At 71.9% G+C, this 56,726-nt stretch carries 51 protein-coding genes and 1 pseudogene (1 of these 52 running past the window's edge); 21 read left to right on the forward strand and 31 right to left on the reverse strand.

Going from position 1 to position 56,726, the window contains the following annotated elements:
* Positions 1–378: 378 nt before the first annotated feature.
* Positions 379–522 carry a hypothetical protein gene (locus AB0Q96_RS28175; protein WP_365330236.1) on the reverse strand — a complete coding sequence of 48 codons (144 nt, stop codon included), beginning with the start codon at positions 520–522 and terminating at the stop codon, positions 379–381.
* A 135-nt stretch (positions 523–657) separates the two neighbouring features.
* Positions 658–1,200, reverse strand: coding sequence for a diadenosine tetraphosphate hydrolase (locus tag AB0Q96_RS28180; protein WP_365330238.1), 543 nt, complete (start codon positions 1,198–1,200; stop codon positions 658–660).
* Positions 1,201–1,313: 113 nt separating this feature from the next.
* Between AB0Q96_RS28180 and AB0Q96_RS28185 the strand changes: the two are divergent.
* A pseudogene (locus AB0Q96_RS28185) lies at positions 1,314–2,454 on the forward strand (Tn3 family transposase); the annotation flags it as partial.
* 11 nt (positions 2,455–2,465) lie between these two features.
* Complete coding sequence (locus tag AB0Q96_RS28190; RefSeq protein WP_365330240.1) at positions 2,466–2,654, forward strand: hypothetical protein; 189 nt, start codon at positions 2,466–2,468, stop codon at positions 2,652–2,654.
* A gap of 219 nt (positions 2,655–2,873) precedes the next feature.
* On the opposite strand, the gene AB0Q96_RS28195 is transcribed toward AB0Q96_RS28190, so the two are convergent.
* On the reverse strand, positions 2,874–3,329 hold the full coding sequence (locus AB0Q96_RS28195) for a hypothetical protein (protein ID WP_365330242.1): 456 nt from the start codon (positions 3,327–3,329) through the stop codon (positions 2,874–2,876).
* 328 nt (positions 3,330–3,657) lie between these two features.
* Between AB0Q96_RS28195 and AB0Q96_RS28200 the strand changes: the two genes are divergently transcribed.
* The 4 genes from AB0Q96_RS28200 to AB0Q96_RS28215 all read left to right on the forward strand — a co-directional run bounded on the left by AB0Q96_RS28200 (position 3,658) and on the right by AB0Q96_RS28215 (position 7,476).
* A complete protein-coding gene (locus AB0Q96_RS28200; protein WP_365330244.1) occupies positions 3,658–5,157 on the forward strand; it encodes an MFS transporter in 1,500 nt (499 codons plus the stop codon).
* A 20-nt stretch (positions 5,158–5,177) separates the two neighbouring features.
* Entirely contained in the window at positions 5,178–5,723 is a 546-nt protein-coding gene (locus tag AB0Q96_RS28205) for a TetR/AcrR family transcriptional regulator (RefSeq protein ID WP_365330246.1), read from the forward strand.
* A 176-nt stretch (positions 5,724–5,899) separates the two neighbouring features.
* Positions 5,900–6,673: a hypothetical protein gene (locus AB0Q96_RS28210; protein WP_365330248.1), complete on the forward strand. Its 774-nt coding sequence runs from the start codon at positions 5,900–5,902 to the stop codon at positions 6,671–6,673.
* A 110-nt stretch (positions 6,674–6,783) separates the two neighbouring features.
* On the forward strand, positions 6,784–7,476 hold the full coding sequence (locus tag AB0Q96_RS28215) for a PP2C family protein-serine/threonine phosphatase (RefSeq protein ID WP_365330250.1): 693 nt from the start codon (positions 6,784–6,786) through the stop codon (positions 7,474–7,476).
* Between the two features lie 103 nt (positions 7,477–7,579).
* On the opposite strand, the gene AB0Q96_RS28220 is transcribed toward AB0Q96_RS28215, so the two are convergent.
* The gene (locus tag AB0Q96_RS28220; RefSeq protein WP_365330252.1) at positions 7,580–8,635 is read right to left on the reverse strand and encodes an ArsO family NAD(P)H-dependent flavin-containing monooxygenase; all 1,056 of its coding nucleotides are present in this window, start codon (positions 8,633–8,635) and stop codon (positions 7,580–7,582) included.
* A gap of 168 nt (positions 8,636–8,803) precedes the next feature.
* The gene (locus tag AB0Q96_RS28225) at positions 8,804–9,223 is read right to left on the reverse strand and encodes an arsenate reductase ArsC (RefSeq protein WP_365330254.1); all 420 of its coding nucleotides are present in this window, start codon (positions 9,221–9,223) and stop codon (positions 8,804–8,806) included.
* 332 nt (positions 9,224–9,555) lie between these two features.
* Here AB0Q96_RS28225 and AB0Q96_RS28230 point away from each other — a divergent pair, with 332 nt between their 5' ends.
* Both AB0Q96_RS28230 and arsB read left to right on the forward strand, forming a co-directional pair.
* Complete coding sequence (locus AB0Q96_RS28230; RefSeq protein WP_365330256.1) at positions 9,556–9,864, forward strand: metalloregulator ArsR/SmtB family transcription factor; 309 nt, start codon at positions 9,556–9,558, stop codon at positions 9,862–9,864.
* Positions 9,855–10,961: an ACR3 family arsenite efflux transporter gene (gene arsB, locus AB0Q96_RS28235; protein ID WP_365330457.1), complete on the forward strand. Its 1,107-nt coding sequence runs from the start codon at positions 9,855–9,857 to the stop codon at positions 10,959–10,961. Before AB0Q96_RS28230 ends, arsB begins: the two co-directional genes overlap by 10 nt.
* Positions 10,962–11,032: 71 nt before the next feature.
* On the opposite strand, the gene AB0Q96_RS28240 is transcribed toward arsB, so the two are convergent.
* Both AB0Q96_RS28240 and AB0Q96_RS28245 read right to left on the reverse strand, forming a co-directional pair.
* Entirely contained in the window at positions 11,033–11,389 is a 357-nt protein-coding gene (locus tag AB0Q96_RS28240) for a metalloregulator ArsR/SmtB family transcription factor (RefSeq protein ID WP_365330258.1), read from the reverse strand.
* A 162-nt stretch (positions 11,390–11,551) separates the two neighbouring features.
* Positions 11,552–11,914 carry a metalloregulator ArsR/SmtB family transcription factor gene (locus AB0Q96_RS28245; RefSeq protein ID WP_365330260.1) on the reverse strand — a complete coding sequence of 121 codons (363 nt, stop codon included), beginning with the start codon at positions 11,912–11,914 and terminating at the stop codon, positions 11,552–11,554.
* A 158-nt stretch (positions 11,915–12,072) separates the two neighbouring features.
* Here AB0Q96_RS28245 and AB0Q96_RS28250 point away from each other — a divergent pair, with 158 nt between their 5' ends.
* The 3 genes from AB0Q96_RS28250 to AB0Q96_RS28260 are packed head-to-tail and all read left to right on the forward strand — an operon-like array spanning position 12,073 to position 15,086.
* A complete protein-coding gene (locus AB0Q96_RS28250) occupies positions 12,073–13,461 on the forward strand; it encodes an NAD(P)-binding domain-containing protein (protein ID WP_365330262.1) in 1,389 nt (462 codons plus the stop codon).
* Positions 13,458–14,690, forward strand: a complete 1,233-nt coding sequence (locus AB0Q96_RS28255) for an MFS transporter (RefSeq protein WP_365330264.1) — start codon at positions 13,458–13,460, stop codon at positions 14,688–14,690. The genes AB0Q96_RS28250 and AB0Q96_RS28255 overlap by 4 nt, the downstream gene beginning before the upstream one ends.
* 24 nt (positions 14,691–14,714) lie before the next feature.
* The gene (locus AB0Q96_RS28260; RefSeq protein ID WP_365330266.1) at positions 14,715–15,086 is read left to right on the forward strand and encodes a metalloregulator ArsR/SmtB family transcription factor; all 372 of its coding nucleotides are present in this window, start codon (positions 14,715–14,717) and stop codon (positions 15,084–15,086) included.
* Between the two features lie 65 nt (positions 15,087–15,151).
* Here AB0Q96_RS28260 and AB0Q96_RS28265 read toward each other — a convergent pair whose 3' ends face one another.
* The 18 genes from AB0Q96_RS28265 to aroA form a co-directional block, all read right to left on the reverse strand.
* A complete protein-coding gene (locus tag AB0Q96_RS28265; protein WP_365330268.1) occupies positions 15,152–16,072 on the reverse strand; it encodes a GNAT family N-acetyltransferase in 921 nt (306 codons plus the stop codon).
* A gap of 11 nt (positions 16,073–16,083) precedes the next feature.
* A complete protein-coding gene (locus AB0Q96_RS28270; RefSeq protein WP_365330270.1) occupies positions 16,084–18,420 on the reverse strand; it encodes a heavy metal translocating P-type ATPase in 2,337 nt (778 codons plus the stop codon).
* 143 nt (positions 18,421–18,563) lie between these two features.
* Positions 18,564–18,791: a heavy metal-associated domain-containing protein gene (locus AB0Q96_RS28275; RefSeq protein WP_365330272.1), complete on the reverse strand. Its 228-nt coding sequence runs from the start codon at positions 18,789–18,791 to the stop codon at positions 18,564–18,566.
* 36 nt (positions 18,792–18,827) lie between these two features.
* Entirely contained in the window at positions 18,828–20,003 is a 1,176-nt protein-coding gene (locus AB0Q96_RS28280) for a pyridoxal phosphate-dependent aminotransferase (protein ID WP_365330274.1), read from the reverse strand.
* Between the two features lie 5 nt (positions 20,004–20,008).
* Entirely contained in the window at positions 20,009–20,545 is a 537-nt protein-coding gene (locus tag AB0Q96_RS28285) for a FixH family protein (protein WP_365330276.1), read from the reverse strand.
* A 34-nt stretch (positions 20,546–20,579) separates the two neighbouring features.
* Positions 20,580–20,954: a hypothetical protein gene (locus AB0Q96_RS28290; protein ID WP_365330278.1), complete on the reverse strand. Its 375-nt coding sequence runs from the start codon at positions 20,952–20,954 to the stop codon at positions 20,580–20,582.
* On the reverse strand, positions 20,947–22,872 hold the full coding sequence (locus AB0Q96_RS28295) for an ABC transporter ATP-binding protein (protein WP_365330280.1): 1,926 nt from the start codon (positions 22,870–22,872) through the stop codon (positions 20,947–20,949). The genes AB0Q96_RS28290 and AB0Q96_RS28295 overlap by 8 nt, the downstream gene beginning before the upstream one ends.
* The gene (locus AB0Q96_RS28300; protein ID WP_365330282.1) at positions 22,869–24,560 is read right to left on the reverse strand and encodes an ABC transporter ATP-binding protein; all 1,692 of its coding nucleotides are present in this window, start codon (positions 24,558–24,560) and stop codon (positions 22,869–22,871) included. Before AB0Q96_RS28300 ends, AB0Q96_RS28295 begins: the two co-directional genes overlap by 4 nt.
* Positions 24,561–24,856: 296 nt before the next feature.
* Positions 24,857–26,104: an ATP-grasp domain-containing protein gene (locus AB0Q96_RS28305; RefSeq protein ID WP_365330284.1), complete on the reverse strand. Its 1,248-nt coding sequence runs from the start codon at positions 26,102–26,104 to the stop codon at positions 24,857–24,859.
* 11 nt (positions 26,105–26,115) lie between these two features.
* On the reverse strand, positions 26,116–27,294 hold the full coding sequence (locus AB0Q96_RS28310; RefSeq protein ID WP_365330286.1) for an ATP-grasp domain-containing protein: 1,179 nt from the start codon (positions 27,292–27,294) through the stop codon (positions 26,116–26,118).
* Entirely contained in the window at positions 27,294–28,421 is a 1,128-nt protein-coding gene (locus tag AB0Q96_RS28315; RefSeq protein ID WP_365330288.1) for a GNAT family N-acetyltransferase, read from the reverse strand. The genes AB0Q96_RS28310 and AB0Q96_RS28315 overlap by 1 nt, the downstream gene beginning before the upstream one ends.
* Positions 28,422–28,431: 10 nt before the next feature.
* Positions 28,432–29,706, reverse strand: coding sequence for an ATP-grasp domain-containing protein (locus AB0Q96_RS28320; RefSeq protein WP_365330290.1), 1,275 nt, complete (start codon positions 29,704–29,706; stop codon positions 28,432–28,434).
* Positions 29,707–29,752: 46 nt separating this feature from the next.
* The gene (locus AB0Q96_RS28325) at positions 29,753–30,103 is read right to left on the reverse strand and encodes a carboxymuconolactone decarboxylase family protein (protein WP_365330292.1); all 351 of its coding nucleotides are present in this window, start codon (positions 30,101–30,103) and stop codon (positions 29,753–29,755) included.
* Between the two features lie 36 nt (positions 30,104–30,139).
* Positions 30,140–31,366 carry a M28 family metallopeptidase gene (locus AB0Q96_RS28330; RefSeq protein WP_365330294.1) on the reverse strand — a complete coding sequence of 409 codons (1,227 nt, stop codon included), beginning with the start codon at positions 31,364–31,366 and terminating at the stop codon, positions 30,140–30,142.
* 14 nt (positions 31,367–31,380) lie between these two features.
* Positions 31,381–31,560, reverse strand: a complete 180-nt coding sequence (locus AB0Q96_RS28335) for a hypothetical protein (protein ID WP_365330296.1) — start codon at positions 31,558–31,560, stop codon at positions 31,381–31,383.
* Positions 31,561–31,648: 88 nt separating this feature from the next.
* The gene (locus AB0Q96_RS28340) at positions 31,649–32,341 is read right to left on the reverse strand and encodes a hypothetical protein (protein WP_365330298.1); all 693 of its coding nucleotides are present in this window, start codon (positions 32,339–32,341) and stop codon (positions 31,649–31,651) included.
* A gap of 70 nt (positions 32,342–32,411) precedes the next feature.
* Complete coding sequence (gene gpmI, locus AB0Q96_RS28345; RefSeq protein WP_365330300.1) at positions 32,412–33,929, reverse strand: 2,3-bisphosphoglycerate-independent phosphoglycerate mutase; 1,518 nt, start codon at positions 33,927–33,929, stop codon at positions 32,412–32,414.
* Positions 33,926–35,227, reverse strand: coding sequence for a 3-phosphoshikimate 1-carboxyvinyltransferase (aroA, locus tag AB0Q96_RS28350; protein WP_365330459.1), 1,302 nt, complete (start codon positions 35,225–35,227; stop codon positions 33,926–33,928). Before aroA ends, gpmI begins: the two co-directional genes overlap by 4 nt.
* 257 nt (positions 35,228–35,484) lie before the next feature.
* Between aroA and AB0Q96_RS28355 the strand changes: the two genes are divergently transcribed.
* Positions 35,485–36,552 carry a helix-turn-helix transcriptional regulator gene (locus AB0Q96_RS28355; RefSeq protein WP_365330301.1) on the forward strand — a complete coding sequence of 356 codons (1,068 nt, stop codon included), beginning with the start codon at positions 35,485–35,487 and terminating at the stop codon, positions 36,550–36,552.
* An 83-nt stretch (positions 36,553–36,635) separates the two neighbouring features.
* Here AB0Q96_RS28355 and AB0Q96_RS28360 read toward each other — a convergent pair whose 3' ends face one another.
* Positions 36,636–37,010, reverse strand: a complete 375-nt coding sequence (locus AB0Q96_RS28360) for a metalloregulator ArsR/SmtB family transcription factor (RefSeq protein ID WP_365330303.1) — start codon at positions 37,008–37,010, stop codon at positions 36,636–36,638.
* Positions 37,011–37,202: 192 nt separating this feature from the next.
* On the reverse strand, positions 37,203–39,716 hold the full coding sequence (locus AB0Q96_RS28365) for a molybdopterin-dependent oxidoreductase (protein WP_365330305.1): 2,514 nt from the start codon (positions 39,714–39,716) through the stop codon (positions 37,203–37,205).
* Positions 39,717–39,911: 195 nt separating this feature from the next.
* On the opposite strand from AB0Q96_RS28365, the gene AB0Q96_RS28370 reads away from it, so the two are divergent.
* The 4 genes from AB0Q96_RS28370 (at position 39,912) to AB0Q96_RS28385 (ending at position 43,533) form a co-directional block, all read left to right on the forward strand.
* Entirely contained in the window at positions 39,912–40,556 is a 645-nt protein-coding gene (locus AB0Q96_RS28370) for a hypothetical protein (RefSeq protein ID WP_365330307.1), read from the forward strand.
* A gap of 120 nt (positions 40,557–40,676) precedes the next feature.
* Positions 40,677–41,417 (forward strand): YcnI family protein, encoded by a 741-nt coding sequence (locus AB0Q96_RS28375; RefSeq protein WP_365330308.1) that lies wholly within the window; start codon positions 40,677–40,679, stop codon positions 41,415–41,417.
* A gap of 18 nt (positions 41,418–41,435) precedes the next feature.
* Positions 41,436–43,166 carry a copper resistance protein CopC gene (locus AB0Q96_RS28380; RefSeq protein ID WP_365330310.1) on the forward strand — a complete coding sequence of 577 codons (1,731 nt, stop codon included), beginning with the start codon at positions 41,436–41,438 and terminating at the stop codon, positions 43,164–43,166.
* 55 nt (positions 43,167–43,221) lie between these two features.
* The gene (locus AB0Q96_RS28385) at positions 43,222–43,533 is read left to right on the forward strand and encodes a metalloregulator ArsR/SmtB family transcription factor (RefSeq protein ID WP_365330312.1); all 312 of its coding nucleotides are present in this window, start codon (positions 43,222–43,224) and stop codon (positions 43,531–43,533) included.
* Between the two features lie 105 nt (positions 43,534–43,638).
* Here AB0Q96_RS28385 and AB0Q96_RS28390 read toward each other — a convergent pair whose 3' ends face one another.
* Genes AB0Q96_RS28390 through AB0Q96_RS28400 form a run of 3 tightly spaced genes read right to left on the reverse strand, consistent with a single transcriptional unit; the run spans position 43,639 to position 47,003 of the window.
* On the reverse strand, positions 43,639–44,328 hold the full coding sequence (locus AB0Q96_RS28390) for an ATP-binding cassette domain-containing protein (RefSeq protein WP_365330314.1): 690 nt from the start codon (positions 44,326–44,328) through the stop codon (positions 43,639–43,641).
* Complete coding sequence (gene pstC, locus AB0Q96_RS28395) at positions 44,316–46,127, reverse strand: phosphate ABC transporter permease subunit PstC (protein ID WP_365330316.1); 1,812 nt, start codon at positions 46,125–46,127, stop codon at positions 44,316–44,318. The genes AB0Q96_RS28390 and pstC overlap by 13 nt, the downstream gene beginning before the upstream one ends.
* A 3-nt stretch (positions 46,128–46,130) precedes the next feature.
* Positions 46,131–47,003 carry a phosphate ABC transporter substrate-binding protein gene (locus AB0Q96_RS28400; protein WP_365330318.1) on the reverse strand — a complete coding sequence of 291 codons (873 nt, stop codon included), beginning with the start codon at positions 47,001–47,003 and terminating at the stop codon, positions 46,131–46,133.
* Between the two features lie 464 nt (positions 47,004–47,467).
* Here AB0Q96_RS28400 and AB0Q96_RS28405 point away from each other — a divergent pair, with 464 nt between their 5' ends.
* Positions 47,468–48,022, forward strand: coding sequence for a hypothetical protein (locus tag AB0Q96_RS28405; RefSeq protein ID WP_365330319.1), 555 nt, complete (start codon positions 47,468–47,470; stop codon positions 48,020–48,022).
* Positions 48,023–48,140: 118 nt separating this feature from the next.
* Positions 48,141–48,902 carry a sigma-70 family RNA polymerase sigma factor gene (locus AB0Q96_RS28410; protein ID WP_365330321.1) on the forward strand — a complete coding sequence of 254 codons (762 nt, stop codon included), beginning with the start codon at positions 48,141–48,143 and terminating at the stop codon, positions 48,900–48,902.
* A gap of 186 nt (positions 48,903–49,088) precedes the next feature.
* On the opposite strand, the gene AB0Q96_RS28415 is transcribed toward AB0Q96_RS28410, so the two are convergent.
* Positions 49,089–50,804, reverse strand: a complete 1,716-nt coding sequence (locus tag AB0Q96_RS28415) for a ricin-type beta-trefoil lectin domain protein (RefSeq protein ID WP_365330323.1) — start codon at positions 50,802–50,804, stop codon at positions 49,089–49,091.
* Between the two features lie 542 nt (positions 50,805–51,346).
* Between AB0Q96_RS28415 and AB0Q96_RS28420 the strand changes: the two genes are divergently transcribed.
* The 3 genes in view from AB0Q96_RS28420 to AB0Q96_RS28430 are tightly spaced (at most 8 nt apart) and all read left to right on the forward strand, a layout consistent with a single transcriptional unit that may run on beyond the window.
* A complete protein-coding gene (locus AB0Q96_RS28420; RefSeq protein ID WP_365330325.1) occupies positions 51,347–54,670 on the forward strand; it encodes a WD40 repeat domain-containing protein in 3,324 nt (1,107 codons plus the stop codon).
* A gap of 8 nt (positions 54,671–54,678) precedes the next feature.
* On the forward strand, positions 54,679–56,352 hold the full coding sequence (locus AB0Q96_RS28425; protein ID WP_365330327.1) for a hypothetical protein: 1,674 nt from the start codon (positions 54,679–54,681) through the stop codon (positions 56,350–56,352).
* On the forward strand, positions 56,328–56,726 hold the start of the coding sequence (locus AB0Q96_RS28430; protein ID WP_365330328.1) for a hypothetical protein. Its footprint extends 723 nt past the window's final position; 399 of the gene's 1,122 nt are visible here — the first part of the coding sequence; it begins with the start codon at positions 56,328–56,330; the stop codon falls past the right edge of the window. The genes AB0Q96_RS28425 and AB0Q96_RS28430 overlap by 25 nt, the downstream gene beginning before the upstream one ends.

The following is a 56,726-nucleotide window of genomic DNA, read 5'->3' on the forward strand; positions in this document are numbered from 1 at the left end:
CCGCTCGCGAACTTGCGCCCGTCGTCGTACTTCGTGGCCTCGGTCCACCGAATCTCGCCCTCGTCGACGGACGAGTCCGCCCGGGTCTCAGACTCACCACTGACACACGGCACGGCCGCCGCCGCAGCGGCGTACGGGGCGTTCACCGTCGCCAGCGCAAGGACCATGGCAGCGACGACAGGCGTCATTGCCTGCGACAACACAGCGATGGCCGACACTCCTCACAACGCGGGTGGATGACGACCGTAGCGGCCAGCTCCCGCGATGCGCTTGGGAGCGACGCGCAGATCACCCGAACGAGCAGCAACAGCAAGAACCGTGCTGGCTCTAACCTGCCCCGGCGACCACGCCCAACGTGCGGATCCGCTCGTGCACCGGTTACTCGGCCGGCGCGGAGGTCGGCTCGTCGCAGATCAGGACGGGCACGTAGTGGCGGAAGAAGGTGTGCGCCAGGACCAGCTCTTCCGCACACCCCGAGAACAGATCGCCGAGGACGGATCCCCGACCACTGCCCAGAGCCATCGCCCACCGACAGTTCGGTACTCACCCGACGGGAGATCCTGGCCTCTGAATGACTCGGCCTCGCATACCCCCGCAATCATGAATTCCCCCTGCCGGGCGATCTCAAGATCTAGGGAAGGAGGTACTCCGCCACGTTCACGCCTGCCTCCTCGGCGAGTTCACGCTAGGCGGCGTGACGCCCTCAGGCCCGGAGTCGTCGAGTGCGTCGCCGATCGCAGAGCGGAGAGCGTCGTGCCCCGGGCCGAGGGCGTACCGCTCGTCGCTCCAGCGCTCTCTCGGGTAGAGCCACACCGGCACGCCCACAAGAGCGGCGGGCTCCCACTCGTACCGGGGCCAGATGTGGGCGTGCAGGAAACCGTCGGTGTTGCCGAGGATCTCCAGGTTCACTCGCCGGAACGCGGGGTCGAGCCGCCGGCAGGCCCGCTCCACGGCTTCCCCGAGGCGGTCCATGTCGGAGAGAAAGCGCAAGCGGCGTACCTTCGTCAGCTCGGACAGACGCTGTACCGCAGGGTCGTCCACCAGAAGTACGGAATATCCGGGCAGAAACTGAACGTCCCCGATGACCGCGAACCCCGCGTCGAGCCGCCGGAGAACCGACGGATTCTCACCTCGAAGCGCGCTCCCGATCCGGTCCGCCCGCCAGGCGATCCCCGCACTGTCCGCCGTCCCGTCCGTCATGGCAACCGACCCTACCGGCCGGCGTCGCCTCAGCCCCCTGCAGAAGCGATGCGACGGAGGTGCCCCTCTCATCCAAGCCGGTAGCTCACCCCGGGCTGCGGCTTCGGGGCGCTTCGTGGAAGCACTGAGTGCTGTCGGCGGCACACCTGGAGCCGGGCGAGGCGCGGGAGCAGGTGAAGCCCACAGCGCTGGCCTCGCTCGGCCTGTCGGCGGTTGCCGCCGAGCGCCTGGCCGCGCGGGCCGCGCTGCGGGACGGCGCCTACCGCGAGGTCGCCGCCCGCCTTCCGGCGAACGCGCGGATCAGGCGCCGACGGCGAGGGCGGCTGCACTTCGCGGCGCTGCTGGTCGCTCACAGCTGGAACATCGGCTTCACTCCGGTGGTGGGCGGCGCGGACGCGCTCAAGTACGGGCGGCTTTCCCGCGTCGACCAGACGCTCCTGCGGATGGAGACCTACCGGCAGGCCAACTCGGCACTGATCGACGCCCAGGCGTCGATCCCGCTCGCCCGGGTACGGGCGGCGGCCTGGTCGCCTCCGTCGACGGCATGCGCTTTGTCGTGCCGGTGCCATCGGTGTACGCCAGGCCGAACCCGAAGTACTTCGGCGCCTCCACCGGCGGTGGCGGGCGCCGGTCCGGGGCGACGTGGCTGAACCTGATCAACGACCGGGCCGCGGGTCTCGGGGGGGACATCATGGCCAGGACCCCGCGCGACTCCTGTACGTGCCGTGCTGGACGTCCTCCACGACCGCGACGGCGGGCGGCGCCCGGAGATGGTCGTCACCGACACCGCCTCGTACTCCGACAGCGCCTTCGGCCTGCTCAACCTGGCCGGGTTCGCCTACGCGCCGCAGCTGGCCGACCTGCCCGGCCAGAAGCTGTGGCGCATCGAGCCGAACTGGAAGGACGTGCTGCGGATCATCCGCTCGATCCATACCGGCGCGGTGCGGGCCTACGACGTGATCCGCATGCTCTCCCGGGACGGCCGCCCGCCCGCACTCGGCGACGCCATCGCGGACTCCGGGCGGATCGTTAGGACCCTGCACATCCTGTGCCTGGCCGACCAGCCGTCCTACCGGCGCCAGATCAAGGCGCAGGCCAATCTCCAGGAGGGCCGCCACTCGCTCGCCCGGAAGATCTTCCACGGCCCGTGCCGGGCAACTCCCCCAGCACTACCAGGAGGGCATGGAGCACCAGTTCGGCGCGCTGGGCCCGGTCCTCAGCGTCCTGGTGCTGTTCAACACCCGCTACATGGACCGGCGGACCTAGTGAACGTGGCGCTGGAGCAGTTGGCGCGGGCCGGGCTGGAGGAGCCGGCGTTCTCCACCCTGGACCGGATGGCGATGAGCATCCGCACGGACGCCTACGACGACATCTTCTTCTGGGGCGCCGGGCGGCGCGGCGAGGAGGAGCGCGCCGGACGGCTGCGGCTGCTGACTGTACTGGGGGGACCGTAGGACGCGCGCGCGGGACGGCCCGATGAGCTGGTGGCGCCCGCGATGGCCTCCGTCGAGGGCTCGAAGGACCGGCGGACGTTCTCGACCTTCTTGTGCCGGGACTTGGCCGCCCGAACCGGATGCCACGGATCAGGAGTGAGACGGCCGCCCGGCCGCCCTCACGTCCCCGGTGGCGTTCGCGCCGGTCGCCGACTCGTTGAGGGGTCCGGCCACGTCCCCTCAGGAACGCGGTTCGATCCCGAAGGAGAGCCCCTCCGGGGGCTCAGCGAGTTCGACCTGGTCGGGAACGTCGGCGAACAGGACAAGCAGCACGTCAGGGTCAAGAAGGTCCCGCCGCTGGGATGACCCGGCCGGTGCGGACACCGGGTCGGGCGCATGGAGGTGGGCCACGCCGTCCGTCCAGGCGAAGCGGGCTGCGGCTGCCGCGCCGGAACTGTTCACCACGGGGAGCTCGGCCGGGACGTACTTCCCGCCGCTCACGACAACCACGGGGCGACCGTCCCGGTACTCGATCGACAGGGTCGCGATGTCCTCGGGCTTGACCTGGTCCGCCGGGATCAACGTCGGCCCTGCGGGCACCGCCCCGGAGGACGGGGACAATCCGAGGTTTGCCATCTGCTCGGGCGACATCTGCACCGTGGCGGGGCCCTTGGCGTTGGGCGTGGTCTCGGACATGGCGTCTCCTCACTCGACGGCTCGCTGCCGACGCGCCTGGATCGTGCCCGCCGAACCCACACGGTAACCAGCTCTCAGCGCCCGCTGCCGCCGGGCGCGAGCCAGGCTGGTGACCTCGCCGATCGCCTCGGGGGACGGCTTGAAGTAGCGCCGGGCGTTCACCGGCTTCTTCCGCCGTACACATCGGCGACGGCGACAGTCCGGCCGCCGCGGGCCCCGCTTGTCAGGCGGGACTGAGGGGATGCCCCGGGGAACGGGCCCTCCCATAACTGTACTTTTCGTAAGGTACGGTTATGGGGGATTTCGACTGCTTTAGAGGTATGCGGACATGAGCTTGAGTACGAAGCGGCGCTGGCTGCTGCTCGCGGTGGTGAGTGCGGGACTGCTGCTGATCACCCTGGACAACTCCATCCTGTACGCGGCGTTGCCGACGCTGGTGGAGGACCTGGGCGCGAGCAGTTCGGAGAGCTTGTGGATCATCAACGCCTACCCGGTGGTCATGGCCGGGCTGCTGCTGGGCAGCGGGACGCTGGGAGACCGGGTGGGGCACCGGCGGATGTTCCTGATCGGGCTGGTGGTCTTCGGGCTCGCCTCGCTGGCGGCCTCGTTCTCGTCGAGCCCGGAGGCGCTGATCGCGGCTCGGGCGTTCCTGGCCGTGGGCGCGGCCGCGATGATGCCCGCGACCCTGGCCCTGATCCGCGTCACGTTCGAGAACGAACGCGAGCGCAACCTCGCCATCGCCATCTGGGGAAGCCTGGCGGTCGTGGGCAGCGGACTCGGGCCCATCGTCGGCGGCGTCCTGCTCAACAGCTTCTGGTGGGGGTCGGTGTTCCTCATCAACGTTCCCGTCGTCATCGCGGCGCTCATCGGCACGCTGCTCCTCGCGCCGCCCAATGACGCGGACCCGTCCAAGCGCTGGGACCTGCCCTCCTCGCTGCTTTCGCTCGTCACCCTCGTCGGTCTCGTGATCGCGATCAAGGAGACGGCGAAGGTCGACCACGCTCCCCTCGTCATCGCCACCGCCGTCCTCGCGGCCGTTGTGGGCGGCTGGGCGTTCGCGCGTCGGCAGCGCCGTCTGCCCTACCCGCTGCTGGACTTCGCGATCTTCCGCAACCCGGCGTTCCTCGCCGGTGTGCTGGCCGCCGGGCTGGCCCTGTTCGCCATCGCGGGCATTCAGCTGATCACCACCCAGCGCTTCCAGCTCGTGGAAGGCTTCACCCCCCTGCGCGCGGGGCTCCTCGTCGCCTCCGTCGCGCTGGGAGCGCTGCCGACGGCCCTCATCGGCGGCGCCATCCTGCACAAGGTCGGCCTCCTGCCCATCATCGCGGGCGGTCTCACCCTCGGCACGGCCGGCACCGCCGTGGTCCTGGTCAACTTCGACACCAGCATGGGACTGCTCGTCACCGGTCTGGTGATGACCGGCGCGGGACTCGGAGCGGCGATGTCGGTGGCCTCCAGCGCCATCATGGGCAACGTTCCCGCCCGCCGGGCCGGCATGGCCTCCTCCGTCGAAGAGGTCTCCTACGAATTCGGCAGCCTCATCGCGGTCGCCCTCCTCGGCAGTCTCCTGACCGCCGTCTACAGCGCGACCATCGACCTGCCCGCGGGAGTGCCCGACCGGGCACGCGACAGTATCGACGCCGCGCTCGCCCTCGCCGGCGAGAGCAACCCCGCCCTGGTCACCGCGGCCTCGAACGCCTTCGACAACGCCTACTCCGCCGTGGTGACGGTGGTCGTCGGCGTCCTCGCCGTCGGCACGGTCGCCACGGGCCTGCTCCTGCGCCGTTACGGCCCCGGATCCGCGCTGACCGCCTCCGCGCACCACTGAAAACCGTACCGGGAGCACGCATGCGGACCAGCAAACGTACCCAGATCCTCGAAGCGGCCGCCCGCGTCGTGGAGCGTGAAGGCGTCAAAAGTGTCACCTTCGACTCCGTCGCCGCCGAGGCCGGCCTGACCAAGGGCGGCCTCCTCTACCACTTCGCCTCCCGCGACGATCTCGTCCGGGCCATCCATCAGCACCTCGCCGACCAGTGGGAGGCGCAGATGGCGGCAGTTGCAGGGAAGCCGGCCGCCGAAGCCGACGCGGCCGAACGACTCGCCGCCTACACCCGCGTCGCCACCCAGACCGCCACCCGGGCCGAACTGCTGCTCATGCTCGAAGGCGCGACGACCGCCGAGCACCTGGCCCCCTGGAACGCCGTGATCGGACGGTGGGCACCACCCCCGCCCACCTCCACCGACGACCCCGCCGTGCTCGACCGCTTCATCGCCCGCCTGGCCGCCGACGGGCTGTGGCTGTACGAATCCCTGACGGCCGAACGCCTCGACCCCGCCCTACGACAAGCCATCGCCGAACGCATCGCCGGCACCCTCGACCACGATGTCCGCTGACCGACGTACGCTGACCGCTCCGCTTCCGCGTCGTGCCGCACGCCTGGACCCGCCCAACGGGTTCGGGCTCGACCGGGGCCAGCATGTCGGCGACCTCGCCACAGTCAGCGCGATGGTGCGGAACATGCCGCTTTCGGATTAATCACGGCCTTTGGCCTGTTCGGCGGTCACGCTTTGTGATCCAGACCAGCACCGAGTCCTACCGCCACCAGACCACCCAGGAAGCCCTCTTCCCTCGCCAGGACTGGGGATCGGAGAGCAGCGTGGCAAGAAGGCGTTCCGTCTTCCGGTCGGCCGGAGTGGCACTGGTGGCGGCCGTGATCGTGGCCATCGCGCTGACCGTGGTGGATGTCGTGATCGCGTTCCGGGTCTACACCGGCACCGGGATGACCGGCGGTCACGCCGACAACGCCAGCCGCAGCGTGGACGCGCTGTTCTCCGCCATCCACGCCGCGGACGAGGACATGGCCAGAACCGCCGCCGACAGGAGGAAGCCGGTGCCTGCCCCGTACGCGATCCGCATCGAGGCGCTGGCCCAGGACATCGACGCCGACGCCCACTCGCTCGGCCTGGACCCGGAGAGCGCCGCACTCGCCGCCGCGCTCACCGACTGGCTCGCCCGGCCCGAGACCGGCCTTCACTCCCTCCTGACCTCCGCCGACGCCCTGGCTGCCGCTCTCGACGAGCACAAGGCGCAGGACCGTGCGGACGCTGTCGCCGCCCAGAAGGCCCTGCTCACCCTCCATCTGGGCTGCGTCACCGCTCTCCTGCTCATCCTGGGCGGCCTGGCTCTCGCCGTGTGGCGCAGGATCGTTCTGCCGCTCGCCGACCTCGAATCGCACCTCGGACGCACCGCCGCCGACACCGCCCCCGCCACCCGCATCCCCACCGCCCCACCCCGTGGCTCGGCGGCATCCTCGGCCAGGCCGAGCACACCCTGTGGGTCCTGAAACAGTCCCAGTACCAGGCCGGCAGGGACCGCGAGGCCCTACGCACCGACGCCGCGGCCTCCGAAGGAGTGCGCGGCATCCTGAACGCCCGTCACTCCCCAGGGCCCGGTGTGATCACGGGCGGGCGTATCCACACGGCCGAGGGCGTCATCGCGGGCGACTTCCTGGACGTCCTGCCCCTGCCGGACGGCACCACGGTCCTCCTCCAGGGCGACGTCGCGGGCCACGGCACCGACGCCGGCCTGCTCGCCGTCCAGATCAAGAGCGCCGTCGTCGCGGTCCTTCGTCTCGACCCCGATCCCCGCGCCGCGGCAGCCGCCGCCTGGGCCGTCGTCGCTCCCGAGGACGAGCGCTTCACCACCCTCGTCATCGCCGTCCTGGACCCCCGAGGACGGCGCCTCGCCTGGCTGAACGCCGGCCACGAGATCGTCCTGCTCCGCCGCGCCGACGGCACCGTCGACGAACTCGGAACCACGGGCCCGGTCGTCGGCCCGTTCATCACCGACCCCGACGGCATGTGGGACGTCCATGACTGCTCGCTCGCCCCCGGCGACCTGGTCGTACTGGCCACCGACGGCCTCACCGACGCCCGTGACCGCACCGGCGTCATGCTCGGCCGGGACGCGGTCATCACCACCGTGGCGGGCGCCGGGGCCGACCCGCGAGCGGTGGTCGGCGCTCTGTACCGGGCGATCGAGGACCATGGCGCCGACTGGGACCGCGACGACGTCAGCATCCTCGCCGCCACCGTCAAACAAGACGACAGCCGGGCCACCGCCCCACGGAGCAGGCCGGCTTCCTGAGCAGGGGCCGAAGTCTCCAGGAAGGTCGGCCCAGGTGTCGACGAAGGTGTCGAAAGCAAGGAGGCCGCCTTGCGGTGCCGCCTTCTGAACGTCTGAGCCGTGGTTACCGCAGCATCTCGGAGAGCTCTCGGACCGCTTCCCTCGCCGTGCGTCCCACTCCCACCAAGGTGGCAGAAGCCGGGCCGGTCCAGTCGCCGTAGCCGAGGAGGTGGACGCGGGGGTCGGTGAGGGACCGGGTGCCTTCGGTGGGGACCAGGCCCTCGGGGGTGCGGAGAGCGAGCGGAGTGAGGTGGGTGAGGGCGGGGCGGAAGCCCGTGCACCAGATGATGGCGTCGGCGTCCGCGGTCATGCCGTCCGGCCACGCCACGCCGGTCGGGGTGAGCCGCTCGAACATCGGGGTGGCCTTGAGGAGGCCGGCGTCGCGGGCTTCCCGTACGGGCGGGACGGCCACGATGTCGCCGAGGGACGCGATGCCGCCGGTGTCGGGGCGGCCCTCGTCGAGGGCGCGGCGGCGGGCGGTGGCGGCGTCGAAGAGGGCGCGGCCGTCGATGTCGTCGGGGAGGTAGCGGGGGTCGCGGAGGGTGGCCCAGGTCAGGTCGGTGTCGTACGCGAGGTCGGCGGCGATCTGGGCTCCGGAGTTGCCGCCGCCGACGACGATGACCCGTTGGCCCGCGAAGTCGTGGGGGCCTCGGTACTCGACGGTGTGGAGCTGGCGCCCCTGGAAGGTGTCGCGGCCCGGGACGGCGGGCATGAAGGGGCGCGACCAGGTGCCGGTCGCGCTGATGACCGCGCGGGCGTGCCAGGTGCCGGAGTCGGTTTCCACGCGCAGGAGTTCGCCTTCGTCGTGCACGCCGCGGACCCGGACCGGGCGGACGACCGGGAGTTCGTAGCGCTGCTCGTAGTCGGTGAGGTACTCGACGACGTGCCGCGCTTCCGGGAACGGCTCCCCCGGCTGGGGGGGCATGATCCGGCCGGGGAGGGAGGAGTAGGTCGCCGGCGAGAACAGGTGGAGGGAGTCCCAGGCGTGCCGCCAGGCGCCGCCCGGTACCGTCCCCGCGTCGAGGACGACGAAGTCCAGCTTGGCCCGGCGCAGGTGGTATCCCGCGGCCAGTCCGGCCTGGCCCCCGCCGATCACCACAACGTCGAACGTCCTGCTCATGTCGGGGACTTCCCTCTCTCGTGGCCGGCGATCGGGTGACGCCTCGGCAGCTTACTTCCGGTGGCCGTGCGCACGTACGGGAAGCGGCCGGGGCAGTCGTCGCCGGTCGCCGGTCGCCGAACCGGGGAGGTTGTCGAGCTCGGTGGGGGTGGCCAGGGGGGCAGGGGGTCATGCCTCCTGGCGTGCGTCGATGTCGGCGATGAGCGCTTCGATCCGGGACCGGATCCGGTCGCGGATCGGGCGGACGGCCTCCACGCCCTTTCCGGCCGGGTCCTCCAGTTCCCAGTTCAGGTACTTCTTGCCCGGGAAGATCGGGCAGGCGTCCCCGCAGCCCATGGTGATGACGTAGTCGGACGCCTGGACGGCCTCGGTGGTCAGGACCTTGGGCTCCTGGCCCGTGATGTCGATGCCGAGCTCTGCCATGGCCTCGATTGCCGACGGGTTGATCCGGTCTGCGGGCAGCGAACCGGCGGAGCGGACCTCGACGCGGTCACCGGCGAGGTGGCCGAGGAAGCCGGCGGCCATCTGGGAGCGGCCCGCGTTGTGGACGCAGACGAAGAGGACGGAGGCGAGCGGGGAGGCAGGCATGGGGGTGTTCCTTTGGTGCGGTGGCGCGGTGGCTCAGTGGCGCGGTGGCTCGGTGGTGCGGTGGTGCGGAGATCACGTGCCGGGCCGTGGGCAGGCCGTGAGGGGACGCCGGGCGTCGAGGGCGTACGGGGCGCGCCGGGGACGACGGCTACGACGGCTACGACGGCTACGACGGCTACGACGGCTACGACGGCTACGACGGCATCGTCAGGGCCGGGGTAACGGCCCGTGGCCGCGCGGCGTGCCGGTGGACACGGGCAGCGCCTCCTTCACGGGAACCATGATTCAGTTCAGGCTGGTGTCAGTCAGGAATGATGTGAGAGTATCAGCACATGATGATGTCAGTCGACACTGAACTGATGCGGGTGCTGGGTGATCCCCTGCGGCTTCAGATCGTGACCCTGCTCGCCCGCGAGACGCTGTGCACCACCCACCTCGTGGAGGAGACCGGCGCCCGGCAGACCAATCTCTCCAACCACCTGAGAGTGCTGCGCGACGCCGGGGTCGTGGAGACCGAGCCGTGCGGGCGCTTCACGTACTACCGGCTCCGTCCTGACGTCATCGCCCGGCTCGCCGCCCAGTTCGCCGAGCTCGCCGAGTCCGCCCGTACCGCTGCCGAGAACAAGAGGGCCTGTCCGTGACCCCCAACGCTCCCGCGACCACCGCCGACGAACAGTCGGTGGTCGCGAAGCTGTCGACGCTCGACCGATTCCTCGCCGTATGGATCCTGCTCGCCATGGCCCTCGGCCTCGGCCTCGGCCGCCTGATCCCCGGCCTCGACGACGCCCTGGCCAAGGTCGAGATCGGCGGGATCTCGCTGCCGATCGCCGTCGGGCTGCTGATCATGATGTACCCGGTCCTGGCGAAGGTCCGCTACGACCGCCTCGACGCCGTGACGGGCGACCGGAAGCTCATGGTGTCGTCCCTCGTCATCAACTGGGTGCTCGGCCCGGCGGTGATGTTCGCCCTGGCGTGGATCTTCCTGCCGGACCTCCCCGAGTACCGCACCGGCCTCATCATCGTGGGCCTCGCCCGCTGCATCGCCATGGTCATCATCTGGAACGACCTCGCCTGCGGGGACCGCGAGGCCGCCGCCGTCCTGGTAGCCCTCAACAGCGTCTTCCAGGTCCTGGCCTTCGGCCTGCTCGGCTGGTTCTACCTCGACCTCCTCCCCGGGTGGCTGGGCCTCGGCCAGGGTGAGGCGCTCGACATCTCCATGTGGAAGATCGCGCTCAACGTCGTCATCTTCCTCGGCGTCCCTCTCGCCGCCGGCTTCCTCACCCGCCGCATCGGCGAGAAGAAGCTGGGCCGCGAGACGTACGAGCAGAGGTTCCTGCCGAAGATCGGCCCCTGGGCCCTGTACGGCCTGCTGTTCACGATCGTCATCCTCTTCGCCCTCCAGGGGAGGACCATCACCTCGCAGCCGCTCGACGCCGTGCGGATCGCACTGCCGCTCCTGGTGTACTTCGCCGTGATGTGGTTCGGCACCTTCGCGCTCGGCAAGGCCATCGGCCTGCACTACGACCGCACCGCCACCCTCGCGTTCACCGCCGCCGGCAACAACTTCGAGCTCGCCATCGCCGTCGCCATCGCCACCTTCGGCGTCACCTCCGGCCAGGCCCTCTCCGGCGTCGTCGGCCCTCTCATCGAGGTCCCGGTGCTGGTCGCGCTGGTGTACGTGTCCCTGGCCTGGCGCAAGAGGTTCACCGCGCCGAAGCTCGCCGCCGCGCAGCGGTAGTCCACCGCGCCCCCTCCGCAGCCGCGCCCTGTCGGCTGCCGGCCCCCTCGGGTACGGCAGCCGACAGGGCGTCACGTGGACGCGGCCCGCACCAGCAGCCAGCCCATCGCGGCCAGCACCGCGGGTTCGAGGCGGTAGTAGACCCAGGTGCCGCGCCGCTCGGACGACAGCAGGCCCACTTCCTTGAGCTTCTTCAGGTGATGCGACACGGTCGGCAGGGACACCCCCACATCCGAGACCGCGCACACGCACGACTCCCCGCTCTCGTCCGACGCGATCGCCGACAGGAGCCGCAGGCGGATCGGGTTGCCGAGGGCGTGGAACATCCTCGCCGTCCGCTCGGCCTCCGTCGCCGACAAGGGACGCTCGGCCAACGGCGTACGCAGGGCCTCGATCTCGATGGGCGGCAGCCAAGGAGTGTGTGACATGCCGTCATGTTGACATACATCGAAGCAGGCACGTCAGGGGGCGTGGAGGCTCGAAGCTCAGGCGTCACACCCGTCACGGGACGACCGGTGGAAGCGGTCAGAGCGGGCGGCGGGCGGCCCACGCAAGGGCGGCCGTCAGCGCCGTCACCCGTACAGCCCGGCTCACACCGCCGCGGCCTGGGTCAGCAGCGCACCCATCGCGGCCAGGACGGCGGGCTCGACGCGGTAGTAGACCCAGGTGCCGCGCCGCTCCGAGGACAGCAGTCCCGCCTCCTTCAGCTTCTTCAGGTGGTGGGAGACCGTGGGCTGGGAGACGCCGACGTCGGAGATGTCGCAGACGCACGCCTCACCGCCCTCGTGCGAGGCGACGGCCGAGAACAGCCGCAACCGGACCGGATCGCCGAGCGCCTTGAACATGACCGCGGTCCGCTCGGCCTCCTCGGCCGTCAGGGGACGCTCGGCCAGCGGCGGGCAGCACGGCTCGACCTCGGGGTCCAGGACGGGAAGCGCCTTCACATTCGACATACATCTATGTTGACACACGTCAAACCAGTAGGGAGAGGCCGTCGAGGCCATCCAGGCCCCTCCTGGAATCGATATTCATCTATGTTGACGACCATCGATTCAGGTGCCATTCTGAGAGCAAGAGATCGACGGTTGTCGAAGTAACAAAGGGGACCCCCGTGAACGCCAACGCCACTGAGCAGCCGCCCGTCATCGTGATCGGTGCCGGGCCCGCCGGCCTGGCCGCCGCCGCCCACCTCGTCGATCGCGGTATCGAACCGCTCGTCCTCGAAGCCGGAGCGACCGCCGGCGCCGCTGTTCGGGAGTGGGCCCACGTGCGGCTCTTCTCCACCTGGAGCGAGGTCACCGACCCGGCGGCCGAGAAGCTCCTGGCCCCGACCGGCTGGGTCAAGCCCGACGCGAAGACGTATCCGACGGGCGGCGACTGGGCCGGGCAGTACCTTCAGCCGCTCGCGGACGCCCTCGGCGAGCGCGTCCGCACCGGGGCCCGGGTCACCGGCGTCTCCCGCGCCGGACGCGACCGGGTCGTCGACGCCGAGCGTGAGACCCAGCCGTTCACCGTCCACGTCCAGCACGCCGACGGGCGCGAGGAGCGGCTCCTCGCCCGCGCCGTCATCGACGCCTCCGGCACCTGGGCCGCCCCCGGCCCGGCCGGCGGCGACGGCCTTCCCGCGCTCGGCGAGAAGGCGGCGGCCGACCGCGTCTCCTACCGCGTTCCGGACCTGAACGACGCCTCCACCCGGGCCCGTTACGCCGGGAAGCGCACCGCCGTCGTCGGTTCCGGCGCCTCCGCCTTCACGGCCCTGGCCCTCCTCGCCGACCTCGCGAAGTCGAAGGACGGCGCCGGGACGCACGCCACCTGGATCCTGCGCCGGGGCATCTCCGGCTCCACCTTCGGCGGCGGCACCGCCGATCAGCTGCCCGCCCGCGGGGCCCTCGGACTCGCCGCCAAGGCCGCCGTCGACGAAGGGCACGCCGACGCCGTCACCGGCTTCCGCACCGACGCGATCGAGCGCGACGGAGAGCGGCTCGTCCTGGTCTCCGAGGACGGGCGCCGTCTCGACCCGGTCGACGAGGTCATCGTCCTGACCGGCTTCCGCCCCGACCTGTCGTTCCTCGACGAGCTCCGACTCGCCCTGGACGAGCGCCTCCAGGCGCCCGTCGAGCTGGCCCCGCTGATCGACCCCAACCAGCACTCCTGCGGCAGCGTCTACCCGCACGGCGTCAAGGAGCTCTCGCACCCCGAGGAGGGCGTCTACCTGGTCGGCATGAAGTCCTACGGGCGGGCACCCACGTTCCTCGCCCTGACCGGCTACGAGCAGGTCCGCTCCGTCGCCGCCGCCCTCGCGGGCGACCACGAGGCGGCCGCGCGCGTCGAGCTCGTCCTCCCGGAGACCGGCGTCTGCGGCGGCGCGGGCCTCTTCGACCAGCCGGTCACCCCGGAAGCCAAGGACGGCGAGGCCGCCGACGGCGGCGGCTGCTGCGGCCCCGCCCCCGAGCTGATCCAGCTCGGCACCACCTCGCCGGCGCCGTCCTGCGGCTCGTGACCGACCTGGGCACCCGTACGAGCGGGGCCGCGACCGAATCCGAGGACCGGTCGCGGCCCCACGCCGTGCTGCCCGCACTGTGCGCCACCCAGATCACCAGCTGGGGCATCGTCTACTACGCCTTCCCCGTCCTCAACCCGCGGATCACCGCCTCCACCGGCTGGTCCGCCACCGTCACCACGGCGGCCTTCTCCCTCGCGCTCATCGTCTCCGGCATCGCCGGGATCCGCGTCGGCCGCGTCATCGACCGCCATGGCCCCCGCACGGTCATGACCGCGGGCTCCGCCGCCGGCGCCGTCAGCCTGGTCGTCGTGGCCCTGGCCCCCGGCCTGCCCGTGTTCTTCGCCGGTTGGGCCCTGGCCGGATTCGCGATGGCCGCGACCTTCTACCCGCCCGCGTTCGCCGCCCTCACCCGCTGGTGGGCCCCCGACCACGTCCGCGCCCTCACGATCGTCACCCTCGCCGGCGGCCTCGCCTCCACCGTCTTCGCACCCCTCACCGCCGCCCTCGCCGAGCATCTGACCTGGCGGACGACCTATCTCGTACTCGCCGCGATCCTCGCCGCCGTGACGATCCCCGCCCACGCTCTCGCCCTGAAAGCACCCTGGCCACCGGCACCGGCCACACCCGCCCACAGCGACGGGACGCCGAGGACGGTGACCCGCAGCCGGCCCTTCCTGCTGCTCGCCCTCGCGTTCACGCTCTCGGCGTTCGCGATGTACGCGGTCGTCTTCAGCCTCGTCCCGCTCCTGCTCGAACGCGGATACACCACGAGCCAGGCCGCCTGGGCCCTCGGCCTCGGCGGCGCCGGCCAGACCCTCGGCCGCACCCTCTACGCCACCCTCGCCCGCCACACCTCCACCACCACCCGTACCGCCGTCCTCGTCGCCTTCGGCGCCCTGACCACCGCCACCCTGGCCCTCACCCCGGGGCCCTACGGGCTGCTGATCACGATGTCGGTCGCGGCCGGCGTGGTCCGCGGCAACCTCACCCTCCTCCAGGCCACCGCCATCACCGACCGCTGGGGAACCACCCACTACGGCAGGCTCTCCGGCATCCTCGGCGCACCCGCCATGACGGCCTCGGCCCTCGCGCCGTTCGCCGCCGCCGTCCTCGCGCCACCCCTCGGCGGCACGCCCCCGCTCTTCGGCGCGCTCGCCGCACTCGGGGCCGCCGCGGCGCTGATCGCCCTCGGCACCTCGGTGCGGTCGAACCCATTGCGGCCGTGATTCGATACATGCAAAAATAGAAGAATGTCGAACCTGAGTACGGTTCCCGAGGTCGCCCTTCCCTCCCAAGGGGTGGTGCCCTGTTGCTCTCCGCTCACCTCGGCGGAGCTCTCGACGCTGGACGCCGAGCGACTGGCCAACCTCTTCAAGGCGCTGTCCGACCCCGTTCGGCTGCGGTTGCTGTCCCGTGTGGCGTCCCACCCCGCGGGCGAGGCATGCGTCTGCGACATCGCGGACGTGGGCGTCTCCCAGCCGACGGTCTCCCACCACCTCAAGAAGCTGCGCGAGGCGGGCCTGCTGACCTCCCAGCGCCGACGCACCTGGGTGTACTACCGGATCGACCCGAGCGTCCTGGCCGCCCTGGCCTCGCTCCTGAACTCGTCCGCCCGCGCCTGACGGTACGCGGACGCGGAGCGGGCAGGCACCGTGTACGGGGATGGCCACGACGCCCGCCCGCGGTCTCAGGCGGGGTGGACGGTGTGCACGGTCGTGCCGGCGAGACCGACTCCGCGGAAGGGCCGGACGTCCATGTCCTCGGACGAGGTGAAGAGGTTCAGCCACAGCGGGGCGGCCACGGCCGCCGCCTCTCCGGCCACCGGCCCGTAGGACAACAGGAGTGTCGGGTCGGAGAGTTCGGCGAAGCGGACCACTCGGTCGGCCTGGTGCGAACCGCTCCCGGGCTCGACGAGCTGCCCGGGCACCGCGCGGAAGCCGAGCCGCGACTTGAACCCGAAGAGTCCGGCGTTGCCCACGTGACCGTAGAGGTTGATGTCGCGCCCGAGGGTCACCCAGCGGCGCCCCCGGAGCCGGGCCTCGCGCAGCGTCTCGGCGTACAGGACGCGGGAGAGGCTGTCGCCGCGCTGCCCGGCGGTCACGGCGGAGAACCGGGCCCGCATCTCGTCGTTGGCCGGCAGGTCCTGGTTCAGGCACGCGCCCACCAGATCGCCTCCCGAGCGGACCGCGACGACCCGGTACGTCTCGGCCTCCGCCAGGATGTTCCCGCGCTGCTGGACCGCGACCGCCCAGCCGTGGCGCATGTGGGAGACCTGGCGTTCGTACAGCTCCAGGAACTCGGTGAGCAGGGGGACGGTCAGGGGTTCCGTGGTCACCTGGAGGCCGGCCGCGGCCGCCTTGCGGAAGGCGGACCGGATGTCGTAGCGGTCCTTCCCCGACAGGGCGGCGAGGTACTCCTCCTCCGACTCCCGCGCCTCCGCACGCCACATGACGACCTGGGGCTTCGGCAGGAAGCCGGCCTCCCTCAGCCGGGGCCAGGACTCCACGGGCGGGTCCTGGACCCTGACGAGGTCCACCTCGTGCTCGTACGCCCGCCATCGCCCGTTCAGCGCCTGGTCGACGTCGACGAGCGCCATCGGCAGACCCATGGAGTCGACGATCACGAGGCCGGCGCCGGGGTGGGCCGCGCGGAGGCGGCGAACTCGGTCCCGGCCTTCTCGTCCTGCTTCCGCGAGGCCGACTTGAACCCGCGCAGTCTCAGGCTGTTGGTGACCACGAAGATGCTGGACAGCGCCATGGCGGCACCCGCGATCATCGGGTTCAGCACGCCCGAGGCCGCGAGCGGGATGCCCGCGAGGTTGTAGACGAACGCCCAGAACAGATTGCCCTTGATCGTCCCGAGGGTCCGCCGCGAGAGCCGGACCGCGTCGGCCGCGTCGCGCAGGTCGCCCCGTACGAGGGTGATGTCGCTGGCCTCGATGGCGGCATCGGTTCCGCCGCCGATGGCGATGCCGAGGTCGGCCTGGGCGAGTGCGGCCGCGTCGTTGATGCCGTCGCCGACCATGGCCACGTTGCGGCCCTCGTCCTGGAGGCGGCGTACGACGGCGGCCTTGTCCTGCGGCAGGACCTCCGCCTCGACCTCGGTGATGCCCATCTCGTCGGCGATACGGCGAGCCGCGCCCTTGCTGTCGCCCGTCAGGAGGATGGGGCGAAGTCCCAGGCTCCGCATCTCGTCGATGGCGGCGCGGCTGGTGGGCTTGGCCTCGTCGGCGACCAGCAGCAGGCCGCGCAGGCGTCCGTCCCAGCCGACGGCGACCGGCGTGTGCCCGCTGCCCTCGATCTCGGCGAGGCGGCTCCGGAGCGAGTCCGGAGTGGTCATCCGCTCACCGACCCAGCCCGGCCGCCCGACGACGACCTCGCGTGCGGCGACCGTGCCCACGACGCCGAACCCGGCATGGGCCTGGAAGTCCGCGACCGCGGGGAGGTCGGCGGTGACCCCGGCGGCGGCCGTGGTGACGGCGGCGGCGATGGGGTGTTCGGAGGAGTGCTCGAGGGCGCCGGCGAGGGTCAGCAACTCGTCGCGGTCGGTGCCCTCGGCGCAGACCGTCTCCACGAGCCGCATCGTGCCCGTGGTGACCGTGCCGGTCTTGTCGAGGAGGACCGTGTCGATCCGGCGGGTGGATTCGAGCACGTGCGGGCCTCTGATCACGATGCCGAGCTGGGCGCCGCGTCCGGTGCCGACCAGGAGGGCGGTGGGCGTGGCGAGTCCCAGGGAGCACGGGCAGGCCACGACGAGGACGGCCACGGCCGCGGTGAGCGCGACCGCCGTGTCTCCCCCGTTGCCGATCCAGAATCCGCCGACGCAGAACGCGAGGGCGACGACCACGGGCACGAAGACGGCGGCGATGCTGTCGGCGAGCCGCTGGACCGGCGCCTTGCCCGCCTGGGCTTCGGAGACGAGCCGGCTGATGTGGGCGAGTTGTGTGTCGGCGCCGACCCGCTCGGCGCGGACCGTGAGGCGCCCGTTGATGTTGACGGTGGCTCCGACGACGCCGTCGCCGACGGACACCTCCACGGGGACGCTCTCCCCGGTCAGCATCGACGCGTCGACCGCGGACGTGCCCTCGACGACGACGCCGTCGGTGGCGATCTTCTCTCCCGGCCGGACCACGAACTGGTCCCCGACACCGAGTTCACCGATGGGGATGGTGACCTCCCGCCCGGCGCGCAGCGCGGTGACGTCCTTGGCCCCGAGTTCGAGCAGGGCGCGTACGGCGCCTCGGGCGCGATGCTTGGAGCGGTGCTCCGCGTAGCGGCCGACGAGGACGAAGAGGGTGAGGGAGGTGGCCACTTCGAGGTAGATGTGGTGCAGGCCCTGGCCCGGGGTGGGGGTCATCAGGAAGGGCATCCGCATGCCGGTGATGCCCGCGTAGCCGAAGAACAGGGCGTACAGCGACCAGCCGAAGGAGGCGAGGACTCCGAGGGAGACCAGCGTGTCCATGGTGCCGCCGGCCTGCTTGAGGTTCTTCCAGGCGGCCGTGTGGAACGGCGAGGCTCCCCAGATCGCGACCGGGGCGGCGAGGGTGAGCGAGAGCCACTGCCAGTTGTCGAACTGGAGCGGGGGGATCATGGCCATGGCGATGACCGGGACCGTGAGGGCGAGGCAGACGAGGATGCGCCGGCGCATGACGCCCAGTTCGCGTTCGGCCGCCTCCTCCGCGGTCTCGCGGGTCTCGGACTCGGCCGGGGCCGGGGCGTGGACCGGCGGCGGGAGGACGGCGGTGTAGCCCATCTTCTCGACGGTGCCGATCAGCTCGTCCACCGTGTGCCGGTCGTCGAAGCTGACATGGGCGCGTTCGAGGGCGAAGTTGACCTCGGCGGTCACGCCTTCGAGCCGGTTGAGCTTCTTCTCGATCCGGGCTGAGCAGGCACCGCAGGTCATGCCGCCGATGTCGAGCGTGACCACGGCCGGTGCCGTCGTGGCAGTGCCTGCCATGACTGCGTACTCCTTTGCGGAAAGCGGATGGGGGGGGCGAAGCGGGAGGGCCTAGAGGGGCGGCAGGGCGCTGCCCAGCAGGTACGAGACGCCGAAGCAGGCGACGAGGCCGACGGCGAAGAGGGCCAGCTTGGCGGGCGGGTTCACGCGGCCGTTCCGGCGAACTCGTACCCGGTGCGCTCGACGGCCGTCCGGACCGTGCCGTGGTCGAGGTCGCCGGGGGTGGTGACGGTGACGTGGCCGCTCTTGTGGTCGACGACGACCTCGGCGCCCTCGCCGAGATCCGTCTCGATCGCGGTGCGGACGCGCTTGGCGCAGCCGCCGCAGGTCATGCCGCGGACCTCGAAGACGGTGGCGGTGCCGCTGCTCATGGGGGTACTCCGTTCGTCGGGGGACTTCGGTTGAGTTCAGAGGGACTTGAGGTACGCGCCGATGCGCTGCAGCGCCTGGGAGATGTCCTCCGTGCCGACCGCGTACGACAGGCGCACGTGGTCCGGCGCGGCGAAGTCGCGCCCCGGCATGACGGCGACGCCGGTGTGCTCCAGCAGGTCGCGGGCGACGGTGCCGGCGTCGTCGTCGGGCCGGGTGTAGAGGCCGCGTACGTCGACGAAGGCGAAGAAGCCGCCCTGAGGCGGTGCGGCCAGGCGCAGGGGCGGCAGGCCGGCGAGGCCGTCCCGCATCAGCGCGCGGCGCACGGTGAGCTCCTCGGCCCTGCGGGCGAGCTCCGTGTCCGTGTCGCCGGTCAGGGCGGCGAGCGCGGCGTACTGGGAGATCGAGGACGGTGCCGAGCTGGTGTGGCCCTGGACCGCGGCGAGGGCGGCGGCCACCGGCGCGGGGGCGGCGGCGAAGCCGATCCGCCACCCGGTCATCGCGTACGTCTTGGAGAAGCCGCCGATGGTGACCGTGCGCTCGGCGACCTCGGGTCCGAGGGAGGCGACGCTCGTGAAGGCGGCGCCCTCGTGGACGAGGTCCCCGTAGATCTCGTCGCTGACGACGACGAGGTCGTGCTCGACGGCGATCCGCGCCAGGTCTTCGAGCTCCGTGCGCTCGTAGACCACTCCCGTGGGGTTCGAGGGGCTGTTGAGCAGGAGGACCCGCGTCCTGGGTGTGAGGTGCGCCCTCAGGGCCTCGGGGGTGAGCTTGAAGCCGGTGCCGGTGGTGTCCACGACGACGGGGACGGCCCCCGCCAGCGCGATCATGTGCGGGAAGCTCACCCAGTACGGGGCCGGGAGCAGCACCTCGTCGCCGGGCTCGCACAGCACGGTGAAGATCTGGGCCAGCGCCTGCTTGGCGCCGTTCGTGGTGACGATCTGGGCCGGCTCGTAGGCGCAGCCCCATCGGGAGGAGAGGCGCTGGGCGATCGCCTCGCGCAGGGGGCCGATGCCGGCGACGGGGGTGTACCGGGTGCGTCCTTCGGCGATCGCCCGTCGGGCGCCCTCGGCCGCCTGTTCGGGGGTCGGGAAGTCCAGTTCGCCGCCCGTGAGGTTGACGATGTCGGCGCCGTCCGCCTGCAGGGCCTTGATGTGGGCGTCCAGGGCGGCGGTGCTGGAGGCGGGCAGGGTCCGCGCGCGGTTGCTCAGCACGGGCCCTACTCCGCCTTCACGTCGAACGCCGTGGAGGTCTCCTTGCCGGAGGCCGGTGTGACGACGACCGTGACCAGCCAGTCTCCGGGCATGCCCAGCACCAGCTTGGCCTCGTAGGCGTCGCCGTCGGCGGTCGCCGCCTGGTTGCCGCCCTTCATCTTCATGTTGGGCATCTCGGGGTTGATCTCGACCTTGGCGCCCTGGACGGCCTTGCCCGCCGCGTCCTTGACGGTGATCGTGGCGGTGCCCGCCGCTCCTCCGCCCTTGGCCGGACAGGGGCTGACCTTGAGGGTGACCTCAAGGCCGGCCTCGGTCGTGGTGCCGCTACAGCTCGCGTCGAGCTTGGTTCCGCCACTGCTGCCGGCGGCGGCGGACGACGCCGGGCCACAGCCGGTGATGCCGCTCATGAGGACGACGCCGGCCAGGGCGACGCCCACCACGGATGCCGGGCGCGCCGCTCCCCTGCGGGTGCGGGGCCGGGCCTGCCGCGGCGCTTCCGTGTCCTGCGCCGCAGGCTGGGTGGTGGTCGTGCGCCAGGTCATCTGTCCTCCTTCGGACGGGGCGAGTGGGGGTGGTTCAGCCGCAGCAGGACGACTTCTTCGCCGTCGCGGCGGCCGCCGCGACGGGGGTGGCCTCTGCCGTGGCCGCGGGCTTGGGGCCGCAGCAGGACGACGCCTTGGGCGCCGCGGCCTTCTCGGCCGTGTCGGCGGCGGGCTTGGGGCCGCAGCACGAGGACTTCTTCGGCGCCTCGGCCCGCGCGGCCTCGGGCGTCGCGTCGGTCACGACGGGCGCCCCCTTCGTCTCGGTCGCCTCGGTCGTCCCGGTCTTCTCCGGCGTCGCGGCGGCCGGCTTCGGGCCGCAGCAGGACGACGTCTTCGGCGCCTCGACGGTCGCCGCCGGGGTCCCCTGGGCGGCGGTCCAGAACATGCTTCCGAGGTTGGTGTCAGACATGAGCGTTGTCCTTTCCGGTGGTGTTCTTGCGGGCACGGCCCTCCTGGGCCTGGCACAGTTCGGTGAGGCGTCCGCCCGCGGTGAGCAGTTCGACGGGGCGGCCCGACTCGACGATGCGCCCCTGCTCCAGGACGAAGACCTGGTCCAGGTCCTCGACGAGGGTCAGCCAGTGGGCGACGACGATCGCGGTACGGCCTTCGAGGAGGCGGCGGATCGCCGCGAAGACCACGCGCTGACGGTCCGGGTCGACGCTGGAGATGGCCTCGTCGAGGACGATGACGCGCGGGTCGGCGAGCATGGCGCGGGCCAGGGCGATGATCTGGCGCTCGCCCACGGACAGGCGCGAGCCCCGTTCGCCGACGCGGGTCCGGTAGCCGTCCTTGAGCTCGGAGATGACCTCGTGGGCGCCGACCTGCCTGGCGGCCTCGACCACCTGCTCCTCGGTGGCCTCGGGCCGGCCGAAGAGGATGTTCTCGGTGACGGAGCCGTCGAAGAGCTGGGCCTCCTGGGTCACCAGGAGCACCTGCGACCGCACGGAGGCGCTGCTGATCTCGGCCAGGTCGTGCCCGTCGATGCGGACGGTGCCGGTCGTCGGCGTGTAGAGCCGGACGAGGAGCTGCATGAGCGTGCTCTTGCCGGCGCCGCTCGTGCCGACGATGCCGATGTGCTGGCCGGGCTCGGCGTGCAGCGTGATGCCGTGGAGGACGTCGGGGCCTTCCCCGTACGCGAAGGTGACGTCGTCGACGGCGACGGCGCCCTCGACGGGCGGCAGGGTGCCGGAGCCGCTCTGCTCCTCTTCCAGGTCGAGCACGTCGAGCATGCGGCGCGCGGAGGCGGCGATGTCGGACGCCTGGCCCATCTGGTTGGCGAGGTCGCGGACGGGGTTCAGCATGCGCTTGACGAACAGCGCGAACGCGGCGAGGGTGCCGGCCGCCAGGGCGGTGCCGGACGCCATGCCCATCGACGCCATCATGGTGTCGGTGCCCATGAGCATCCAGGTCATCGGCATCATGCCGGAGGCCATGTCGAAGAAGAACCCGGATCCCAGCTGGTGCCCGTTCACGATCTGCAGTCCGCCGAAGAAGATCAGCAGGGACAGGGCGAGGAAGACGCTGAAGCCGAGGTGCGAGGTGAGCCAGAGGCGCTTGCGCGACAGCCGGTTGTGGACCGTGCTGTACTCCTCCGAGCGGTCCCGGAGGTCGGCGAGGACGGCCTCCTCCTGGCCGAAGGCGCGGATGTCGGCGAGGCCGTCGATCCGCTGGTTGAGGTAGCCCACCACACGGTCCCAGCCCTCGCGCTGCGCCCGGGTGTCGGGCTTCAGGCGTGCGGTCCACTTCACCGCGATCCACACCATCAGCGGGATGGTGACGAGGGTGGGCAGGGCCACCATGGGACTGAGCGCGAGCAGGAAGACGGCGAAGGCGATGAACCAGATGACGCTGTTGGTGATCTCCATCAGCGTCTTGGTCAGGAAGCCCCGGAAGCGGTTGGCCTCGAACAGCACGCGGGTGACCCACTCGCCGCTCGCCTGGGAGACGTGCCGGGAGAGCTGGACGTTGTGCAGGCGCGCCACGAGGTCGTTGCGGATGGTGATCGTCAGGCGCTCGTTGACCCGGATCATCGCCGAGTTGTAGGTGATGCGGATGACGTTGTCGAGGACGGTCAGCAGGACGAGGTTGAGCGCCGTCGAGCGGACGGCCTCCATGTCGCCGATGACGATGTGCCCGATGCCGGCCATCACCGTGTACATCACGGCGATCGTGACGACGGTGTTCACGACGGCCATGGCGGTGGCGATCGTGAGCCAGCCCCAGTTGGGGCGGAGGTAGGGAAGGAAGCGGCGGACGGCCTTGAGGAGCGTCCGCCGTGCCTCGCGGTCGTCCTCGACGTCGGGCACCTGAGGGGACGTGGTGGTCATGAGTCCTTTCCTCCGTCCAGGCTTGCCGCTCCGGCGAGGGTGGCCGTGGCGCCCGCGGAGGGCTCCCGGGGGGCGAGGCCGATGGTGCGGTCGACGTAGTCGGAGACCGCCGGCTGCTGGGAGGCGATGACCAGGGTGCGGCCCTGGCGGACCCGGAGGACGGTCTCCAGGAGCGCGGCCTCGGTCTCGGCGTCCAGGTTGGCCGTGGGGTTGTCGAGCAGCAGGATGTCCGGGTCCACGAGCAGGACGCGGGCCAGACCGATGCGCTGGCGCTCGCCCGCGGAGAGGTCCAGGGTGCTGGCTCCGAAGCGGCGGTCGAGCGGGATGTGCGCGAGTCCGGCGGCCTCGACGGCGTCCGCCGTCTCCTCGCGGGTGGCCTCGGGCCGGGCGAAGCGGACGTTGTCCTCAAGGGTTCCCTCGAAGATCCACTGGCGCTGGGGCAGGCAGACGATGCGTCGGCGCAGTGCGGCGGGTTCGTACGACCGCGCTTCGACGCCGTCGTACGTGACGCTGCCGGCCTCCGGGTCGCGCAGCCGGGCGAGGACGTGGAGGAGGGTGGACTTGCCGCTGCCGGTGGGGCCGGTCAGGGCGACCGCCTCGCCGGGCTCCACGTGGAACTCGGCCTTGTCCAGGATGCGGCGGCCGGCGATGTCGACGTCGATGCCGGTCGCGCGTATGCCGCCCAGTGCGGGGATGTCGGTGGTGCCGGCACGGTCGGCGAGCACGGAGGGGGCGTCCATGACGCGCAGCAGGCGCTGTGCGGTGACGACGCTGCGGAAGGCTCCGTTCACGTGCATGGCGAGCATGTGGATGCTCATCTGGAACATCATGACCAGGGCGACCACGGCGACGAGGTCGCCGACGGTGCTGGTGCCGTCCAGGACCGCGTTGCCTCCGGCCCACAGGGCGATCGGGGTGGGCAGGCCGCCGACGACGTTGAGGATCGCTTCCCAGCGGCTGTACGTGCGCTTCATCTGGCCGTCGCGGACCGTGTGGGCCTCGTTGACCTTGTTCAGGCGCTCCGAGGCGTCCGACTCGCGGCCGTAGGACTTCACCACGTTGATGTTGGCGAGGGATTCGCCGACGCCGGTGAGGAGCTTGGTGAACTGGCTCTTCAGCTCGATGAAGGCCCGCTGCAGGCGGAGCTGGACGGTGAAGTTGCCGATGACGACGAAGATCAGGGGGATGCAGGCGAGCAAGGTCGTGCGCGGGTCGATCACGAGCGCCGTGACCAGCATGGCCAGCATGATGAGGATCTGGTTGAGCAGTTCGAGCAGGCCGCCGTTGGTGAGACCGCGGACGGAGACGGCGTCGGAGATGAGACGGGTCAGCGCCCGGCCTCCGGACGCCTCGGCGACGTCCGCCGGTCCCAGGTGCATCATCTTGCGCACCAGGTCCTCACGGAGGTCGTTGACGGCCTTGCTGGCCACGGTGAACCGCATGCGCTTGCCGTAGTGCAGCAGGACCGTGGTGGCCACGCCGGCGGCGAGCACGCCGAGCGAGGTGACCAGCAGGCTGCCGGACTTCCCGCCCAGGATGCCGATGTCGATGGCGTAGCGGGTCAGGAGCGGCACGGCGATGTTGCCCAGGAGACCGACGAACATGATCACCGTGGCGGTGACGATCTCGCGGCGGTAGCGCAGCGGGTAGCCATAGATGAAGCGCAGCGCGCGGAGCGAATCGTTCAACGTCGAGCCCCCTCTGATGTGTCGTGGACGGATGGTGGTCTTCCAGCGGGCCGCACTCCGCCGGAGTGCGGCCCGCCGTGGTGTCCCGGGTCGGGATCAGTCGCAGCAGGCGCAGGCGCAGCCGCACTCCTGGCCGTCCTCGGCCACGTCCTCGGCGCCGCTGGTCTCGCAGCAGCCCGAGCCGATCATGTCGTCAGCCATGCTTCCTCCTCCCCGCGTCTTGATTCGATACTTTCAAAAGTATCGAATCACGTGGCTGGTTGAGCGTCAACAGATCTTCGTCAAACGGAAGTTGGTCAGCAGCAGCTGGTGTGCGGACGGTCCACAGCGGCGTCCGCGGCGGCGTCGTCGACCAGGCGGATCGCGAGCTGCTCCCGGATCTTCGCGTAGTCGCGCTCCAGCTGCTCCAGGCTCTCGCCGGCGAGCACGATGCGACCGAAAGCGCCGCCCTTGGGGTGCTCCACGGGGAGGACGGCGTCGCCGGGCTTGACGTCGAACTCGACGAACGGCGGCAGCGGGGACTCCAGGCCGCTCAGCGAACCGCTCGCCGCGGCGTCGTAGTCGATGCGCCCGCCCGCCTCGAAGACGATGCTGCGGTAGAGCCCGGCGGGCGCCTTCGACGCCCGCGGCTCCGCGTGGCGGCCGAGGGCGGCCTCGGTGGCGATGAGGCTCGGTTCGTAGCCGGTCGTGGAGCGGATCATCTCGACGGCCTGGCCGCCGGGAACCCGGGGGTTGATCTCACCGGCCCGCCAGCCGTCGGCGGTGAGGGTGAACTGGAGGGCCGCGACCCAGTCGTCGAGACCGACGGCGGCGAGGACCCGGTCGGCGAGCTCGTCGAGCTCCGCGCGCCGCGCCCCGTCGAGGCGGCTGGGGAAGAACCCCCCGAGCTTGACGAAGGTCGGGGGCGGCCCGACCTCGCCTTCGACCACCCAGACGACCTGGGTACGGCCGCCGACCCTGGTGGCGAACACGCCGAACTCCGGGCCGGTCACGTACTCCTCGATGAGGGCGGAGTCGCGCCCCGCGGCCAGGATGTCACCGACGGCCCGCTCCACGTCCTCCCGGCTCGCGCAGTACGCGAGGCCGGCGGCGCTGGAGGCGTCGCGCGGCTTGACGACGACGGGAAGGCCGAGCTCGTCCGCGGCCTCTGCGCCCTCCCGGGTGCCGGAGACCACCCGGTTGCGGGGCACGGGTACCCCGGCGTCGGCGAGCAGCCGATGCGTCTCGGCCTTGTCGATGCAGGCGCGGGCGGCCGCTTCGGAGACGCCGTGCCCCAGCTTCAGTTCGGCCCGCAGGCGGCCGGCCAGCGGGACGAGCCGCTCGACCCCGGTGACGACGGCGTCGATCGGCTGGTCGGCGTGGGCCCGGGCGACCAGGGCGGTCACGCCGTCCCAGTCGTCGAAGTCCACCTCCAGCGGGTAGTCGGCGAGCATGACCTGCTCGATCGTCATGTTCTCCTCGGCGAACACGACGTCGTAGTCGGTGTGTTCCTTCAGTTGCCGCGCGGTGCGCTGGCCGCTGAGGACGAGGACGCGAAGGGTCAAGGGACCATCACCTACTGGTTGTCTGGCTCGACGCGGAGTCGGAGCGATTCGAAGATGGCGCGGTATCTGCTCTCCAGCTCCGCCGGGTCGTCGCCGTAGACGACGATGCGGCCGTAGCTGCCGCCCTGCGGGTCCTCGACGCTGCGGACGCTGTCGCCGGGCTCGACGTCGAGCGTGACGGCGGGTGCGTCGAGGCCGTCGAGGTCGTACCAGGCCCTGCCGGGACTGTCGGTGGTCACGCACCGGTACAGGACCCGGGTCGCGCTGGGAGCGCTCCGGGTGACGGGACGCCCGAGGGCGATCTCGGCGGCCGCCCGCGTGAGGTCGATGCCGCTGAGCCGCTCGGTCGCGGCGCACAGCTGCCCGCCGGGCGGACGCGCGACGACGTTGACGAGCACCGGGCCGTCCTCCGTGAGCCGTACCTGGGCGTGGGAGACCGCGTGGTCGAAGCCGAGGACGGCGAGGGCGCGGGTGACGAAGGCCGCCACCTCGGCCTCCTTCTCGGGACTGAGCCCGGAGGGGAAGTCGTATCCGGTCTCGGCCTGCCGGGGGCCGGGTCCGACGTGCTGGGCCAGGATGCCGACGACCTCGGTCCGCCCGTCGGCGGTGATGCTCTGGACGGCGTACTCGGGGCCTTCGACGGCCCGTTCCACGAGGAGCGCGGTGGGACCCAGCACCGCGACGGCCCGGGTCACCTCCTCGGCGGTGCGGCAGAGCATGCTGCCGCGCCCTCCGGAGCCGGTCGCCTTCTTGACGACGACGGGCAGGCCGAGGCGCCGCGCCGCGGCGGAGGCGTCCGCCGGATCGGCGGCCGGCAGGTGGTCGGGGACGCGCACTCCCCCGCCGGCGAGCAGCATCCGCATGCGGATCTTGTCGTGGCACGCCAGGGCGGCCCGGAGGTCGAGGCCGCGGGTCCCGAGCCGCGCGGCCAGGTAGCTGGCCAGCGGCAGGTGCGCGTCGTAGACGCTGAAGACGGCGTCGAACGGGCGGGTGGCGTGGAGCCAGCGCAGCGCCGCCTCGGCGGCGTCCCAGTCGTCCAGGTCGACATCCAGCGGGACGTCGACCTGGCAGGCCAGGTCCAGGGGTGTGGGGTCGTCGAGCAGGACGGACCGCACGTCGAGACGGTTCAGGACGTCGACGACGCGGCGTCCGGAGACGCACGCCACGCTCTGGCGTGTGTCGGCGTTCATCAGCAGCACCGCCTGATCATGTCGAGTTGTTCGTCGGGTCCCTGGCACCGCTGTTCGAGGCGGCGGCAGGCCGCGTGCAGGGCGGCCCTCTCGGAACGGTCGGAGGTGTTCAGGGCGAGGTAGAGCGGTACGGGACGGGCGCCCAGCTTGCGCTTCTCCGCGCCGTTGGAGCGGCCGAGGTCGATGGAGGCGACGTCCGTGGTGACGGCGCCCTCGATCAGCCGGGCCGCCATCGCGCGGTACGGCACGAAGGACGCCAGCCGCTCCGTGTCGAGACCGGCCAGCCACATCGACCAGGTCCCGGCGAACTGCCAGCCGGCGAAGACACCCACGGTCTCCTGCTCGGCGTCGACGGCGGTGACCATGCGCTCGTACGGCGCGAGCCGGTGCTTGAGCGCGTGGAGGAACGCCTCGGGCAGGACGTCGGTGGGTGTGCCGCGGTCCTTGAGGATGGAGTGCACCAGGCGGACCAGGGTGGCGGCGTCCGCCGGCTCCTCCGCCACCGTGTACCCGCGGCCCGAGACCCGGCGCTCCTTGCCGAGCTTCCGGCGGAGCCGCCCCGCCTCGAAGCTCCAGTAGTCCGCGACGGACGGCACATCGGTGGCGCACCGGTACGAGGTGGTGAGGTGCGCGGTGGCGTAGCCGTGCCGCAGGAGCCGTCCGCCGAGAGCACCCGCGGGGGCGTTCGCGACGGCCCAGGTCCGTGCGCCGGCCTCCCTCGCCGCCTCCTCCAGTGCGCCGAGCAGCGCGTCGAGCGCGTCCTCGTGGCCGGGCACGGCGAGGGGTCCGCCGTCGAGTGCGGCGAGGCTGTGGGCCATGAGCACGGGCCCGCCCAGGTCCAGCTGGGCGAGCTCCGTCAGATAGGAGAGGCGGGGGCAGTCGTGCACCAGGTACGCCGGGCACACGCCCACCAGGTCGTCGCCGCGGTACGCCAGCAGGTGGCGGGGCTCGAAGCTGCCCGGCGGGGCGTCCTCGAAGGCCGCGAGCCACTCCCAGGTGTGGAAGACGCTGCCGCCGGCCCGGGCGACGGCACGGTTCCATTCCGCGCCGTCGATCGCGTGGACCGAGGTCCGCACGTCGATCCGGTGCCGCCCGGCCACGGCCGTGGTGGAGTCGGTGAGGGTCATCCGGGCCACCTCAGCAGCACGACTTGAACTCGCGGCTGTCGGTCTCCGCCGGACCGAGGCCGTCACCGAACACCACCTGCAGGCTGAGCGCGTCCCGGACCCCGCGCTCCGCCCGGTCGAGCTCGTCGGCCGTGTCGCCGTAGACGACGATGCGGCCGTACACACCACCGTTGGGGTGTTCTTTGGGCCGCACGGTCTCACCGGGCTCGACCTCGACCTCGACGAGGGGGCCGAACGCCCCCGGCTCCGGTGCGACCTCGTCGTACAGGAGGGTGCCGGAGGTGTCGAAGACGATGCTCGCGTAGCGGGCGAAGGCGACGGTGGCCGCCGGGGCGGGCCGCGGGAGTCCCAGGGCCTGGCGGGTGACGGCCTCGGTCATGTCGACGCCGCTGACCGCTGTGGTCATCTCGACGAGACGGCCGCCGGGGCGCCGCGCGTTGACCTCGATGACGCGGAAGCCGTCGGGGCCGCGCCGGATCTGGGTGTGGCTGATCCAGTCGTTCAGGCTCAGGGCGCCGAGGACGTCCCGCATGAGCTGCTCCAACTCGTCGCGTTCGGCATCCGACAGGCCGCTCGGGTGCTCGTATCCCAGTTCCACGAAGACCGGCGGCGGGGTCATGCGCTGCCGGAAGACGCTGAGGACGCTGGTCTTCGACTCGTACGTGACGGTCTGGACGGCGTACTCGGGGCCGTCCACGTACTCCTCGACGAGGGCGCCGGCCAGCGAGCCGGCGGGAGCGGCGAACAGGGCGGCGACGGCCTCGCGCAGCTCGCGCTCGCCCGCACAGCACCGCACCCCGAACGCACCCGCTCCGTCCCGGGGTTTGACGACGACCGGGTAGCCGATGTCCTCGGCCGCCGTGAGCGCCTCCTCCACGGTGGTCGCGAGCGCGAAGCGGGGCACGGGCAGGCCGGCCTCGGTGAGCACGGTCCGTGTGCGCCACTTGTCGCGGCAGTTCGCGGCGGCGGTCTCGTCCAGCCCCCTCGGGGTGTCGACGAGGAGCCGATTGAGGTGGGCCATGAGCGGCAGTCGCGGCTCCGTGTGGGTGAGCACGGCCACGGGAGCCTCGTCACCCAGCTCGGAGCGGATCGCCTCGGCCACCGCGTCCCGGTCGTCGAGGTCGACGTCGAGATGCGCGTCGACCCAGGGCATGCAGTGCCACGGCACCTGCTCGTCCACGAGCACCACGCGGTAGCCGAGGTCCCGTACGACGCTGAACTCCCGTTCGCTGCGGCCTCCGAGCACGACGACGGAGCCCGCACCTCTGATGGATGGATCAGTCACTTGCCGCAGTCCTTCGAGAAGAGGTCGGAGTGGAGCGAGGACGGGACTAGCAGCAGGTGTTGGCCTTCTTGGCCGCGGCGGCGACGGCCTGGACGGCCGGGCGCTGCAGGGCGTCCAGCTTCATCGCCTCGACGATGCCGGCGATCTGGCCTATCTCCTCGTTCTTCAGCCCCAGCTTCTTGGCGGCGGCGAGGAAGGACCGCACGGTCTCCTCGCGGTCCTGCATCAGAGCCGCGCACAGGGCGACCGCGGCACGGGTCTTGGGCTCCAGGGCCTCGTGGTCGAAGACCGCGCCGAAGAACTCCTGGTAGCTCTTGGAGAAGGTGGCGTGGTGCTCGCCGACGGTGGGGGCGAGCTGGATGAGCTGGGTGGAGACGGACTGCTGGGCCGCGGCCATGGTGAGACTCCTGAAGGGAAAGGACGGTGAAGGAGATCAGTTCTGGGTGGCGAGGCGGTGGATCGTCTCCAGGACGAGCCGCCCCGCCTTGTACAAGGCGTCCGGGTCGATCCGCTCGGGGCTGTCGAGCGGCGAGTGGTAGTGCGCCGCCCCGAATCCGATGCCCGCGGCGGGGAAGCCGGCGGACGCGTAACGGCGGTTGTCGGACGAGACCGTTCCCGCGTACAGCGGGATGCCGAGACGTCGGCCGGCGCCGTCGAGCGCGGCGATGATGTGCCGCGGGGCGGGATCGGCCGGACCGAGCTCGACCGCGACCTTCCCGTTGAACTTGCCGGCCATGTCGAGGTTGAGCGCATCGGGCCGGATGCCCGCCTCGTGCAGGGCGCGTGCGTGGTGCCCGGAGCCGAGCGTGCCGATCTCCTCGGCGTCGACCAGGGCGAAGACGACGGGCCGGGGCAGCGGCTCGGACGAGGTCAGCACCCTGGCGACCTCGCACAGCACCGCGGTTCCGCTGGCGTTGTCGCCGGCGCACGGGAAGTGCCGCTCGGGATCGGATCCGACACCGTCGTAGTGCGCGCTGAGCAGGATCGGCGTCGCCTCCGGGTCGCTGCCCGGCAGGGTGGCGACGATGTTCGTGCCCGTGGCGGGCACGCGGACCAGCGGCACGTGGGCGGTGATCACGCCGCCGACGGCGGCGGCCAGCAGGTCCGGCCGTACGGCCACGACCGGGAGGCCGACGGGCGTCGGGCCCTGGACCCGCTTGGTGAGGAATCCGGAGGCGTCCGCGTTCTGTGCCGTGAGGATGCCCACGGCCCCGCGTGCCGCCAGGGCTTCGGCGAGCTCGGCGAAGGCGTTCCCCTGGGGGACCGTGGACAGGGCCGCCCACTCCCCTTCTCCCGCGTCGTCGGAGACCTTCCCGGCGACGGGTCCGGGCATCGGTCCCGAGCGCGGGTGTTCGGCGAACTCGGCGCGGTGGGCGAGCTCGCGGTCGAGTCCCCCGCCGTCCACCCGAAGGGTGGGCTGGGCCGCCAGTCGCATGATCTCGCGGATGGCGAAGCTGTCGCGCGCGGGCGTCAGTCCGTACGAGGTCAGCTCGGCGGTGAGGAACTCGGTGGCCAGGTCGTGCCCGGTCGTGCCGGGCGCGCGGCCCTGCATGTCCGGCGCGCACAGGGCCTGGAGCGTCGTCAGGGCGCGGTCCGCGTCGAACTCGGCAGCCGCGGACCGCGCCGCGACGTGCCCCTGACCCTGGGCTGTGTCCGTCATCTGGGGCGTCTTTCTCAGCAACCGCCGCCGGGCTCACCACAGCAGCCGCCGCCCTGGCCGCCGGCGACCGAGCCGGTGGCGTCGGCCGGCTCGCCGCAGCAGCCGCCCTGCGAGGCACCCGCGCCGGCGGTCGGGTCCGTGGCGAAGCCGCCGGCGGACTCCTGCTCGGCCGCCTCGGTCGAGTTCGTGGTCATGAACCCACTTCCTTCCCACGCATCTGATACAGCATCTGATTCGAACTCTCTTTACTTACACAAGTATCGAATCAGAGAGATCGGCATGTCAATGGCCGCGACCGGCCCGCTCACCCACCGCGTCGAGGAACGCCCTGATGAGCGGGTGGAGTTGGGCCGCCGTCGACGACAACTCGGGCTGGAACAGGCTGCCGACGAAGAAGGGGTGATCGGGCAGCTCCACCGCGCGGGGTGCCTTCTCCGCGTCCCAGCCGGTGACCCGCAGGGAACCGGCGAGGATCTGCTCCTCGTAGTCCGGGTTGAGGCCGTACTTGCAGTGGTACGTCTCCACGGTCTCCGTCACACCCGGGTAGACCGAGGCGAGGCGGCTGCCCGGCGCGAAGTAGAGCGGCGCCGTCTCTCCCACCAGCGAGCAGCAGAGCGGGACGATCAGCGGGGTGGAGGCGTCCGCGTCGTACTGCACGTCCTCGGCGTCCTTGATGTCGAGGACGTTGCGGGCGTACTCGATGAGCGCGTGCTGGAAGCCGCCGCAGGTGCCGAGGTACGGGATGCCGAGGGTGCGGGCGGTGCGGATGGCGAGGAGCACGTTCGCCTGGCTGGCGTACGGCGACCCGGGGACCACCCAGATGCCGTCGTACGCGGCGACGGCGTCGGTCACGGTGCCGCTGGGGAGCCAGTCGACGTCCACGCCGAAGGCGGGCACGATCTCGTCGAATCGCGCGTGGGCGGGGACGCGGTCGCTGCGGTCGCCGACGAGGGCGAGCCGGGGGCGCGAGGTCATCGGGAGGTCTCCGGTCGTGTGGGGGTGAAAGGGGACGTGTCGGCTGTCGGGCGCCCGCGCGTTCCCGCGCTCACCACAAGGGCCGCCCGGTCATGCGCGGCGCCGGGGCGAGCCCGAGCAGCGAAAGGACGCTGGGCGCGATGTCGGCGAGGGTGGCGGGTCCGGCGGGCACGGCGGCCCGCTGCCCGGCGGCCGGGACGAGCACGGCCGGGACCGGGTTGGTCGTGTGACCGCCGTACGGTCGGCCGCCTTCGGCGGCGTCGGTGAGCATCTTCTCGGCATTGCCGTGATCTCCGACGAGCAGCACCCAGCGCCCGGTCGCCCGCGCGGTGCGGCAGATGGCCTCCACGGCGTGGTCGGTGCACTCCGCGGCCTGGCGCGTCGCGTCGAAGTGACCGGTGTGGCCGACGACGTCGATGTTGGCGAGGTTGGCGACCACGAGGGGGACGTCGTCGCGGCCGGCGGCGGAGATCACCGCCTCGGTGACGCGGTCGAGGTTCATCGCCGGCCGGGCCGTGTAGTCGGGAGCCAGGTCACCCGTGACCCTGACGTGCTCCTCGACGGGGACGACGGTCGCGTCCCGGCCGTTGAGGTAGTACGTGACGTGCTCGAACTTCTCGGCCTCGGCGATGCGGACCGAACGCACGCCGTGCGCGGCGAGTTCGGCGGCGAGGCCGCCCCCCGCGTCCGAACGGTGCACCAGCGGCGGGATGGACGCCTTGGTGTCGTACTGGGCGAGGCTGAGGAAGCTGACCCCGCGGCCGGCGAGTCGCCCGTACAGGTCGTCCGCGAGCTGCTGGATGCGGTCGCTGCGGAAGTTGGTGAACAGGACGGCGTCGCCGTCCTGGACGGGGCCGAGCGGCCGGCCGTCGGCTCCCGTGACGACACAGGGCGGCACCCATTCGTCGCCCCGCCGGGTGAGCTCCAGCGCCTCCCGCGGCTCGCTGACGGCTTCGCCCTTGCCGTCGACGACGGCGCGGGCGACCTGCTCGGTCAGTTCGAGGTCGCCGCTCTTGTCGAGCGCGTAGCCGCGCCCGACGACGGTGGCCACCTGGCCGATGCCGGCCTCCGCGACGAACGTGTCGACGAGGCCGAGATAGGCGGCGGCCGTGTGGTCGGCGACGTCCCGTCCGTCGGTGACGGCGTGGATCCGGACCGCCGGCACGGAGAACCGCGCGGCGATGCGCAGCAGTTCCCGCAGGTGCCGCACGTCGGCGTGGATCATGCCGTCGGAGCAGAGCCCGATGAGGTGCAGGGTCCCGCCGGACGCGGAGAGGCCGGTCAGCACCTCGGTCAGGGTCGTGTTCGAGCGCATGCGTCCGCTGGAGATCTCCTCCTGGACGAGCACGCTGTCGTACGGGACGGGCCGCCCGGCCCCGATGACCATGTGCCCGATCTCGGAGTTGCCCACCGTCCCGGGGAGCAGGCCGACGGCGGTGCCGGAGGCTTCGGCGAGGACGCTCGGGCAGGTGGCGAGCAGCCCGTCGAGGTACGGCGTGGCCGCCGCGGTCAGCGCGTTGGCGTCGCTCGGCTCCGCGTGGCCCCAGCCGTCGAGGACCAGGAGGATCCCCGGGGTTCCGGCCCTCACAGGGTGCCCGTGGTGTCGTCGCCGTGGAGGCCGTCGAGCGTCTTCCAGAAGGTCGGGAAGGACTTCGCGACGCATCCGGGGTCGGTGATGACGACGCCCTCGGTGCGCAGGCCGGCGATGGCGAAGCACATGGCGATGCGGTGGTCGTCGTAGGTGTCGATGACGGCGCCGTGGGGCGTGCCGCCGGTGATGGTCATCGCGTCGGCGTGCTCCTCGACGGTGATGCCCATCTTGCGCAGCTCGGTGGTGACGGCGGCGATGCGGTCGCACTCCTTGATCCGCAGGCTGGCGATGTTGCTGATGTGCGTGGTGCCCCGGGCGAAGGCGGCGACGACCGCGAGGGTGGGGACGACATCGGGCATGGTCTCCATGTCGATGTCGATGCCGTGGAGTTCCCCGCCGGTCAGGGTGATGGAGTCGTCCGTCACCTCGGCCGTGCAGCCCATGCGGACCAGGGCGTCGACGAGGCCGACGTCGCCCTGCTTGGACGTCCTGCCGATGCCCGGGATGGTGACCGTGCCACCGAGCACCGCGGCGGCGGCGAGGAAGTAGGACATGCCGGAGGCGTCGGGCTCGACGGCGACCGTGCCGCCGCGCAGCTTCTGGCCGGCGGCGACCTTGAAGCGGGTGTAGCCGTCGCGCTCGACGACGACGCCCATCTCGGCGAGGGCGGCGATCGTCATCTCCACGTACGGCTTGGAGATCAGGTCGTCGATGACATGGACCTCGGTGTCCTGCTCGGCGCGCGTGGCGTTGACCAGCAGGCTGGAGGTGAACTGCGAGCTGACCGCGCCGCTGATCCGCGTCGATCCGCCGCGGAAGCTCGGACCGGTGACCTTGATGGGCGGGCTGCCGTTGCCCCGCACCGCCTCGGCCGCCACTCCGACGCCGGGCAGCGCGTCGAGCAGGGAGCCCATGGGCCGCTCCTGCATGCGCGTGGTGCCGGTGAGCACGGTCGTCCCGTCGGCGTGGCCCGCCATGGCGATCAGGAACCGGATGGGGGTGCCGGCCGCGCCGACGTACACCTCGTCGGCCGGGGCCACCATGGGCCTGCCGGTGGGCGTGACGGTGATCCGCTCGGCCGCGGCGTCGATGTCCACCTCGACGTGCCCGAAGGCGCGCAGCGCGCCGGCGAGGAACTGCGTGTCGTCGCAGACCAGGGCGCCCTCGATGGTGGTCGCCTCGCCGGACAGGGCGGCGAGTGCGAGGTAGCGGTTGGAGTAGCTCTTGGAACCGAGGACCTTCACCCGCTTGTCGAAGGTCTGCAGGGGTCGGATCGTGACGCTCTCGGCCTTCATCCGCAGATCTGTCTCGAACGAGCTCAAAGCCTCTCCCGAAGGTCGTGGCGCCGTGGACGCCGGTGGTGACGCGTTCGAGCCTGCGGTGACTTCGGGGTGGCTGAGAAGCTGCTTCCCAGTGCAGCAAGTTGCCGGGCAACATGCTGCCTCACTTGATCAGAATCGGGCAGCGCGGCCCGCTCGAACGATCAACCACCGTGCTATCTTGAAGAAATTCAATTCAGCAACACACCTGTGGGGGGCGGATGTTGCAGTCATTGGGATTGAACGAACTGGCCCACGAGATCTACCGCTTCACGCTCGACCACCCGGGGTGCCAGGTCGTCGATCTGCTCGCCGGCCTCGACGCACCCGAAGCCGACGTCCAGCGGGGCATCGGCCGATTGCTCGAACTCTCCCTGCTGCGGCATGCGTCAGGAACACTGCTTCCGACCCGGCCCCCGCTCGCCCTGCGCACCATGCTGGAGCGGCAGCAGTCCGAACTCCTGCGTCGCCAGACGGAGTTCGTCCACATCAAGGCCGCGGTTGACCGGCTCTCGGAGGAGTACGAGGATGCCCAGGCCCGGGGCACTCACGCCGGCTGGGAGCGTCTGGAGTCGCAGGCCGCGATCCACGCGCGCATGGAACGCCTCGCCGGACGGACGACGACCGAGTGCGTCTCCCTGCTGCCGGCGGACGCGAACAGCGCCGAGGCCCTGCGCGCCCGCCGCCCGCTGGACCAGCACCTGCTGGACCGCGGGGTCCTGGTGTGGAACGTCTACCTCGAAAGCATCTACAACGACCGCACCGGCCTCGCCCACGCCCGCTGGCTCGCACAGAACGGCGGCAAGGTGGGAACGGTGCCGACCCTGCCCCTCTGGCTCGTCGTCTTCGACCGCACCACGGCGCTCCTTCCGCTCGATCCGCAGAACCCGGCCGCCGGAGCCGTCCAGGTGACGGGCGCCGGATACCTCGCCGGCTTGATCGCGCTGTTCGAGCGCCTCTGCGAGACCATGACGTCCCTGGACGCCCCCGGCGTCTGCGAGGGGGACCAGCCCACCCCGCTGGAGAGAGAGCTGCTGCGCCTCATGGGGCAGGGCCTCACCGATGAAGCGGTGTGCAAGAAGCTCGGCGTGGGCCTGCGCACCGCACGCCGCATGATCGCCGACCTCCTGGAACGCCTCGGCGCTCGCAGCAGGTTCGAGGCGGGAGCGAAGGCGGTCGAGAGGGGCTGGCTGCGCCCCTGTGCGTGCGGCGGCGAACAGCCCCTTCGAGCCAAGGAGGGGAAGGCATCCCCCGCCCCGTCCACGCCCACCGAGGGGTTGGGCCTCGGCATTCTGGTCTGACGTCCGGTCGGACCGGGTAGCGCAGGGGCTTGCCGCACCCGGGGCTTGCCACAGCGGACTTGCCACAGCCGGACTTGGCGCGCTCAGGCCGGCGCGACCGCCAGCTCCTCCACGCTCGGCACGGCGAGCAGGCCGGAGAGCAGGCCGAGATTGTCCCGGCGGATCCGGTAGTAGACCCAGGTCCCCCGGCGCTCGGACGTCACCAACTGGGCCTCGCGGAGGATCTTGAGGTGGTACGAGATCGTCGGCGCGGAGAGGTCGAAGGGGCTGGTCAGGTCACAGACGCACACTTCCCCGTCACCCGTTGCGGACGCGATCATGGACAGGATGCGGAGCCGGATCGGGTCACCCAGGGCCTTGAACATCTTCGCGGTGCCCGCGGCCCGCTCCTCGTCGAGGGGCGCGGCTATGACGGGTGTGCAGCAGGACACGGGTTGGATCACCTCAAGCTGTGACATCTGTCTAGTTTCACAGTTGTCGAATCTTTGCGCAACTAATCTGAGGCGTGACGAGATCCTGCGTATTCGCCTTTCCGGCAAAGGAGATGGCCCTGCCTCCACCGGGTGGGGTGGCGCGGTGGAGGCAGGGCCCGGATGCCCGGCGAGGGGTGTGTTGCGGGGGTGGACCGCCGGGCCGGTCGAGGGGTCGGATCAGGCCGGAGCCTTGGATACGCGGCAGGCGAAGCACTTGTACGCCTGCTGCCCGGAGAGGTTGTCGTAGTAGCGGTCGTCGACGAGGGTGTTCGCCGCCTCGTAGGAGTCGCCGCCCAGATCCTCGGCGAGCTTCTGCGCGGGGCCGAAGGTGTTGGGCAGGAACACGGTGTCCCGACGGATGCCCTCCCAGTACAGCGCCGTGGCCGAAACCCGTCCCCTCGGGCTCTCCACGATCACCTCGTCGCGGTCCTCGATGCCGAGCCGCCGGGCCGTGTCGGGGTGGATCTGGAGGAGCCGGATCCCGTTGAGCCGCGCCCCGGTGGGCGTCCAGTGCGTGACGGAGGCGAAGTGCACCACGCTGGGCCGGCCGGTCATGCCCATCAGCGGGTAGTCACGGTGGACGGAACCGTCGCCCTTCACCCCGAGCCGTACCGGATGCGTGACGGCCTGCGGATTGATCGGGCTGGTGACGAAGCGCTTCTCGTACGTCAGCGTGGGGTGTCCGCCGGTCACCTCGGGGTGGGTGTAGAAGACGGGCAGCGCACCGTGCCCGGCGGTGGCGAGCTGCCGGTCGAGCTCCTCGGTGAAGATCTCGATCTTGCCGCTGGGCGTGAGGAAGCGCTGCCCCTTGGCGGCCCCGAGCGACTCGGCGGCCTGGTACCAGGAGGGATGGTCCTGGTAGAGCGCGCTGACGCCGGGGTGGTCGGTCGACGGGCAGGGCCAGCGCAGGGGCTCGGAGCGCTTCCGCATCCGCTTCCGCGTCATGCCGCCCATGCCCGGCGTGTGCTCGACGAACTCGGCCCAGAGGGTGGAGTAGTCCTTCCACTCCAGGGGGAAGGCGTCGGTCCAGTAGGAGGACGGGTTGTGCCGGTCCTGGCGCGCGAAGGCGTGGGCGAGGTCGATCCAGATCTCGTAGTCGGTCTTCGACTCGCCGCAGCGCGGGACGGCCGCCTCCTGCCAGCGGATGGCGCGGTCGTCCCGCCGCATGTAGACGCCCTCGTACTCCAGCGGCGAGCTCACCGGCAGGACGACGTCGGCGTAGTGGGCCGCCTCCTCCATGAACAGGCCGGTGTAGACGTAGAAGTCGAGCGTGCGGAAGGCCTCCTTGACCTTCTCCGTGTTGGCGGAGGAGATCAGGGGGTTGCCCTGGGTGATGATCGCCTTGAGGGGGTACGGCTCGCCGGTGAGGATCGCCTCGGCGAAGTAGTCGGGGCCCACGGGCAGCGCGGTGCCCACGTCGGGGGTCCGGACGGCGAGTTCGGGCAGGTGCAGGTCGCCGGGCCAGGTGTTGTGCATGAAGTTGCACCCGGTGCCGAGCCGGCCGATGTTGCCCGTGACCGCGGCCAGGAAGGTCAGGACGCGGTAGGTGTCGAAGGCGCCGAGCTGGTGGGAGATGCCGGCGTTGCAGAAGACGGCCGCCTTCCCGGCGCGGGCGTACTCGCGCGCGATGCGGCGGATGCTCTCGGCCGGAACGCCGGTGACCGTGGCGGCCCACTCCGGGGTGTATCCCGACGCGGCCATGTGGGTGCGGAGTTCCTTGAAGCCGAGGACCCAGCGGTCGACGAACTCCCGGTCGTACAGGCGCTTGTCGAGGATGTGATGGAGGATGCCCAGGACGAGCGCGAGGTCGGTGTGGGGCTTGGGGGCGATCCACTCGTCGGCGAGGGCACCCGTCGGGGTCTGCCGAGGATCGACGACGACCAGTTTGGCGCCGGTGGCCGCGCGCCCGCGCAGCAGGTAGTCGAAGGTGACGGGATGGGTCTCGGCCTGGTTGGTGCCGAGGAAGAGGAAGTAGTCCGCCGAGCCGAGGTCGTCCCGGCCCGTGGCGCCGTCGGTGCCGTACCCGTTGGTGAAGTTGCCGAGACCGAAGGTCGCCTTGAGAGCGTTGCCGCCCGCGTCGTTGCAGGTGGGCCCGACGTCGGTGTTGTTCGGGCTGCCGAGGAGCGCGAAGAGACGGGCGACGAGCGAGCCGGTCCCGCGCGGGAGGCGGCCGGTGGTGCGGTTGGCGATGGAGGCGGCCTGGCCGCTGTCGCGCAGCGCGAGGAGGCGTCGGGCGATCAGGTCGAGCGCCTCGTCCCAGCCGGCCTCCCGGAAGGCGGACTCCTTGGAACCCTTCCGACCGCCGGTGCGGATCAAGGGCTTGGTCAGCCGCAGCGGGTTGTGGGTGAGTTCGGCCATCATCGGCGCCTTGACGCAGATGTTGCCCCGCTGCACCGGGTCGCCGGAGGCACCCTCGACGCTGATGACCCGATCGGCCCGGACGCCCACCGAGATCGCGCAGTTCGAGTTGCAGAACTGACAGGCGCTCTTGACCGTACGGTCGGGCCGCAGGGCCGCCGAGCCCTCCGTGTAGTTCAAGAGACCGCCCTCACCGACGGTGGTAGGAGCCGGGTGCACGGGAGTTCCGGCGACCGCGGTTGCCGACGGCACGTTGACCATCAGGGCCGCGCTGGTGAGCACGGCGCCCTGGACGACGTTCCGTCTGGAGACAGGTTGGCTGCTGTGGGACACGTCCGACTCCCCCTGTGGTCTGGCAGGCGTCGAGAGCCTATGGTGATCACCACCTCCTGTCTAGAGATTCATCGAATCAAGGGGCTACAGTGAGGCGCGCCGTCCCGCCGATCCGGACTGGCCTATTTCTGCGTTGACTTGATGACTCGTCAGCAGTGACCGAAGCATTCGACAGTGAACCCGCAGGGAGGTGGGATGGATTCGTGTGCGCGCTCGCGGCCCGGCGCGGGTCTGATCCGGGCCTTCCTGCTCACCTGGCTGAGCGTGGTGCTGTCCGCGTGCGGCCACAGCGTGGCCACGGGCGCCGCCCCCTCCTGGGTCGCGGTCGGAATCGGTTCGACGGCCGTGTCCCTGGCGGCCGCCCCCTTCACCCGCCGCCGCACCTCGGTGCTCGCGAACGCGGGCGCACTCGCCGCGTTCCAGGTCGGGCTGCACGTGTTCTTCACGGCGGCGATGCCGACGGGCGCGACGGCGCACGCCATGGGCCCGGCGCACGAAGGCATGGTGCCCCCGACCTGGGTGGCCCTCCTTCCCACCGTGCCCATGCTCTGCGGTCACCTCGTCGCGGCGGCGGGTGTCGCCTGGCTTCTCCACGGCGGCGATGCCGCGATGGCTCGGGTCGTCGAACTCGCGGGGCCGTACGGGTCCGAAGCCGTCCAGCGCGTACGACACGCCTTCGCCGGCCGCCTGTCGACGCGGCAGCCCTGCCCGGAAGCACTCACGGCGCTCTCGCGCCGCACCACGCCGAGGTGGTCGGCGGCTCCACGGAGCCCGCGGTCCCGGCTCGTCCATGAGGTGACGCGGCGCGGGCCGCCCCGGCGGGCGGCCGCCCTCGGCTGACGTCGGCATCCGCCGTACGCGAGTGTCGAGGGCGGAGACATCACGCCATCACCGTCTCGTCCCCTTCGTCGTGGCCTCGCACGAGACCACCCGGGGACCCGCCACACCGGAGCCTCACCCATGCGCACCTTCGCACGCCTCGCCGCCCTGTCCGCGGCCACGATCGCCGGCCTCGCGATCGCCTCCCCCGCCTTCGCCCACGTCTCCGTCCAGCCGGAGGGCACCGCCGCCAAGGGCGGCTACGCCACCGTGAACGTCAAGGTCCCCAACGAGCGGGCCGACGCCTCGACGGTCAAGGTCGAGGTGTCGTTCCCCACCGACCACCCCCTGGCCTCGGTGATGCCGCAGGCGATGCCCGGCTGGACCATCGCGGTGACCAAGACGACGCTGGCCAAGCCGCTGACCCTCCACGGCAAGAGCATCACCGAGGCCGTCAGCAAGGTCACCTGGACCGCCACCGACAAGGGCATCCAGCCCGGCTACTTCCAGAAGTTCCCGCTGTCCCTCGGGCAGCTGCCCGAGGACGCGGACGAGCTCGTCCTCAAGGCGCTGCAGACGTACAGCAGCAAGGAGGTCGTGCGCTGGATCGAGCCGTCCGAGGAAGGCCAGGAGGAGCCGGAGCACCCGGCGCCCGTGCTGCACCTGTCCGCCGCCACCGCCGACCACCACGGCACGTCGACGGCCACAGCCGCGCCGGCCCCGAAGGCTTCGGCCGGCAAGGGCCACGGTGCCGAGAGCGCCGAGGGGCATGACGACAGCGGCCACGGCACCGAGCGCTGGCTGGGCATAGGCGGGATGGTCCTGGGCGCCGCGGGGCTCGTCACGGCCCTGATCACCAGCCGTCGCCGCGGCGACGCCTGATCCGGCGCGGGATTCGCCGTGACGGTCATCGCCTCCCGTACGTACCGATGGTTCGTCGTCGCACTGGTCTGTCTGGGCGGCCTCTGGGCCGGTGGATCGGCCCCGGCCGACGCGCACGCCGTGCTGACGAGCAGTACACCGGCGAGGGGGGCGGTGATCGCCGCCCCGCCCTCGCGCGTGGTGCTGGTCTTCACCGAGGAGATCGCACTCTCCGCCGACGCCATCCGCGTTCTGGACCCAGAGGGACGGCGGGTCGACGACGCCCGTCCCGTCCTGGAGGGCGCCAACACCTACGCCATCGGGCTCGGCGGGCGGCCGGGCCGGGGCACGTACACGGTGGCGTACCAGGTGGTGTCCGCCGACAGCCATCCCGTGGCAGGCGCGTTCACCTTCTCCGTGGGTGCGCCGTCGGCGGCGACGGGCACCGGGGCATCGGGCGTGCACGACCCCGACTCGGGTCCGGTCGGCTGGGCGTACGCGGGGGCGCGTTTCGGCGCGTACCTCGGCATGACCGCTCTGACGGGCGTGGTCTGCTTCGTCCTTCTGTGCTGGACGCAGGGCACTTCACATCGCCCGCTCCGGCGCGCCGTGACAACGGCATGGGCCGTGCTCGTGGCCTGCACACTGACCCAACTGCTGCTCCGTGGCGCCTACACGGGGTCGGGTCGCGTCGCGGATCTCGCCGACGTGTCGCTGCTGGCCGACGTACTGGGCACCAAGGCCGGCGTCCTGCTGCTCGGGCGCCTGGGACTGCTCGCCGTGGGCGCCGCGGCGTGGGCATGGTGGTGCCGGAGCACGACGGCGGGGAGGGCCGCGGGGAGGAATCGCGTCGGGCTCCTGGGAGCGGCCGTGACGGGTACGGCGTCGGCATGGACGTGGGCGGGCGCCGAGCACGCCTCGGCGGGTCCGCAGCCCGCCCTCGCGATGCCGGCCGACGTGATCCATCTGCTGGCCGCGGGGGCGTGGATCGGCGGCCTCGGAGTCCTGGCCTTCGCCCTGAAGCGCGTCGAGGCCCTGCCCGCGGACGCCGTGGCGCGGTTCTCACGGGTGGCCTTCGTCAGCGTCTGCGCCCTGGTCGCCACGGGCCTCTACCAGTCCTGGCGCCAGGTGGGATCCCTGCCCGCCCTGACGGACACCCGGTTCGGGCTCCTGCTGCTCGCCAAGTCGGCCGTCGTGGCGCTGCTGCTCTGTCTCGGCTACGTCGCCCGGCGCCGGACGAGGGCGATCGCCGGAGCCGGGACGCGGACCACGGCCGGCCACGAGCGGGGAAGGCCCGCATGGCGCGGGCTTCGGCGAGGAGTGGCCGCGGAGGCCGCACTGGGCCTGGGCGTCCTGGCGATCACCACGGTCCTGACGACGACGGAACCGGCCCGTTCGGCACACACGGCGGCGGCGTCCCCGGCCGACGTCGTCGTGTCGGTCGAGTCCGCGTTCGACACCGGCGGCCCGGGAGGAAAGGGGAAGGCCGATGTCGTGGTGGACCCCGGCGGGGTCGGACCGAACGCCGTCCATGTGACCGTGGTGGGTCCGGACGGCAGGCTCCTCGACGTACCCGAGATACGGGCGACGCTCACCTCGTCCGGAGGGATCGGCCCCCTGGCCGTCCCCCTGCGCCGCGCGTCGGAAGGCCACTGGACCGTTTCCGGCTTCCAGGTGCCGACGCCCGGGACGTGGGAGCTCGCCTTGACGGTGAGGAGTTCCGACGTCGATCAGATCACGCTGCGTCGTCCACTCGACATCCGCCGATGACAGAGTTGAGGGAATGCGGTGGCCGCGGCACCCCCGGCCATGAGAGTATCAGCATATGCTGACATCAGTCGACAGTGACATTTTGAAGGTGCTGGGCGACCCGCTGCGCCTCAAGATCGTGACCCTGCTCGCTCGCGAGGCCCTCTGCACGACCCACCTGGTCGAGGAGACCGGAGCCAAGCAGACCAATCTGTCGAACCACCTGAAGGTGCTCCGCGAGGCCGGGCTGGTCGACACGGAGCCCTGTGGGCGGTGGATCTACTACCACCTCAAGCCGGAGGCCCTGTCCGCCCTCGCCGGCGAGCTCGGCCGACTCGCCGCGGCAGCCCAGGAGACGGCCGGCAGCGGACGCAAGCGGAGCTGCTGACCTCCCGGAGGCGCATCACGGGGGGATGTGACGCGTACGGAAAAGGGTGTGCGGTCGGCTCGACGAGCCGACCGCACACCCGGAGATGCCGCGCCGTGGCCGAAATCAGCCGACGGGTGCCGGGCGAGGCACCGCCACCGGCGGATCCAACTGCACCGTCCTGTCGCAGAGTCGCGCCACCTGGGCGGGATCGTGCGACACCAGCAGCACCGTCCTGCGTCCGCGCAGAGCGGCCACCGACTCCTCGACCGTGTCCCGGCTCCGTTCGTCCAGCGCACTGGTCGGCTCGTCGAGCAGCAGCGCGGCCGGTTCGAGGGCCAGGGCACGGGCGAGGCAGAGGCGCTGACGCTGGCCGGCCGACAGGTTCTGCGCCGGAGAATCCAGCCGGTCGCAGACCTCCTTCCACAACCCGGCCTCGTTCAGGGCCTCTTCGGCGCGATGGCGCAGCTCCTCACGCGACGCCCGCAGCACGTGCCGGATGCCGAAGAGCGCGTTGTCCAGGACGCTGCCGCCGAAGACCACGGGCGTCTGGGGCACCAGCACGACCTTGGTCCGCAGGTCGGCGTCCCCCTTCCGGTGGGCGATCGCCCGGCCCAGGACCTCGACGCGCCCGTCGCGTACGAGGCCGGCGGGGAGCAGATCGACGAGCGCCCGCAGCACCGTGGACTTGCCCGCGCCCGACGGCCCGCACAGGCCGGTCGTCGACCCTTGGACGAGCCCGAAGGAGACGGGTCCGACCAGGGCCTTGTCCCGGTCGCGCACCCGGAGCTCGCGTACGGCGATTACGTGGTCCATCGCTCCCCCTCGAAGCGGTTGCGCAGCGCGACCGCCACGCTCAGCAGAACAGCCGTGATGAGCACCAGGACCAACGCGCTTCCCCACGCCTGCGAGACCGCCTGGGGGTCGCCCGAGTCCTGGGACAGGGTGAAGATGTGGGTGGGCAGCGCTTGCACGGGTGCGTTCACGATCCCGTCGGGCAGGGCCGGGGCCCCGAAGAACACCGTGGCGGTGAACAGGAGCGGTGCCGTCTCACCCGCGGCACGGGCAAGGCCCAGCAGAAGCCCGGTGACCGTGGCCGGCCAGGCGTACGGGACGACGACCGACCGGATGTACTGAGCGCGCGACAGCCCCAGCGACAGCGCGCTCTCGGTCATCTCCGTCGGCATCCCGCCGACCCGGCCCGCGGTCGTCAGCGCGACCACGGGCACGACCACCGGCACCAGCACGATGGCGCCCGCCAGCCACGACCGGCCCCACCCCATGGCACTGCACACGATCACGAACCCCGCGAGACCGAGCAGGATGGTCGGTGTGCCGCTGACCACCACGGTCACCGTCTGCAGCACCCGGGCGGCACGGCCGGAGGCGTGGACGCCCAGCAGGATCCCCGCGCCGAATCCCAGCGGGAGCGAGATCAGCCCCGTGGTGGTGACGAGCAGGAGGGTGCCGACGATCTGGTCGCTCACCCCGCCGCCGGCCGAACCGGCCGCGGACGTGACCCAGAACGACGGGGAGAAGGCCGCGCTCCCCCTGGTCGCGAGGACGGCCAGCATGGCCACGAGGAGCGCTCCGGGAAGCAGCAACGCCCCGAGACGGAGCAGCCTCACCGCCGTGTCGAGCTCTGCCCGCATCCGCCCCGGACGCCGCTGCCGATCGGCCCGCAGCGCGGACTTCGCTCCTGACGACCGCCGGGTCCCCCACACGGTGGCCGCGGCCACCAACGCGAGCAGGATCAGCCCGAGCCCGCAGATCGCGGCGAAGTAGGGGCCGGAGGTGCCCGCGAGGACCGGCTCGGGCCCGGCCAGTTTCGCCGTCAGCGTCTGCCCCGGGTGGACGAGCGAATCGATCAGTTCGCCGAACGAGGTCGGCAGCCGTCCGTCCGCCCTGCCCACGACCAGGAAGACCGCGATCGCCTCGCCGAGCGCCCGGGCGAGACCCAGGAGAACGGCCGACCGCATGCCCTGGCGGGCCTGGGGCAGCACGGCCGACCGGACGACTTCGCGTCGGGTGAGCCCGAGGGCGTAGGCAGCCTCGCGGTAGCGGTCCGGGACGGCGGACAGGGCGTCGACGCTCACGGCCACGATCGTCGGCGTGATCATCACCGCCAGGACCAGCCCCGCGGCGAGGAGGCTGTCCCCGCCCGGGACGTCACCGAGCCAGGCGACGGCTGGGCGTACGGCCATGATGCCGATCAGGCCGTAGACGATGGACGGAACGGCGGCCAGCAGCTCCACGCTCATGCGCAGGGGCCGCGCGAGTCGCGGAGGCAGGTACTCCGAGAGCGCGATCGCGCCGGCCCACCCGACCGGCACGGCGAGCGCGAGCGCGATGACGCAGACGACGGCCGACCCGTAGATCATGGCCAGCCCGCCGAAGACCGAGTCCGTCGGATTCCAGGCGGACCCGCCCACGAGCCCCAGCCAGTCGACCCTCCCGCCGAGCACCCCGAGACCGAGGTAGCCGACGAGTACCAGCAGGACTCCCGCGACGGACACCCCGCCGGCTACCACCCAGGCCCACACCCACCGGGACCGGTGCGGGCGGGGTGATGTGTCCGGTGCGGCGGGCGGCCGCACCAGCGTCTTCACGGTCACGGGCTACTTCCCGATTTGCTTGAGGGTGAGGTAGCCGTGCTTGGTCAGGAGCGGCTGCCCCTTGTCCGAGAGGATGTAGTCGATGAACCGCTTCGCCTCGCCCTTCGGCTGCCCGTTCGTGACCATGTAGAGCGGGCGGCTCATCGGGTACTTCCCGGTGGCCACGTTCTCCGAGGACGGTGCGATGCCGTCGAGGGTGACGACGGCGAGCTTGTCGCGGCCCTCCACGAAGCCGGTCGACAGCGGAGCGACGGCTCCCGGGGTCGACTCCAGCTTGTTCCGCGTCTCCAGGTTGCCGCCCACGATGGCGAAGTTGTTGGAGTTCGGCGGCGGCGGGGGCTTCTCCCCGTGGTAGAGGTACTTGTCGAGCACCTCGCGCGTGCCGCGCCCGGGCTCCTTGTCGTAGACGAAGACCGGCAGGTCCGGGCCACCGATCTCCTTCCAGTTCGTGATCTTCCCCTCGAACAGGCCCTTCACCTGGTCGGCGGTCAGGTTCTTGACCCCGGCGTCGGCGACCTGCTTGGTGATGATGACGCCCACCGCGTCGGCGCCGATCTGCGTCTCGACGTAGTCGGTCTTGGGGCTCGCCGACCGGTCCTTGTCCGCGATCGGCTTGGAGCTGAGCGCGATGTCGATCTGCCCGGCACCGAGCTGCGAGATCCCGCCGGCCGAACCGCCCTGCGTGGCCACGGTGATACTCAGGCCCTGCGCCTTCAACGCCTCGGCTGCGTCGGCGGCGACGGGCGCCACCGTCGTGCTGCCGCTCGCCTGGAGCGCCTTCCCCGCGCCCGCTTCGGCGTCGGCGCAGGCCGTCGCGAGCGAGGCGATCAGAACGGCCCCCGTGGCGAGATACGCGAACCTCCGCCGACCGACCAAGCCTGTGGACCCTGCGGTTGCCCTCGTCAAGTCCTCTGTCTGCGAAGGCGATTCCATGGTGCGGGACATGCAGGTCCTCCCCCAGCTGGTCTCTGATTTGAGCGGAGTCTAAGCAGGCAGGCAGGCGGCTGGAAACCCTCTATCAACAACCGTCCGTTCGGAGGCTGTTCACATTGCCCCCACTTTCCATACATCTTCCGTTTCCTTGATCGCCCGTTTACACGAGCCACGTCGGCGCGAGAGTCACGACCCGAGCGGACGGACCCGCACGCCGCCCCCAAACGGGCGCCAACTCCCCTTGCGTGACAGATCAGTTCTCGCGTAGGTATGTCCCTGACGGGCCGAGGAGGCGGCCGCGCCATCACGCTGCCCCGACCCGACCGGAGGAGTGCACCGATGGGCGCGCAATGACACCAGGGCCACCCGCGCGAGGATTACGGGCCACGGCGTTCACGGGCGTCTGCGTGCTGCTCACGGCCACCGGCCACAGCCTCATGTCGGGCCGCCCGATCTCCGGCTGGCCGCTGTCCGTCGCCTTCGCGCTCACCCTGCCGGCCGCCTGGTGCCTGGCGGGCAGGGAACGCAACCTGCTCACCGTCGGGGCAGCGGCCATGACGACCCAGGGGACCTTGCACACGCTGTTCTCCTCGTGGCCGGCACCAGGCGCGCCCCCCATGCACCACATGCACACCGGTGCCTCATCCACGGCCCTGCCGTTGGCCGTTCAGCCTCCCCCGGAGACGACGTCGTCCTGGGGCATGCTGGTGGCGCACCTGCTGGCCGCGTTGCTCAGCGGTCTGTGGCTCGCGCACGGGGAGCGCGGGGCGTTCCGGCTGCTGCGGGCGCTGCCCGCCGGACTGTTCCGGCCGCTCGGTCTGCTCCTCGCCGTCGTGCCCGTCCCCGTGGACCGGCCGCGGTTCCGCCCCGTACGCCCGGCTGACGAGCGGGCGCCCCGGCGGCTCCATCTCGCCCACTCCCTCGTCTCGCGGGGTCCACCACCGGCAGGCGCTGTCACCTGATCCGACAGCTGGTTCCCCGAGCCCGCCGGCCCTCACACGGCCGCCGCTCGGGCCTCGGCCGTGCCCTCCGGCAGGCCGTACCCTCCGCCTTCCCTCAAGGACCCAAGGACCTGTGGCGATGACCCCTGCCCTCAGCCAAGACCCCACCCCCGACCCCACCTTCCATCCCACCCCCGATCCCACCCGAGACCCCTCCCGCGACCGGCCCCCGACACAGCCCGGCACCCGGCCCCGGCCTCACCCCCGTACCCACCACTCCGCCGAGTCCGACGCCGCCACCACCCTGCTCGCCCTCGCCGCCCGCGACGGAGACCCCACGAAAACCGACCAGTTCGTCCGCGCGCTCCACCGCGACGTCTGGCGCTACGTGGCCTACCTCAGCGCCGACCGCCAAGCAGCCGACGACCTCACCCAAGAAGTGTTCCTCAGAGCCCTCGCCGCCCTGCCCCGCTTCGAAGGCCGCTCCTCCGCCCGCACCTGGCTGCTCTCGATAGCACGACGCACCGTCGTCGACAGCCTCCGCCACGCCGCCGCCCGACCCCGACTCTCCGACCGCGACGACTGGCAGACCGCCGCCGAACACGCACAACCCCGCGACCTGCCCGGCTTCGAAGACGGCATCGCACTCACCGACCTCCTGTCCACCATCCCCGACGAACGCCGCAACGCCTTCGTCCTCACCCAACTCCTCGGCCTGCCCTACGCAGAAGCCGCCGAAGCCATCGGCTGCCCCGTCGGCACCGTCCGCTCACGCGTGGCACGAGCCCGCGCCGCACTGCTCGCCCTGCTGACCGAGGAAGGCGCGGCCCCCTCGAAGCTCATGGGCTGGAGAGCTCCGATGGCCCTCTGCTGCGCAGGGGGCGCGCTCGCCGGAACCTGATACCAGGCGAGCGGAGACGAGGCCGTCACGTACGCCTCGTCTCCGCTCGCCGGACCCGCCTGCACTCCACCCTCCGAACCGGTCTGCGCGGCCTGCTCCGGGATCACGAAAGGGCCGGCCCGGGACGGGCCGGCCCCTTGGCCGTGTTCGGGGAGCGGGTGCGGGGCTCGGAAGCCCCGGTGGGGGCTAGAAGCCCTTCACCACCCAGTCCTGGACGTCAGGGGTGGGGCTGCCCTGGGTCCAGAGGGTCAGCCAGACGCCGTTGCCGAAGGAGTTGCCCTTCGGGGTGATGGCCTTGCCGTAGGCGTTCACCGCGCTGCCGTCGGCCGACGGGGAGAAGCGCTGGACGTCGCTGGAGGGGTTGCACGTCCACAGGGTCAGGAGCGCGCCGTTGGTGTTCGCGCCGTTCGCTTCGGGGGTGATGCACTTGCCGCTCGCCTTGTGGACGATCAGGCCGTTCTCGTACTTCCAGCGCTGGACGTCCGCTCCCGTGCAGGTCCACACCGTGATCGGCGTGCCGTTGGCGGTGCCGTTGCCCTGGGGTGTCGCGCAGACGGAGCCCGCCTGGTGGAAGTTGGTGAGCCAGCTCCAGCCGTCGACGGGCTTGCCGGCGTCGGGCTCGATGTTGAAGACGACCCTGCGCGGTCCGCTCGAGTCCGCGAGCGCCTCGTTGGTGCCCCAGAGGCGCTTGGCGAGGGGGTCCCAGGAGAGGCCCTGGGTCAGCAGTGGCGCCTGGGTGAGGACGTGGGGCGCTTCGCCCGGCTTGGCCACGTGGACGCAGGAGTAGGTATCGGTGCCGCCCGGCCAGTACGCCGGGCACGCGCCGCTCATGTAGTAGTTGGTGCCGTCGGTGGCCGTGCCCTGGATGCCCCAGACGGGCGAGGTGTAGCCCGTGGTCTCCGAGGCCACCGTGGTGGGAAGCCCGGCGCCGAGGGCCGACAGGGGCCAGCGGACGATGCGGGCGCCCGCGCCGCCGCGGTTCTCCGACGAGACCAGGGCCGGCGTCGCGCCGGAACGGTCGACGCTGAGGCTGCTCAGACACAGCTCGCTGTTGACGGCCGGACCGCAGGCGCGGGGGCTGTTGTTGACCCAGGCGGTGGAGACGTTGTCGACCGCGGCCGTGCTGATCGTGCTGTAGCGGGCGACGAGCGGCATCGCCCAGAGGTGGAACCGGGCGGAGGTCTTGCCCGCGTTCAGACGGGTGTCGGCGCTCGTCGTGTCGTTCATGCGCCACATGCGGGTCAGGTCGAAGACCTGGAGCTCCGCGCCGTTGGCCACGAACAGCCGGTTGCCGTACCAGGCGACGCCGTCCGAGTGCGAGGCGTACGCAAGGGGCTTGAAGTTGCCGTTGACCGGCTCCACGAGCGCGATGTGGCCGTACTTGACCTGGCCGCCGGTCGACTCGGTGATCGTGACCCGCGCGTAGTCCTCGACGGTCGTCGGAGTCCGGCCCGCGACATACGTGCCGTGGTACCAGGCGGTGGCGGTGAGGGAGCGCCCCGCGTACAGCCCGTCGGCGGTGGCGGCATGCGAACCCGCGAAGCCCTGCGGCATCCAGCCGCCTTCGGTGTCCGCGTAGTTGGACCGGTCGTCCTCGTCGTCCCAGCAGAAGCCGTCGGGCTTGAGGGCGCCGTTCAGTCCGGTGGCGTGGCAGAGCCCCGGACGTCCCGTACGGGTGCCCAGGACGTCGGTGACGGACGCCTTGGCGACTCCGGCGGCTTCGGCGGAGTCGATGAGGCCCGTCTTGTCCCCGTCCACGCGGGTGAGCTTGAAGTTCGCGGTGAACGGGTCCAGACCGGAGGCGGCCTGGGCGGGCGTGGTGGGAAGCAGGACCGAGGCGGCCACGGCCGCGCCGAGTGCGAGCTGAACGAGGCGGTTTCTTCGCCCGAGCATGAGATTCATTCGGGCAGGCTAAGCATCTCCATCCGACCATGATCATTTCTTTCACCGGGTCTTCACGCAGGTCACAGGGTCTGCGCAGGCCTCGCGTCGGATGTCCGGCGGTACCTCCAACGGGCGGGAGCGGCGGTTGGCGGATCGACCGTCAAGCGTCGGATTCGGTGTCGCCGCTCGGCGGGAAGGAGCTCGATCCGGTTCGAGGTCCCCGGATCCGGCTGCGGTTCGACGAGGCGGACACCACCGGGTGACGGTCACCGCCGGCGCTCCGGCTAAAGATCTCGCAATCCGGCTGATCCCAGGGCGTTCCCCTTGTCACAATGGCGCCGCTGGGCCGTTGCCCCACGTGTGCCGGGGCCGATCCGAGGAGCCGTGGGCGGCCCGGGGGGAGCTGGGGATCGGTGAGTGGGCGGGGTTCTGGCGCGGCGGGGGGCGCGGTGGATGTCGGGGTTCTGCTGACGCGCATGCCGGGGCTGAAGGACCGCGAGAAGGTCAGGCACGCCCTGTTGTCGGCCGGGCAGCCCGCTTTCTCGTATGTCAGGGAGCGGGTGGCCGCTGAGGACGTCGCGGCCCTTCGGGTGGTGCGGGACCAGGTGACGCCCCTGCACGAGCTGCTGACACCTCGGGCGGCGGCGGCGTCGACCGTGCGGGCGCTCGTGGGACAGGGGCCCTTCGTGGCCGAGGAGCCGGCTGCCGTGCAGGCGCTGCGGGCCTCGGCGGCCATGGGGCTCGCGCTGGTCGGTGACGCGGAGGGCAGCCCCGGCGAACTGGCCGTGGGGCTGATGTGGCTGCGGGGGTCCGGGGCCCATCCCGGTCACGAACAGGTCGACCTCCAGGGCCTCCTGGCCCGGGCCGACGCCGGTCACGCCACCCGGCTGCGCCGCCTGATGGACGGCCTCCCGCCGGACGGGAAGGACCTGGCGCTGCCCGCCCTGGCGTGGCTCCTCGCGCTCGACGGCGCGCTGCCGGAGTCCCGGCCGGTCGCCGAGGCGACCGTGCTGTTCGACGACGGGCGGGGCGGCGTCCGTGGCACGCTCGGCGTCGCCGTCCTGCCGGCGGGGCCGCCCGCGCTGCTCCCCGATCCCCGCCGCATGTCGGGGTTCCGTGGTGACGCACGCTTCCAGGAGTCGCTGCGCGACGCGTGGAACAGCGCCGGCGAGCGGCCCGCCACCACCGTGCTCTGGTCGCTGACGGACGCGGACGGTGTCGTGGCCATGGTGGAGGACAACTCGCTCGGCTGCGCCTTCGCCGTCCTGCTGGACGAGGCCGAACGGGCCGGCCGGGCCGGGCGCCTCTTACGGCCGTCCACGTTGCGCCGGATCAACCCGCGTACCGCGCTCATCGGCGGCCTCGACGCGGAGCGGCCCGCCGCGCTGGTGTCGGTGGGCGGCTACCGGGCCAAGCTGAGGGCCGCCGGGGAGGGTGCCAACGTCGTCCTGCCCGCCGCCGACCGGGACGAGGCGGAGCGGGCCCTGGCGGGCGGCTCCACGGACCGTCTCCTCTTCGCGTCGACCGTCCAGGAGGCCGCCCGCCTGGCGCGGGTCTGGGACTTCCCGGTCGTCCGGCGGTGGAGCGCCGGGGCGATCGGTGTGCTCACCGTGCTCGTCCTGCTCAGCCTGTTCCTGGTCAACGTGATCAACACCCGGAGCGAGGCCGAGTCGCGCAGGGCGCTGGCGTCCGACCTCGCCGCCGAGGCGATGCTGCTGCGGGAGAGCGATCCGAGGCTGGCCGCCCTGCTCGGCCTCGCCGGGTACACGGTGGAGCCCGACACCCCGCGCGCCGTGCTGGCCATGCGGGACGTGCTGGAGGCCAACGCCGGGGTCCGGCTGTCGTGGCAGGCCAGCCCGGAGAGCGTGCGCAGCATCGCCGTCGACGACCGGCACGGGCGCCTGTACACCGCCGGGAACGACCCGTACCTCAAGTCCTGGGATCTCCTCACCGGCAAGAGGCTCGGGATGTTCGGCGGGCGCTTCGCCGACCTGGTGTTCGACGACGGGAGCGGTCTGCTCGCGGCCCGGGACGAGACCGCGGTGTCGGTCTTCTCGGTGCTCCAGCCCGTCCCGCGGCTCATGGGCCGGCTCCGCGCGCCCTCCTGCGGCGGCAAGCACGCCAGGCCCGTCGCGAACACGTTCGCGCACAACGGGGTGCGGCTCGTGGAGGTGATGGACGACGGTGCCGTCGCCCAGTACGACACGACGACGCTGGAGGAGCTCTCCTGCGTCCGCACCCAGGACTCCTTCACGGGCGGCCGGTTGGTCGCCGGCTTCGCCGGCTCCGTGATCGACGCCACGACCGCCGAGAGCCCGCGACCGGACACCCTCGGGAAACCGCGGGCCGAGGAGAAGGCCCTGCTGCTGCTCTCCAACGGCGGCGTCGCGGCGATGGGGATCGACTCGCGCAGGCTCACCACGGAGGTCGAGGCGAGCGAGGTCCAGGGCCAGGCCCTGCAGATCGACGCCAGCGACTCCGCGGTGCTGCTCGCGACCCCGGGCGGGGTCCAGGCCTGGGACCGGCGCAGCCGCCGGACCCTGTCCTATCCCGTCGGCGGGCTCGCCTACCGTCCCACCGCCCTGGCCGCGCAGGCGGGCAGCGTCGCCATCGCCGGAGGCGACGGCACCGCCCTGGTCCCCGTGGGCGGCTCCTCCAACCGGAACAGCAGCCGGAACCTCGAAGTGCCGCTGGGCGGCCCGGCCGTCACCGCCGCCGTCGGGAACCTGTCCACCGTCGTGGCGGGCGGGCGGGGCGGACGGGTCAACGTGCTGGACGGCCGGCCCAGGACCCTCCATCTGAGCCCCGCCACGGACGCGGACATCGCCTCCTTCGGTCCGGACGGGCTGCTGCTGATCGCGCACGGCGAGGAGTCCGGATCCGACAGCGTCTACACGGTGGACCCCGGCGCCGCCCCGAAGATCTCGCTGAACTCCGCGACGCAGAGGTACCAGCATGTCGCGCGGTACCCGCTGCCCAACGACTTCCTCTTCCGGGACGGTGCCGTGACGGGGAGCCTCGTCGCCGCCGTCGGCCGCACCGAAGGCAAGGCGGCCGCCGCCGTGTGGACGGGGCAGGGCGCCGAGCCGCGGGTCCTGTTCGAACCCGCCCTGGACGGGGCCGCCGCCGACTCCGGCACCCGCTTCTTCACCGACGTCGCCTTCGTCCCGGAGGCGGAACTGCTCGTCGCCCGGCACGCGACCGGCCCCCTGGTGATCTGGTCCACCCGGACCTGGCGGCCCCTCGGCACCGTCGGGCTCGGGTCGGGATCCGGTCTGGCCGTGCACGGCACCCGGGCCATCGCCCTGGAGGACCGGGGGCCGGGCGTCCCCCGCCTCGTCCAGATCGACCTGACGACCCGTACCGTCGTCCGCACGGCCACCGTCCCCGGGGCCCGGCTCCTCGCCTGGAGTCGCGACGGATCTCGCGGCGCCGTGCTCACCGCGGGCAACACCGTGCGCTACCGCGACGCCGACCTCCACGAGACCGGTGAGCCCCTGGTCCTGCCCGGGACCGCCGAGGCGCCGACGGCGATGGCCCTGTCGGACGACGGCGGGCACGTCGCCGTCGCGGTCGACGCCAAGGTGCTCGTCCACGACACCCGCACCGGCCTGCCCGCCCTGCCGTCCCTGCGCGCCGGAGCCGCCCGCGACGTCATCGGCCTCTCCTGGTCGCCGGACGGCGACTTCCTCGCCGGGGTGATCCGCCCGGACGACACCGACTACTACCCCGCGGGACCCGCGGAACTCTGGCGGGTGGGCGGCATCGACTGGCGTCAGCAGATCTGCCGGTGGACCGGCGGCGCCGACCTCAGCCGCCAGGAATGGCAGGCCCACATCGGTGACCGCCACCCCTACGTCGACCTCTGCGCCGAGACGAAGTGAGCCGCCCCATGCCCCGCACCCCACGCCGCCCCCGCAGAATCCTGCCCTGCGTGCTGGCCGCCCTCCTCGCCGCCGCCGGGTGCACCTCCGGCGGCGGCGCACCCCCCGCCCACGCCCCCTCCGCCACGTCACCGGTGCCCACCGGCCGGGAACCCGACCGGCAGCACCCCGTGCTCGCCTATCTGCGGTACGAGAATCCGTCGGCGCTGGCGGTCGTACTGGCGGACTCCGCCGGCCGGACCTGGCGGACGGCCTCGGTGGCGCCCGTCGACTCGCCCATCGAGGGCGACTGGTCCTGGCCGTCCCGGCTCGTCTGGTCGCCCGACGCGAGCCGCCTGGCGTGGATCGACTCCGACACGTCGTACGACACGGGGCAGATCCACCTCCTCGACGTGCGCAGCGGACGGCTGACCGAACGGCCCTGCCCCTGCAGCGGGATCGGCTTCCTCGGCGACGACGCCGTCAGCCTCAGCAACGACGGCAGTTCCCTGCTGCTCTTCCCGGCACAGGGCAACCCACGGCGCGTCGCGCTGTCCGAACGCCAGCACCCGTACGCGAAGCTGGCGGCCGGCGGGACCGACGACGTCACCCTGTTCTCCCCCCTCCCCGACGCGCCGGACGTCCTCCGCGGCCAGGGCACCCTCGGCAGTGCGGACCGGCACGGCACCGTCCGGCCCCTGCTGCCGGGCAAGGAGCGCACCACCTTCAGCGACGCGCGGCGACAGCCCGGCGGCAAGGGCCTCGCCTGGTCGAACCACGATTCGGGAGGGGCCTGTTGGGGCATGGAGAACGTCTTCACGGAAGACGTCACCACCGCCGCGCCGCGCCGCGCCGTTCCCACCGACACGGCCTTCCGGCACGCGCTGGTGTCCCAGGCACGCCTGGTGAACTCGCTGGAGTGGGCGGGCGACGGACTCACCGTCACCTACGGCGCCTTGCCGGGGTGCAACGTCATGTACCCGGAACGGAACGCCTCCTACTACCTGCGCGACGGGCAGTGGACCTACCTCGGCGGCGGCATGCTCGACATCGCGTTGGGGGCCGCCGGCCGGGTCGTACGCCTCGAAGAGCCCGTGTACCCGGACTCCTCCTCCGGCGCCCCGTCCCAGCCCACCACCGGCACGCTCACCCTCACCTCCGGCGGCCGGAAGCACGTCCTGGACCGCGGGGTGTCCCGCTTCGCCCTCACCCCCGCCGAAACCGCCGCCGCCGGGCCTCCCCCGGCGGCGGCCCCGCAGCCGGCGGAGGGCGTCAGAGGCGAGGACGACCACGGCACCGAACTGCCCACGGCCGTACGGGAGCTGGCCCGCGCCATCGAGGCCGCCGCGCAGCGGGGCGACACCGACCGCCTCGTCGCGCTCTGCGACCCGTGCAGCCCGGCCGAGCACGCCTGGATCCGCGCCGCCGACGGCACCCGGACCGTCCTGAGCGCCATCCGCACCCACCCCATGCGCATGTCCACCGGCGTCGACCTGGTCTACCCGAGCCTCGGCGAGTGCGCGGACGACCCCGGCCAGGACACCCCCTGCACGCCGCAGCAGCTCCAGGACGCCGCCGTCCTGGGCCCGAAGGCCGGACCGGGCTTCGACCGCACCTACTCCTTGGGCGGGGCCGTACGCGTACCGCTCACCCTGCGCATCGAAGGAGGCACCGCACGATGGACCGGGATCGGCGCCGGGTGATCTGCCCCGCGCCCACGCTCCCCCAGCAGGCACCGGCCGGCGCGTCCGCCCGGCCGATCCTGACCGGGGACACCGTCGAAGGCCGACCCGTGCTCGGCTTCCATTGCACCGCCACGGCGGCGCCCACCCCGGCCGACGACCGGCTGCTCCTCGCCGGCGACGAGCACGCCGGGCGTCCCGGGCACCGAGGCACCGCCCCCGCCGACCAGCCGAGCCTGGTCCGCACGGGCCTGCCGCCCGGCCGGCAGGTCGCCCCGGAGCGGACCCACCGCCCCGACGACCTGAAGCCCGGCCTGGCCGACCGTCTCCGGGCCCTGCTGCACGGCCCCCACGCCCCGCGCTTCGCCCCGGACCTGCTCGCCCGCCTCGCCGAG

This window comes from Streptomyces sp. NPDC093111 (assembly GCF_040683955.1).
Lineage (GTDB): Bacteria > Actinomycetota > Actinomycetes > Streptomycetales > Streptomycetaceae > Streptomyces.

Excerpts from the sequence above, each read along its gene's own strand:
- AB0Q96_RS28175 (WP_365330236.1), bottom strand. The coding sequence starts at position 522 with ATGGCTCTGGGCAGTGGTCGGGGATCCGTCCTCGGCGATCTGTTCTCG.
- AB0Q96_RS28180 (WP_365330238.1), bottom strand. The coding sequence starts at position 1,200 with ATGACGGACGGGACGGCGGACAGTGCGGGGATCGCCTGGCGGGCGGAC.
- AB0Q96_RS28195 (WP_365330242.1), bottom strand. The coding sequence starts at position 3,329 with ATGTCCGAGACCACGCCCAACGCCAAGGGCCCCGCCACGGTGCAGATG.
- AB0Q96_RS28200 (WP_365330244.1), top strand. The coding sequence starts at position 3,658 with ATGAGCTTGAGTACGAAGCGGCGCTGGCTGCTGCTCGCGGTGGTGAGT.
- AB0Q96_RS28205 (WP_365330246.1), top strand. The coding sequence starts at position 5,178 with ATGCGGACCAGCAAACGTACCCAGATCCTCGAAGCGGCCGCCCGCGTC.
- AB0Q96_RS28220 (WP_365330252.1), bottom strand. The coding sequence starts at position 8,635 with ATGAGCAGGACGTTCGACGTTGTGGTGATCGGCGGGGGCCAGGCCGGA.
- AB0Q96_RS28225 (WP_365330254.1), bottom strand. The coding sequence starts at position 9,223 with ATGCCTGCCTCCCCGCTCGCCTCCGTCCTCTTCGTCTGCGTCCACAAC.
- AB0Q96_RS28230 (WP_365330256.1), top strand. The coding sequence starts at position 9,556 with ATGATGATGTCAGTCGACACTGAACTGATGCGGGTGCTGGGTGATCCC.
- AB0Q96_RS28240 (WP_365330258.1), bottom strand. The coding sequence starts at position 11,389 with ATGTCACACACTCCTTGGCTGCCGCCCATCGAGATCGAGGCCCTGCGT.
- AB0Q96_RS28245 (WP_365330260.1), bottom strand. The coding sequence starts at position 11,914 with ATGTCGAATGTGAAGGCGCTTCCCGTCCTGGACCCCGAGGTCGAGCCG.
- AB0Q96_RS28260 (WP_365330266.1), top strand. The coding sequence starts at position 14,715 with ATGTCGAACCTGAGTACGGTTCCCGAGGTCGCCCTTCCCTCCCAAGGG.
- AB0Q96_RS28265 (WP_365330268.1), bottom strand. The coding sequence starts at position 16,072 with ATGGGTCTGCCGATGGCGCTCGTCGACGTCGACCAGGCGCTGAACGGG.
- AB0Q96_RS28270 (WP_365330270.1), bottom strand. The coding sequence starts at position 18,420 with ATGGCAGGCACTGCCACGACGGCACCGGCCGTGGTCACGCTCGACATC.
- AB0Q96_RS28275 (WP_365330272.1), bottom strand. The coding sequence starts at position 18,791 with ATGAGCAGCGGCACCGCCACCGTCTTCGAGGTCCGCGGCATGACCTGC.
- AB0Q96_RS28285 (WP_365330276.1), bottom strand. The coding sequence starts at position 20,545 with ATGACCTGGCGCACGACCACCACCCAGCCTGCGGCGCAGGACACGGAA.
- AB0Q96_RS28290 (WP_365330278.1), bottom strand. The coding sequence starts at position 20,954 with ATGTCTGACACCAACCTCGGAAGCATGTTCTGGACCGCCGCCCAGGGG.
- AB0Q96_RS28295 (WP_365330280.1), bottom strand. The coding sequence starts at position 22,872 with ATGACCACCACGTCCCCTCAGGTGCCCGACGTCGAGGACGACCGCGAG.
- AB0Q96_RS28310 (WP_365330286.1), bottom strand. The coding sequence starts at position 27,294 with ATGAACGCCGACACACGCCAGAGCGTGGCGTGCGTCTCCGGACGCCGC.
- AB0Q96_RS28315 (WP_365330288.1), bottom strand. The coding sequence starts at position 28,421 with ATGACCCTCACCGACTCCACCACGGCCGTGGCCGGGCGGCACCGGATC.
- AB0Q96_RS28325 (WP_365330292.1), bottom strand. The coding sequence starts at position 30,103 with ATGGCCGCGGCCCAGCAGTCCGTCTCCACCCAGCTCATCCAGCTCGCC.
- AB0Q96_RS28330 (WP_365330294.1), bottom strand. The coding sequence starts at position 31,366 with ATGACGGACACAGCCCAGGGTCAGGGGCACGTCGCGGCGCGGTCCGCG.
- AB0Q96_RS28335 (WP_365330296.1), bottom strand. The coding sequence starts at position 31,560 with ATGACCACGAACTCGACCGAGGCGGCCGAGCAGGAGTCCGCCGGCGGC.
- AB0Q96_RS28340 (WP_365330298.1), bottom strand. The coding sequence starts at position 32,341 with ATGACCTCGCGCCCCCGGCTCGCCCTCGTCGGCGACCGCAGCGACCGC.
- aroA (WP_365330459.1), bottom strand. The coding sequence starts at position 35,227 with ATGAAGGCCGAGAGCGTCACGATCCGACCCCTGCAGACCTTCGACAAG.
- AB0Q96_RS28360 (WP_365330303.1), bottom strand. The coding sequence starts at position 37,010 with ATGTCACAGCTTGAGGTGATCCAACCCGTGTCCTGCTGCACACCCGTC.
- AB0Q96_RS28370 (WP_365330307.1), top strand. The coding sequence starts at position 39,912 with ATGGATTCGTGTGCGCGCTCGCGGCCCGGCGCGGGTCTGATCCGGGCC.
- AB0Q96_RS28375 (WP_365330308.1), top strand. The coding sequence starts at position 40,677 with ATGCGCACCTTCGCACGCCTCGCCGCCCTGTCCGCGGCCACGATCGCC.
- AB0Q96_RS28385 (WP_365330312.1), top strand. The coding sequence starts at position 43,222 with ATGCTGACATCAGTCGACAGTGACATTTTGAAGGTGCTGGGCGACCCG.
- AB0Q96_RS28390 (WP_365330314.1), bottom strand. The coding sequence starts at position 44,328 with ATGGACCACGTAATCGCCGTACGCGAGCTCCGGGTGCGCGACCGGGAC.
- AB0Q96_RS28410 (WP_365330321.1), top strand. The coding sequence starts at position 48,141 with ATGACCCCTGCCCTCAGCCAAGACCCCACCCCCGACCCCACCTTCCAT.
- AB0Q96_RS28415 (WP_365330323.1), bottom strand. The coding sequence starts at position 50,804 with ATGAATCTCATGCTCGGGCGAAGAAACCGCCTCGTTCAGCTCGCACTC.
- AB0Q96_RS28425 (WP_365330327.1), top strand. The coding sequence starts at position 54,679 with ATGCCCCGCACCCCACGCCGCCCCCGCAGAATCCTGCCCTGCGTGCTG.